Origin of the sequence: Paenibacillus tundrae, from assembly GCF_036884255.1 — a bacterium.
Classification (GTDB): domain Bacteria; phylum Bacillota; class Bacilli; order Paenibacillales; family Paenibacillaceae; genus Paenibacillus.
Map to the genome: position 1 here is coordinate 3654942 of NZ_CP145605.1, position 57671 is coordinate 3712612.

The 57671-nt window shown below is 44.0% G+C and carries 48 protein-coding genes and 1 pseudogene (1 of these 49 only partly in view); 7 read left to right on the forward strand and 42 right to left on the reverse strand.

Going from position 1 to position 57671, the window contains the following annotated elements; translation table 11 throughout:
• Positions 1–240: 240 nt before the first annotated feature.
• Both V6W81_RS16370 and V6W81_RS16375 read right to left on the reverse strand, forming a co-directional pair.
• Positions 241–1287 carry a ketopantoate reductase family protein gene (locus V6W81_RS16370; protein WP_338539762.1) on the reverse strand — a complete coding sequence of 349 codons (1047 nt, stop codon included), beginning with the start codon at positions 1285–1287 and terminating at the stop codon, positions 241–243.
• Between the two features lie 15 nt (positions 1288–1302).
• A complete protein-coding gene (locus V6W81_RS16375) occupies positions 1303–2049 on the reverse strand; it encodes an acetoacetate decarboxylase (RefSeq protein WP_338539763.1) in 747 nt (248 codons plus the stop codon).
• A gap of 128 nt (positions 2050–2177) precedes the next feature.
• Here V6W81_RS16375 and V6W81_RS16380 point away from each other — a divergent pair, with 128 nt between their 5' ends.
• Positions 2178–3062, forward strand: coding sequence for a LysR family transcriptional regulator (locus V6W81_RS16380; protein WP_338539764.1), 885 nt, complete (start codon positions 2178–2180; stop codon positions 3060–3062).
• A 104-nt stretch (positions 3063–3166) separates the two neighbouring features.
• Here the strand turns inward: V6W81_RS16380 and V6W81_RS16385 are convergent, their stop codons facing one another.
• Positions 3167–4564 (reverse strand): glycoside hydrolase family 4, encoded by a 1398-nt coding sequence (locus V6W81_RS16385; RefSeq protein ID WP_338539765.1) that lies wholly within the window; start codon positions 4562–4564, stop codon positions 3167–3169.
• A gap of 174 nt (positions 4565–4738) precedes the next feature.
• On the opposite strand from V6W81_RS16385, the gene V6W81_RS16390 reads away from it, so the two are divergent.
• A complete protein-coding gene (locus V6W81_RS16390) occupies positions 4739–5590 on the forward strand; it encodes an AraC family transcriptional regulator (protein ID WP_338539766.1) in 852 nt (283 codons plus the stop codon).
• A gap of 137 nt (positions 5591–5727) precedes the next feature.
• Here V6W81_RS16390 and V6W81_RS16395 read toward each other — a convergent pair whose 3' ends face one another.
• Entirely contained in the window at positions 5728–6855 is a 1128-nt protein-coding gene (locus V6W81_RS16395) for a phosphotransferase enzyme family protein (RefSeq protein WP_338539767.1), read from the reverse strand.
• A 279-nt stretch (positions 6856–7134) separates the two neighbouring features.
• On the opposite strand from V6W81_RS16395, the gene V6W81_RS16400 reads away from it, so the two are divergent.
• Entirely contained in the window at positions 7135–7620 is a 486-nt protein-coding gene (locus tag V6W81_RS16400) for a DinB family protein (protein WP_338539768.1), read from the forward strand.
• A gap of 9 nt (positions 7621–7629) precedes the next feature.
• On the opposite strand, the gene V6W81_RS16405 is transcribed toward V6W81_RS16400, so the two are convergent.
• On the reverse strand, positions 7630–8550 hold the full coding sequence (locus V6W81_RS16405; protein WP_338539769.1) for an ArsR/SmtB family transcription factor: 921 nt from the start codon (positions 8548–8550) through the stop codon (positions 7630–7632).
• 201 nt (positions 8551–8751) lie between these two features.
• On the opposite strand from V6W81_RS16405, the gene V6W81_RS16410 reads away from it, so the two are divergent.
• Positions 8752–10245, forward strand: a complete 1494-nt coding sequence (locus V6W81_RS16410; RefSeq protein WP_338544013.1) for an alpha-N-arabinofuranosidase — start codon at positions 8752–8754, stop codon at positions 10243–10245.
• Between the two features lie 175 nt (positions 10246–10420).
• On the opposite strand, the gene V6W81_RS16415 is transcribed toward V6W81_RS16410, so the two are convergent.
• The 14 genes from V6W81_RS16415 to V6W81_RS16480 all read right to left on the reverse strand — a co-directional run bounded on the left by V6W81_RS16415 (position 10421) and on the right by V6W81_RS16480 (position 27686).
• Positions 10421–10876 (reverse strand): NUDIX domain-containing protein, encoded by a 456-nt coding sequence (locus tag V6W81_RS16415; RefSeq protein ID WP_056690557.1) that lies wholly within the window; start codon positions 10874–10876, stop codon positions 10421–10423.
• A gap of 215 nt (positions 10877–11091) precedes the next feature.
• A complete protein-coding gene (locus V6W81_RS16420) occupies positions 11092–11595 on the reverse strand; it encodes a ClbS/DfsB family four-helix bundle protein (RefSeq protein WP_338539770.1) in 504 nt (167 codons plus the stop codon).
• A gap of 206 nt (positions 11596–11801) precedes the next feature.
• Positions 11802–12800, reverse strand: coding sequence for a hypothetical protein (locus tag V6W81_RS16425; protein ID WP_338539771.1), 999 nt, complete (start codon positions 12798–12800; stop codon positions 11802–11804).
• Entirely contained in the window at positions 12797–13291 is a 495-nt protein-coding gene (locus V6W81_RS16430; RefSeq protein WP_310135795.1) for an RNA polymerase sigma factor, read from the reverse strand. Before V6W81_RS16430 ends, V6W81_RS16425 begins: the two co-directional genes overlap by 4 nt.
• A 277-nt stretch (positions 13292–13568) precedes the next feature.
• Positions 13569–14768 carry an MFS transporter gene (locus tag V6W81_RS16435; protein ID WP_338539772.1) on the reverse strand — a complete coding sequence of 400 codons (1200 nt, stop codon included), beginning with the start codon at positions 14766–14768 and terminating at the stop codon, positions 13569–13571.
• A gap of 79 nt (positions 14769–14847) precedes the next feature.
• Positions 14848–16071 (reverse strand): Xaa-Pro peptidase family protein, encoded by a 1224-nt coding sequence (locus V6W81_RS16440; RefSeq protein ID WP_338539773.1) that lies wholly within the window; start codon positions 16069–16071, stop codon positions 14848–14850.
• 4 nt (positions 16072–16075) lie between these two features.
• The gene (locus tag V6W81_RS16445; RefSeq protein WP_338539774.1) at positions 16076–16909 is read right to left on the reverse strand and encodes an ABC transporter permease; all 834 of its coding nucleotides are present in this window, start codon (positions 16907–16909) and stop codon (positions 16076–16078) included.
• On the reverse strand, positions 16902–17819 hold the full coding sequence (locus tag V6W81_RS16450; protein WP_338539775.1) for an ABC transporter permease: 918 nt from the start codon (positions 17817–17819) through the stop codon (positions 16902–16904). The genes V6W81_RS16445 and V6W81_RS16450 overlap by 8 nt, the downstream gene beginning before the upstream one ends.
• A complete protein-coding gene (locus V6W81_RS16455; protein WP_338539776.1) occupies positions 17816–18946 on the reverse strand; it encodes an ABC transporter ATP-binding protein in 1131 nt (376 codons plus the stop codon). The genes V6W81_RS16450 and V6W81_RS16455 overlap by 4 nt, the downstream gene beginning before the upstream one ends.
• 211 nt (positions 18947–19157) lie before the next feature.
• Entirely contained in the window at positions 19158–20291 is a 1134-nt protein-coding gene (locus V6W81_RS16460; RefSeq protein ID WP_338539777.1) for an ABC transporter substrate-binding protein, read from the reverse strand.
• 109 nt (positions 20292–20400) lie between these two features.
• Positions 20401–22380 carry a hydantoinase B/oxoprolinase family protein gene (locus tag V6W81_RS16465; protein ID WP_338539778.1) on the reverse strand — a complete coding sequence of 660 codons (1980 nt, stop codon included), beginning with the start codon at positions 22378–22380 and terminating at the stop codon, positions 20401–20403.
• Positions 22377–24419: a hydantoinase/oxoprolinase family protein gene (locus V6W81_RS16470; RefSeq protein ID WP_260985442.1), complete on the reverse strand. Its 2043-nt coding sequence runs from the start codon at positions 24417–24419 to the stop codon at positions 22377–22379. Before V6W81_RS16470 ends, V6W81_RS16465 begins: the two co-directional genes overlap by 4 nt.
• Before the next feature lie 23 nt (positions 24420–24442).
• Positions 24443–25192: a FadR/GntR family transcriptional regulator gene (locus V6W81_RS16475; RefSeq protein ID WP_145048836.1), complete on the reverse strand. Its 750-nt coding sequence runs from the start codon at positions 25190–25192 to the stop codon at positions 24443–24445.
• A gap of 232 nt (positions 25193–25424) precedes the next feature.
• A complete protein-coding gene (locus V6W81_RS16480; protein WP_338539779.1) occupies positions 25425–27686 on the reverse strand; it encodes a glycoside hydrolase family 3 N-terminal domain-containing protein in 2262 nt (753 codons plus the stop codon).
• A 260-nt stretch (positions 27687–27946) separates the two neighbouring features.
• Between V6W81_RS16480 and V6W81_RS16485 the strand changes: the two genes are divergently transcribed.
• On the forward strand, positions 27947–28714 hold the full coding sequence (locus V6W81_RS16485; RefSeq protein WP_338539780.1) for a sulfite exporter TauE/SafE family protein: 768 nt from the start codon (positions 27947–27949) through the stop codon (positions 28712–28714).
• 136 nt (positions 28715–28850) lie between these two features.
• Here V6W81_RS16485 and V6W81_RS16490 read toward each other — a convergent pair whose 3' ends face one another.
• From V6W81_RS16490 to V6W81_RS16530, 9 genes are all read right to left on the reverse strand, one after another.
• Positions 28851–29732, reverse strand: coding sequence for a phosphotransferase family protein (locus V6W81_RS16490; RefSeq protein WP_338539781.1), 882 nt, complete (start codon positions 29730–29732; stop codon positions 28851–28853).
• 220 nt (positions 29733–29952) lie between these two features.
• Positions 29953–30873 (reverse strand): carbohydrate ABC transporter permease, encoded by a 921-nt coding sequence (locus V6W81_RS16495; RefSeq protein WP_056690518.1) that lies wholly within the window; start codon positions 30871–30873, stop codon positions 29953–29955.
• Between the two features lie 15 nt (positions 30874–30888).
• Positions 30889–31830 (reverse strand): ABC transporter permease, encoded by a 942-nt coding sequence (locus tag V6W81_RS16500; protein ID WP_056692468.1) that lies wholly within the window; start codon positions 31828–31830, stop codon positions 30889–30891.
• A gap of 137 nt (positions 31831–31967) precedes the next feature.
• Positions 31968–33644: an ABC transporter substrate-binding protein gene (locus V6W81_RS16505; protein WP_145048827.1), complete on the reverse strand. Its 1677-nt coding sequence runs from the start codon at positions 33642–33644 to the stop codon at positions 31968–31970.
• 41 nt (positions 33645–33685) lie between these two features.
• Positions 33686–35347 (reverse strand): ABC transporter substrate-binding protein, encoded by a 1662-nt coding sequence (locus tag V6W81_RS16510; RefSeq protein WP_338539782.1) that lies wholly within the window; start codon positions 35345–35347, stop codon positions 33686–33688.
• Between the two features lie 120 nt (positions 35348–35467).
• Positions 35468–37183, reverse strand: a complete 1716-nt coding sequence (locus V6W81_RS16515) for a cache domain-containing sensor histidine kinase (protein WP_338539783.1) — start codon at positions 37181–37183, stop codon at positions 35468–35470.
• A gap of 20 nt (positions 37184–37203) precedes the next feature.
• A complete protein-coding gene (locus V6W81_RS16520; protein WP_338539784.1) occupies positions 37204–38769 on the reverse strand; it encodes a response regulator in 1566 nt (521 codons plus the stop codon).
• 359 nt (positions 38770–39128) lie between these two features.
• Entirely contained in the window at positions 39129–41456 is a 2328-nt protein-coding gene (locus tag V6W81_RS16525) for a glycoside hydrolase family 95 protein (protein ID WP_338539785.1), read from the reverse strand.
• A 321-nt stretch (positions 41457–41777) separates the two neighbouring features.
• Positions 41778–43361: a histidine-type phosphatase gene (locus tag V6W81_RS16530; protein WP_338539786.1), complete on the reverse strand. Its 1584-nt coding sequence runs from the start codon at positions 43359–43361 to the stop codon at positions 41778–41780.
• Between the two features lie 321 nt (positions 43362–43682).
• Between V6W81_RS16530 and V6W81_RS16535 the strand changes: the two genes are divergently transcribed.
• A complete protein-coding gene (locus V6W81_RS16535; RefSeq protein ID WP_145048815.1) occupies positions 43683–44228 on the forward strand; it encodes a TetR/AcrR family transcriptional regulator in 546 nt (181 codons plus the stop codon).
• A 142-nt stretch (positions 44229–44370) separates the two neighbouring features.
• Here V6W81_RS16535 and V6W81_RS16540 read toward each other — a convergent pair whose 3' ends face one another.
• The 10 genes and pseudogenes from V6W81_RS16540 to V6W81_RS16580 form a co-directional block, all read right to left on the reverse strand.
• Positions 44371–46359, reverse strand: a complete 1989-nt coding sequence (locus tag V6W81_RS16540) for a glycoside hydrolase family 2 protein (RefSeq protein ID WP_338539787.1) — start codon at positions 46357–46359, stop codon at positions 44371–44373.
• Positions 46360–46513: 154 nt separating this feature from the next.
• Positions 46514–46912 (reverse strand): cupin domain-containing protein, encoded by a 399-nt coding sequence (locus V6W81_RS16545; protein WP_338539788.1) that lies wholly within the window; start codon positions 46910–46912, stop codon positions 46514–46516.
• Between the two features lie 25 nt (positions 46913–46937).
• The gene (locus V6W81_RS16550; protein ID WP_338539789.1) at positions 46938–47693 is read right to left on the reverse strand and encodes a carboxymuconolactone decarboxylase family protein; all 756 of its coding nucleotides are present in this window, start codon (positions 47691–47693) and stop codon (positions 46938–46940) included.
• A 360-nt stretch (positions 47694–48053) separates the two neighbouring features.
• Positions 48054–48800: a VOC family protein gene (locus V6W81_RS16555; protein ID WP_338539790.1), complete on the reverse strand. Its 747-nt coding sequence runs from the start codon at positions 48798–48800 to the stop codon at positions 48054–48056.
• 228 nt (positions 48801–49028) lie between these two features.
• The gene (locus V6W81_RS16560; protein WP_338539791.1) at positions 49029–49733 is read right to left on the reverse strand and encodes an SDR family oxidoreductase; all 705 of its coding nucleotides are present in this window, start codon (positions 49731–49733) and stop codon (positions 49029–49031) included.
• A 198-nt stretch (positions 49734–49931) separates the two neighbouring features.
• On the reverse strand, positions 49932–50510 hold the full coding sequence (locus tag V6W81_RS16565) for a TetR/AcrR family transcriptional regulator (protein ID WP_338539792.1): 579 nt from the start codon (positions 50508–50510) through the stop codon (positions 49932–49934).
• A 126-nt stretch (positions 50511–50636) separates the two neighbouring features.
• A pseudogene (locus tag V6W81_RS29235) lies at positions 50637–50747 on the reverse strand (RNA polymerase sigma factor); the annotation flags it as partial.
• 109 nt (positions 50748–50856) lie between these two features.
• Entirely contained in the window at positions 50857–51255 is a 399-nt protein-coding gene (locus V6W81_RS16570; protein WP_338539793.1) for a GNAT family N-acetyltransferase, read from the reverse strand.
• Between the two features lie 114 nt (positions 51256–51369).
• Entirely contained in the window at positions 51370–52311 is a 942-nt protein-coding gene (locus V6W81_RS16575; protein WP_338539794.1) for a glycoside hydrolase family 43 protein, read from the reverse strand.
• A 208-nt stretch (positions 52312–52519) separates the two neighbouring features.
• A complete protein-coding gene (locus V6W81_RS16580; RefSeq protein WP_338539795.1) occupies positions 52520–53698 on the reverse strand; it encodes an adenosylhomocysteinase in 1179 nt (392 codons plus the stop codon).
• A 139-nt stretch (positions 53699–53837) separates the two neighbouring features.
• Here V6W81_RS16580 and V6W81_RS16585 point away from each other — a divergent pair, with 139 nt between their 5' ends.
• Entirely contained in the window at positions 53838–54509 is a 672-nt protein-coding gene (locus V6W81_RS16585; protein WP_338539796.1) for a Crp/Fnr family transcriptional regulator, read from the forward strand.
• 24 nt (positions 54510–54533) lie between these two features.
• On the opposite strand, the gene V6W81_RS16590 is transcribed toward V6W81_RS16585, so the two are convergent.
• The 4 genes from V6W81_RS16590 to V6W81_RS16605 form a co-directional block, all read right to left on the reverse strand.
• Positions 54534–54959 carry a DUF3237 family protein gene (locus tag V6W81_RS16590; protein WP_145048795.1) on the reverse strand — a complete coding sequence of 142 codons (426 nt, stop codon included), beginning with the start codon at positions 54957–54959 and terminating at the stop codon, positions 54534–54536.
• Between the two features lie 101 nt (positions 54960–55060).
• Positions 55061–55819 carry an SDR family NAD(P)-dependent oxidoreductase gene (locus tag V6W81_RS16595; RefSeq protein WP_145048793.1) on the reverse strand — a complete coding sequence of 253 codons (759 nt, stop codon included), beginning with the start codon at positions 55817–55819 and terminating at the stop codon, positions 55061–55063.
• 74 nt (positions 55820–55893) lie between these two features.
• Positions 55894–56844, reverse strand: coding sequence for a transketolase family protein (locus tag V6W81_RS16600; protein WP_338539797.1), 951 nt, complete (start codon positions 56842–56844; stop codon positions 55894–55896).
• On the reverse strand, positions 56841–57671 hold the 3' portion of the coding sequence (locus V6W81_RS16605; protein WP_338539798.1) for a transketolase. The gene runs 3 nt beyond the window's last position; the window shows 831 of its 834 coding nt (coding positions 4–834); its start codon lies beyond the right edge, outside the window; its stop codon occupies positions 56841–56843. The genes V6W81_RS16600 and V6W81_RS16605 overlap by 4 nt, the downstream gene beginning before the upstream one ends.

Consider the following 57671-nt stretch of genomic DNA (forward strand, 5'->3'; position numbering starts at 1 on the left):
TTTTAATGAGTTATGAAATTGATTCAAGTAACCATTATATCAAATTAACAATCTTTTATTTGTAAAATGTTAGGTAGTTTATAGTTCAACAGATTTCAGCTTCGTTTTGATACATGTGGTTTTTATTATGTAATTGTAGCCAAAAGCTGCGTTAGAGTAAAAAAAGACCTCACCAAATGTTGATTGGTAAGGTCTTTCAGAGTTTCAATAAAGGTGATGCGCTCGTTCAAGCTATTTATGTTATATCGTGTTGACTTGTTGCTCGTTTAATAATGCTTCAAAAGCTTTGATATTCGTACCAAACTGAGGAACCGTCTGGGTCTCTTCAGCCTGTTTGACCAGTTCAACAACTAGGTCATTGTATGGCGTTGCCACCCCGGTGCCTGCCGCTCTACTGGATACGACTCCATTAATATAATCAATCTCGGTTTTACGTTTCTTCTCCAGATCCTGTAGCATACTTGCTTTAAGGAGTCTTGAAGGTTCCATCACAGTACGTAATGTTTGAACTCGTGCAGCAATATCTGCCTCACTGTTCAGTTCAAGCGAAGCAATATCGAAGCCATTCATTTTCACAAATTGAACTCCACTTGCATGTCCAACCTTAATTGTCTCATCCGCAATGTGAACTGCGCTCACAATACCAGCCTCGTGGTCGATAATATCTCCATATTCTCCGTTTAATGCTGCTGATAATCCGCTAAATGCATTATTAATTAACAACTTCGACCATTTTGTTCCAACCAGATTGTCCGATATATGTGTCCCTCCGACCAGGTCTAGAACGGATTTTACTCGCTCAATTCTCTCGGTAACTTCACCATTTAGCTCTCCAATCTGAAAAGCATACTGCTTGAACTGTGTGTATTCTGTCGTCAGGCTCGACACGCCAGGTTCAATGAAGGTAGCTCCAAATTCTACGGAGCCTGCTATAACGCGCTGTGCCCCCACAATCGAAGCGACTTTATCTTCAGGAATCCCGTTCTGTAGAGAGCATACGATACTGTCTTCTTTCAAGAAAGGAAGTAATTCCTGTAGAATTGCATCGTTATATAGCTGTTTCGTTAGAAGTAGGATGAGATCGTATTTTCCTGACTTCTGCTCAGGGGTTATCGCTTTTACTTTAGCCTGAAACTCTGTCGTACCGGTCACTTTGGCACCTGTCTGATTTAAAGCTTCAACATGCTCCTGATACGCATCAATTAACTCGACATCCATTCCACCGTCCGCTAGATAAGCTCCGACGATCGTTCCCAAAGATCCTGCTCCTACAATTGCAATTCTCATGATTATGTTTCCTCCTTATTTCTCTTCTAGGTAGTTATATACAGGCTGTGCAGCATTTAAGGTTAGGTCGGTAAGAATATGGGATGCAGAAACCACTTCCAATACAGGCAGATCTGCAAGAGGTGCTAATGCATGTTCGAAGAGTTGAAGCCGGGCAGGCCCTGTCCAGGCTTCCTTCACTTCAATATCCGTAATTTGAGTTCGGATCAGATCACAGATTCTCAAATTACCGTTATAGTCCGTCGCAATCTTGATCATAAAATTCGGACGACATATTTCGCTTTTAGCAGCCTCTTTGTCCATTTCCACGTGCTTGTAACCCATGGTCGCCGTTGCGACACGAAGTGTTCCATAATCAAGCGTACCAACGAGTGTATCTGAATCCGTGTAGAGCTTGGGTGCACCCAACTTTTTCGGATATGCCGTAAGCTCTCGACCACTGGCAATTGCGGGAAAATTGTCTACATACATCGAGTGCACATAATCGCCATTTTCACCATTGAATTGAACGGGAATGACTTGTCCTGCTTCCGTATAAGCACCGAGCCCAGATACATCCGGCATCCACATCACCTCGAATTTGACCAGAGGGTCTGTGATCTGCAAAGGCTCTGGTACTGCAGATCGCAAAGCTTGCTCATCCGTTCGGTATATAATATTTAGATATTCCCGATTCTTAAATTTGTACGGTGGCATCGGATAAGCCGGAGCCGTTAAGGGTGTATTCAAATTGTTAGCTATGTTATTTACATCGATTTTCATCAAAGGACACCTGCCTTATCCAAATTTATCTCTATCTCATAAATAAATTCTACATCAAAGTTTAAATTTAATATAATACATAATAAGGACTATATATATTTATCATAATAAATAAGGAGTGTACACGAATGGAGCTACTTCAACTCAAGTATTTTCAGACAGTGGCTTATACGGAACATATATCTAAAGCTGCTGCACAACTAAATATAGCCCAGCCTTCACTGAGCTTAACCATTAAACGGTTAGAAGACGAACTAGGAACACCTCTGTTTGACAGAAAAGGAAGAACAATCGAATTGAATGCGTCGGGGAGAATTCTGCTGAAGCATGTGAACCGAATTTTCTTAGAAATCGAGAATGCAGAGATGGAAATCAAAGCAGCGGAGCATCACATCTCCAACACCATCCGAATCTCCATTACGAATCCTCGATTTCTGACAGGTCTCATTGGAGACTACATTAATGCTTCTCCTGAATCTAAGCTTCAGCAAGGCATTGGGAGCCGGAATGAGATTATTACAAGTTTGAAAAAAGGGGATATGGATCTGGGGATAACGGGGCATCCGATTGATGACGAGGAGATTGAGAGTATTGTTCTTGTTAAAGAAGACATTGTGCTAGTTGTACCTAAGAATCATGCTTATCATGGCGAGACGACCATATCATTAGATGTTATTGCGAAGGAGCCCTTTATCTCACTGGCTGACAATAAGGAGTACAGTCGGTTTACAACGATGCTGTGCGAAAAAGCCGGCTTCCTGCCCAATCTTGCATTTGAGGTTGATTCACATACGTTACTGGAAATTATCCGACTTGATCAAGGTGTGGCCTTGCTTCCCGTGTCAGTATGTAGAAATCTGGGCTTGAACTATATTCAAATTGCAGATGAAGCTTCCGTATATCCGATCAGTTTGTCTTGGGTTAAGCGGAAGTGGCTCTCTCCATCGGTTAAGGACTTTCGTGAATTTATTATCTTATATTACAACGAGAATGCTGGCATGTTTAAAATTTGAGGTGACTTAAAACTGGACTAGGCATATCAACGACTACGTAAATATAACGATTCATAACCAAAGACCACGTAGTTCCCTCTCCAGGAACTCACGTGGTCTCATCATTACTTTTTATTGTACCAACCGTCCGGAATCATCTCACGCTCTAGTTCTAACAATTCGTGTATGATCTGATCCGCATCACTGATGGAATTCACCAGCGGGTCAGTCAGCATCGCCCTTCTCAGTTTCTCGTAGCTCTGATCCAGAACAGCTTCGACTGTAAGCTCATGTGTATCCAGTACAAGTTCCTGCATACCTCTTATTCCACGTGGCATCTCGCCTACATGGACTGGCTTAACCCCATCCATACTCACGTCACATAACAGCTCCAAGAATGAATCTTCATTCATATTGGTTACCGCACCTTGATTGAGCGTATTAATGAAGAACTTCTTGCCCAGATTGCCCACCATATTCTCAATAATATCTGTTGCATGATCCGGGCAGAATGTGCCCATGTAATCAGCAATCGGGATATTTCCTGCAAGAAAATCATCCACCTGTTGCCACATTTCGTCATGCCGCTGATATCGATCCTCTGTCTCCCAGATGGATAAAGGCGGGATCGAATCTGCAGTCTTACCGTGACCCTGCCAGTATCGAACATATTCCTTCGTGTGTGCTGTGCATGTAGGAATAATTCCGAAGATATCATACAACTCGTACGTAATTGCATCGTTAAATAGAGCTTTAGCACCACGATCGCCGCCGTTATTCTCATCCCCCGCCAGCTTGCGCATTGCTTCGGCAATTTTCGGCATTACATTTTCCCCTTCAAACTCGGCTTTGAGCAGCCAAGTAAAGTGGTTCACACCAGCGATACGGAAATCGAATTTCTGATCGATCTCTTGGGTAAACTCGCTATGGTCTCCGATGATTCCAGCTCGCACAGCATAGTAGGCCTTCTTGTGTGGCATATGGTGGCTATCGCAGAGTGCAAACGATTTGAGCTGTGGTGCATAACGATGTAGCGCAATCCCATGAACAGTTGAAGGATTGATATAGTTAATGACCCAGGCATCAGGACATAGGGCTTCAATGTCTTTTGCACACTCCATAATAACCGGCAGTTCACGCATAGCTCGAAAGATCCCACCTGGTCCAATCGTATCACCGGAGCACATTCGAATACCGTATTTCAGCGAAACCTCACAATCGATACCACGATACTTCACCGATTGCTCCGCAAAGCTGAGTACTACGAAGTCTGCCCCCGGTAACACTTGTCTTCGATCCACAGATCCCTCTACCTTGAGAGATACATTATTCTCCCGCGCTACCTTTTCAGCCAATGTTACCATTTTCGAGAGACGTTCCTCATCCGTATCCACAAGTGCTAGTGTTCCCTGATTCAAGTATGGGGAATGAACCATCTGCCAGATGGACTGACGACCAAAAAACAGGCTACCAGCGCCGATCACGACTACTTTGGGATGTTGCTGCATAGTTGTGTCATTCATGTATTAACCCTCCTCGTAACGTTATAAGTTCATTATAGAAAAGTGGCACAAAATCGGAATGTGTGATAGTTTTCTATACATGTCATATGGTACGATTATGTAGATACTCCAAAACCTTTTATCAATTAGAATAAATCGTTGGATGTCATAAAGTAAAAAACGAGGGGTGATCCGATGCGTACCCATCAAGTTAATATGAGTGTAATTGATGAACTGTCTGACCATATCACACTCCGGATGAGTTCTTATCTCGAACAGACTCACAATCGAAAGTGGATTGAGCACAAGTCGCACTCTGACTATGATCTGTGGTTAATTACAGCGGGCTCGGTTCAAATCACCGTCGAAGGCATTGAACATACCGCCAGTACGGGCGACGTCATATTTTTTTATCCAGATATGCCCTATATGGCAACAACAACTGAAGAGCTGTGTCGATTTGTGTATATGCACTTTGATTTTAGTATCGCTGAGCAAAAACGAATTCTAGGTGAATTTCAACTCCCAGGCATCGTACCTGGCAACTTGATTCAAGAAGAAACCTCGTTATTTGCATCTTCCTATCGACGGTTTAAGCAGAGCAAGGGCACTTCGGGCAATCGACTATATCTAAAAGCGACTCTGCTTCTCGTCATCGCAAAAATATTAGAGCTTCATGGGCAAGGCTTGTATACAGGTGCATTTCTGCAGAATCGGAAGTCTCAAAAAAGCGAAGGAAGTCTAGATGTTCTTCAGAGCGTATTCCAGTACGTTGATGCGAACCTGCACCGAGCCATCCGAATGAATGAGCTTGCGGCTGTTGCGGGTGTCTCCGAGAAGTATTTCATCTCGCTTTTCAAGAAAATTTTAGGAATCACGCCAGGGCAGTACATCAATCAGATTAAAATGAATCGAGCCAGAGACTATCTGTACGAGAAAAAATATACAATCCAACAAATCGCTGAATTTTTAGGATATCCTGATCCCTTCACCTTCTCCAAAGCGTTCAAAAAAATGTATAACGTCCCCCCTTCCAAATTCGAATAGCGCACCTTAGCTCCATCATTCATATCGATATCAAAGTAAGCTACAAAAAAGAGGCAACCGATCTACACCGGCTGCCTCTTCTTATTGAATGAACTCATTCATGATCTTGAGTTAAGAGTAATTTATCAGTATTCAGTTCAGTTTTCCTCATATTCAAAAGGGGAATCTGGAGAATACATCTCATGGAAAAAACCTTTAAACGGTATGTCCTCTTCCATACATTTAATGAGATATGCCAGATGCTCATCATCATCTTCTTCCTCTTCCCGCTCGTTATACTGCATCACCTGAAATATATCCAGAATGTTCTCCAGTAAGTTGAGTTGAATGAATAACGGCAGGTTCTCCAGCATCGCTTCCGAAACGTGCGTTTCCGAAGTATATCCAGCAAGTACCGTTTGGAAATAATCGTCCATGAACTGCCTACGTTTGTCTGCATCTGGTTCGAATTGAATCCAGCCAGCGCCATTTGACCAAATAGATGCAAGGTCTAACATGTACCAACCAAAACAAGCATTATCAAAATCAAACACCGTGATCTGACCCGTATCATAATCAATGGCGTAGTTCCCGTCATTAAAATCGAAATGAATCATGCCAAAGGTCTCTTGACTTAACTCCAATTGCTTAACGGTTTGCAGCAGTTCAACCATCTTCTCTTTGAGCAGAGGGAACGCTTCAGGAATTAAGCTCGCGATTTCTTCTGTATTATATCTATCCAGAAATGGATATCTGCGATGAACGGGTGTGTAATTTTTGGATAGCTGGTGCATCTTGCCCAGAACTTTGCCGCAATTATAATAGTACTCGGAAATGGGAACGCCTTCCCGGTACTGATAATGATTGTCTACAAGCAGCTTGCCTTTGGCTTTTGCAAACAAGCTGACATAGAATGTATGTCCTTCATAAACGATTTCTTCGAGTAGATGACCTTTGTTGGAATTCACAACATTAGATACACTTGCGCCATGATCATGCAGATAACGGACGTATTCGAGCTCTGCCATATAATCCTTCCTGTTTCGATCAGGAATAAAAGAAATTCGGAGAATGAGTGATTCATGCCCCTCTTTATCACAAGAGTACACGATATTCCGTCCTCCCTCATGAGGTGGGATAAGCTGAATCGTGTAACCTTCCAGGTCGAACATCTTGGATGCGAGTGACAGTACATGCGTGTTGCTAATGTGAACAGCTTCGTTAAAATGAATAATAATCTCCTCCAGTAAACATTGATGGGCGGTCTCCCGCATTACAATGTCCACAAAAGGAATTTCTTGAACCGATCATCCTTTCGTGGACCTAAAGCACAATCACCTTGTTAGACATTAAAATTCGCTCCTTTATATTTGGATATAACCAATATAGCCTATGATTCCATATTATTCTAGTTATTTATTTATTTTTTTGGCTGTGTTAAAGGTGAGTGTTGATCTTTGATAGTTATATAAATTTTTGATATACTCTCAATAGGAACAAACGTTTGGGTAATTATGGTTCTGTCTACATTCAATTTAGATAAATTTATGATCGGAGTGATTATTGTGAATACGTTCTTTGAATACAACTGGCAAGTAAGAGACGAATGGTTTAACTGGTGTAATCAACTAACAACAGCAGAGCTATTAAAAACCCGCATAGGTGGAGTAGAGAATATTCTGTACACTCTTTTTCACATTATTGACGTTGAATATAGTTGGATTCGTGGTATCCAGGATAAGGAAGATGTCATATTTGATTTTGAAAATTATAAAACGCTTGAGAAGATAAGAGCTCTTTCAAATTCATTACGACCTGAAATCGTTGACTTCTTAAAGACCAATTCAGAGGAAAAAAGCGATCAATTAGTTAAAGTCCCTTGGGATGAAAATGAATACACCAAAGACGAGATATTACATCATTTAATTGCCCACGAAATTCATCATATCGGGCAACTTTCTGTATGGGCCAGAGAAATAGAATTAACGCCTGTATCCGCTAATTTTATCGGTAGAGACTTAAAGCCAATGCAATCTTACTTAAAAGATTAATACAGCCATTTATTTAGCTTCTACTACTTCATAATAGTACCTGATCAAAATGTCCTGGTTATAGTTCCCAAAACCCTTTCCGAATAACGTAAGTCCACCTCGGCCAGGTACACCTTCTTCTGGGCTTAAGCGAATCGTCCAATAAGTAGCGGTATTGAGATTCAAATCATTTATTTGGACATCCGAAATGCGCTGCCCGTCGATAAACGTGCCATCAGCATTGATTCGTAGCACTTTCAGTACACCATACTGGTTCACATCGGAATGCCACCACTGTGGAGTAAGCTTGCCCTTGCGATCCCCAAAGTCACCAGGACTTGTCCACGTTCCAAGAGAATGACCATTCAGCGTAAAACGAATATCCGACGGCCAGTTCTCATTCACTTGAGGGGCTTCCGATCCAAGCTCCAATGAAACTTCGATCTCCTTGATCGCCTGATCTTTGTATAGATAATTAGGAATCTTATATTCGAGAAACCCGCGTGCTAACCAGAGTATGCCTGCATTCACCCGATCCGGATCCATGAAGCACGCTGGTGTATCGTATTGTCCAATGATTTGGGTCGTCGTCGCAATCCCGCATGTTGGCCATGCCTCATAATCCGTATATTGCCCTACTGGAATGGAGACTTCATGGTAAGGTGCAGCCATTGGCTCTGGGGATAGATTAATCGTCATAAACTCTTGCTGGATATAACAAAATTTATAGGTTCCACCGTTTTCTCTCCTCATTCGGCTACCAACAATGCCAGCTTTCTGTAACTTGCTCACATGGGTACTAACGATGGCTTTGCTCAAATATAGCTCCTCGGCCAGCGCATTAATGTGCATCTCTCTCTTCTGCAGTAATAATCGAACAATATTTAAACGAGCCTCGCTTGCAAGCGCCTCGTAAACGATTAGCGAATTAGCATCTGTACCGAGCATCATGAACTCCACTTCCCTCTCGTTATGAATTCGTTATTTTGCGAACCCTGTAAAATAATCTTGCTCCTAAAAAAGCATTATGATACATATTAGATAACAAATCAATATTTTGATTTTGCTTTTTGGCGAATTCAACACATGAACAATGAATGAAACAACTACTAAATCGATCCTATGGAGGTTTTCACTTTGCTAACATCTAAGATGCTTATTGATAAAGATTTTCAGATTGCTGAAGTTGATCCACGAGTTTATGGTTCCTTTGTTGAACATTTGGGACGTGCTGTGTATGGCGGGATTTATGATCCAGGTCATCCAACTGCAGATGCGCAAGGCTTCCGTCAGGATGCGATTGAAGCCATCAAGGCATTGAATGTGCCAATTGTTCGTTATCCTGGTGGAAATTTTGTATCAGGTTACAATTGGGAAGATGGTGTAGGACCTGTAGCGGAGCGTAAACGCAGACTTGAGCTAGCTTGGTGGACCATCGAAACGAACGCGATTGGAACGAATGAATTCGCTGATTGGGCGAAGCTTGTTGGAACCGAAGTGATGATGGCTGTTAATCTGGGTACTCGTGGTATTGATGCGGCGAGAAATCTCGTAGAATATTGTAACCATCCTTCAGGCACATATTGGAGTGATCTACGTATTTCTCATGGTTACAAAGATCCTCACCAATTCAAAACCTGGTGTCTGGGTAACGAAATGGATGGTCCATGGCAGATCGGAGCGATGACTGCACATGAATACGGCAGAATTGCGAACGAAACTGCCAAAGCGATGAAATGGGTTGATCCAAATATTGAGCTTGTTGCATGTGGCAGTTCGAGCCGTGGCATGAGCACATTCGCTGATTGGGAAGCGACGGTTCTTGATCTCTCCTATGAGAATGTAGATTACTTGTCTCTGCACGCTTACTATAACAATAATAAAGACAACACATACGATTTCCTGGCTAGTTCGCTGGATCTGGATCAGTTCATCGACAGTGTAGCTTCAATCTGTGATTTTGTGCAAGCGAAGAAACGCAGTAAAAAGAAATTGATGTTGTCCCTAGACGAATGGAATGTCTGGAACTCTATTGGTACGAGCCGTATGGAAGAACGGTGGCAGATTGCACCGCCAGAGTTCGAGGATGTGTATACGCATGAAGATGCGCTGGCGGTAGGCTGTTATCTGATTACCATCTTGAAACACGCAGACCGAGTGAAGATGGCTTGCCTAGCACAACTGATCAATGTTATTGCACCGATCATGACTGAGAACAACGGAGCGATCTGGTTCCAGACAACCTACTTCCCGTTCATGCATGCATCCAACTTCGGACGTGGAACAGTGCTTCAATCCATCGTATCTTCACCGAAGTACGATTCCAAAGACTTCACGGATGTGCCTTACCTGGAAGCCATCAGCGTGCATGACGAAGAAAATGGATTGATCACTATCTTTGCGGTAAACAGACATCTGGACGAACAGATGGAACTGAATGTAGATCTTCGTTCGTTTGGCGAAACTACATTTGTAGAGCACATTGTATTGGAAAATGACGACTTGAAAGCGACCAATACCAAAACAAACCCACATAACGTTATGCCTCACAACGGCGGGCATACGAAGGTAGATCAAGGAAAAGTGCAAGCTGTCCTGAACAAAGCATCATGGAACGTGATTCGTCTTAAAACAAAGCAAGCGTAATTCACTGGTCGAGTTCAATTATGTGAACGTTCAATACCTTCGAAAACAAAGTTGCCTTTAACATTGATCTAATGATATGACAAAGACCTCTAGTCTTCTAACGAAGCTGGAGGTCTTTTTTTGAATCTCAAACATGCAAATGAACTCTGATATTCAGGCCGACTCTTTAAATGTATCATTCTGAGTCTTCATGTTCCTCATTTCCTAAGTACATAACCGTTTTCTCACCAGCAACCAATCGAAGAATTTGTTTTCTTAATTTAGATGGGTTGAGCGGTTGCCCCATAATATCTTGGATCTCCAACCATTCATAAGTCTCATGAAATTTTTCAATATGAAGACTAGAATGCTGCACCATGCCTTTATACTCGCATAGAAAAAAGAAATCTACCCGATGTAGCGCTTCGCCATATACACCTTCATTAATAAACTCCAAGGATAACGGTTCGACATGAACTCCTATTTCTTCTGCCACTTCACGTTTAACAGTATCAGTCAATGCCTCACCTGCATTTTGGGTTCCGCCAGGCAGCGTATAATACACATCTTGCTCATTTTTGTGTTTCAAGGCAAGCATTCTTCCATCCTGGATAATCAATGCTTTCGCAGAATTCCTAATCTTTTTTTCCACGTTCAATCCCTCTTTTATCATTGTACTGAATCGAGTTGTTGAGGGTTTTGTCTGCTCGCTTAAGAGTAGTCCTTTTCTCAATAAACGATATTATTGACGATGCCTGACTACTGTTGTCGATTGCATTATTGAGCTTCAGATCCATTCCGCTTAACTTCACGATTTTATGAAGAAGATTTTAACACATAATACTCAACAAATTCTGAACAATTATGTCATAACGCCTTGGCGATCCGTTCACATTTCTGAATTGCCCACACGTAATGATTGGAAGTGTTAGCAGCAAAGTAACTGTACAAATTGCTTGTTTTCACCCATTTATAATGTTTCTTGGTCATGATTTCTTCGTTGGTATGACTATGAATAAGCTTCATCACTCGTTCGTGGCTCAGCTTTAATTTTTTGATCGCATGATTCAAAGTTACATCCTGATAGTTTTCCCAAATCTGCATATTGAGCTGCTTGATTGTACTCCACTTAAAGCCAGGTGCAGGCATCGTAGGGACATCCCCATCCATGCCTTCTCGGTACCATCTCTCCAACATGGCATGCCATTCATATAAATGCATCAGCACATCGCGAAAATTTTTGTCTCTTTCCTCTGTTTCAATTGAACGACTTCTTTTGCCTCTAGGCACAGATTCAACGATATGAAGTAATGTTCTGAAATGGTTGTCACTATTGACTAATAACTGTTCTTTTTCGCTCGTTTCGCTCATGAGCACAAACTCCTTTTTACTTCATCTTAGCATGGGCAGGCTCGTTCTGATAGATATCCTAGTTCTAGCTTTTTGACCATTTATAAACAATTGTATAAATCTATTAAGAGAACTCATTGGTATGTTAATACAAAAAAACGAGCGAGGCTCTGATATGCCTTGCTCGCTCTTCGTCGCGCATTCATTCGCGCTGCGTAACTATAATTTTATTCACTCAGGCTATTCCAGAACGATTGGAATGCACCTTGCTCAACTTCAAGGAATACCGGTACATTGCCGTAACGCACTAGACCTTCACCGAACAGAACCAAGGAAACTTGCGTTTTGTCTTGTAGCGTAAGGTAGATTATTTTACGATCTTCTTGTCCGTAAAGTTTCTCTTCCAGCTCTGGGCTGGTTGCAATCGGCTTAGCAGCATTAAGCGCCGAGACAAAGGCATCCAATGATTCGTCTGCTGGTAGTTGTTGCAGCTCCTGCAATCCATTGTTCCAGCTTGCAAAGGTTTCCCACTGGGCGGCCGTAATATTACCTTCGATATGCAGCTTGCCGATGAGATCGGCACCACTGCTAATCGTGATATCATTGTTTTTATCGAATAATTGTGCATATACCTGTCCATCAATTTCAGTGTAGGACATGATTCGGAAGTCTTGATCGTACCCGTTTACTGCGTATATGTCTGCTTCACCGATGTTGGAAGCAAGCTCCGTATACTGATCTTGGCCGCTTAGCTCATTGATGCCACCTGTTGTCGTGCCAAGCTTTTCACCTCGCAAGGCAAGGGCATCTGCACCGTCAAGTGATGTCGCTGATTGGGTATAGACATTGCCCTGATAGACAACCAATTGCAGCATGCTCGCCATAGCCCCTTTTCCATCCGCACTTGGTAATTCCGTTTTTGGAATAACAACTGAATTATCCGATGCATTTGGTGTATTGGTTTCATTCGTTGGATTACTTCCACTCGATACCACATTGGTCACCGGCGCACTCGGTGCGTTCCATTGCTGCCATACACTAGGTGCAGCTATCCCAATACTCGCAACAATTGCAACGCTGGCTGCGATGTATAGAGGTTTGCGTTGACGCTTGGGTTGCTGGCGCTCTGCATTCACACTTTGCTCTATCCGTTTTTTCATTTGATCGTCTGTTTTCATCGAATCCACCGCTTTCTTATAATTTCGTCTGAATTGTTCCTCGTTCATAGCTGTTCTTCCCCTTCCAGCTCCAGTTTCAACAACTGTCTTCCCCGCTGTAATCGCATCTTCACTGCTGACTCACTAATTTGTAGTATGGCTCCGATTTCTCGGATCGGATAATCTTCGTAATAATATAGGTGAACCACCGATCTATACTTGACAGGCAAGGACAGCACAAGTTCAATCAACGCCTGGTCTTCAGCGTTTTCCGTTGTAAGGGGATCTGCGCCCTCCAGCTTAACCTCCCGTTTGCGCCAACCTCTGCCTAATAAAGACTTGCAGTGATTGGTGATAACCCGAATTAACCATGCCTTCTGATGCTCTGCGTCGTTGAAGGTGGGGGCTTTTTCTATGAATTTGATGAAGGTATCGTGAGTAGCTTCCTCTGCGTCCTCTCGTCTGCCAAGGTGTACCATGGCAATCCGGAACAACGTATCCGCATATGCCTCATAGATACTCATCACTTGATCGCCCGGCTCGGGCACTGATCGCTGCATGGTGTCTTGCCCTCCTTTATATGTTAAACACTCTTACGGACGGCATTTGGTCACATTTTGTTTTTAATATTTTCGAGATGGTCTTGGCATGTACGTAAAATCCGTAACCAAACTAGAGTTTACAGTCCCCATTTATCAAAACAAAGAAGGCTACTTCGTAGGATATCAGTCCCGAAATAGCCTGTTGCTCACATATTATTATTGATCAAATGTTTGTTTAAATGATAATGTAGCTTCCACTTGTTCGTAACGAACGAGCATCCATGATCATTATTAGCTATGTCAAGGTTGCCTCCGATGGTCGTTCATCCAGATGGGCAAGGATACGGCACAGGATAACTGCTAGGATGACATAGACAACGATCATACCTACGATACCCTGCCAATCCTGCACACTGTACAGCACCCCTCCACCTGTTCCACTAACACTTGAACCAACATAGTAGAAAAATAAGTACAGGGCATTCGCCTGGGATACATGCTGCTTCGCCACAAGGCCTACCCAACTGCTTGCGATGGAATGTCCGCCGAAGAAACCAAAGGCAAATAGTGCAAGTCCTACAATTTTCACCCACAAGTCAGAATGAAGTGTACATAGTGCACCAGCAAGAATGATGACAAGCGTCAAAATTAGGACATGTGATCTGCCATATCGATCTGCCATTCTCCCCATCCAAGTGCTGCTTAAGGTGCCCATAATATATACAACAAACAGACTTCCAACAACAGATTGACTTAGGCTGTACGGCTCTCCAGTTAATTCAAAGCCAATATAGTTAAATACCGTTACGAAGCCACCCATCAACAGAAAACCGAGTCCGTACAGACAGAGCAGACGTGGGTTACGACATTGGGACCATAAAAGCGGCATGATACGCGAGAAGCTTACAGCGCTCTTGACGTAATTACGTGAAGGTGGAATAACAAGCCAGAAGATCAGAGCAGCGCATAAACCCAGAACACCTATAAAACCAATAGCTGTCCGCCAACTGAACCAGTCTGTAATCACACCGCTAATAAAACGCCCTGCCATGCCTCCAATGGAATTGCCGCTGATGTATAGACCCATAGCATAGCCCAGACTGGAGGTGTCGATCTCCTCAGCCAAGTACGTCATAGCTGTAGCTGGAAGCCCTGCAAGTGCGACACCTTGAAGGATACGAAGTAACAACAGCTCTGTAAATCCAGAACTGAACGCGCTCAGTATGGCGATTAGTGATGAGATCACTAGAGCAGCGGTCATAATGTAACGGCGCCCGACCAAGTCAGACAAAGTGCCCACAAACAGCATCGTAAGTGCCATAGCAACGGTCGTTACCGAGAGGGTTAAGCTAGACTGGGCAGGCGTAATTGCAAAAGCTGTACTGATTTCAGGCATCAAAGGCTGCAAACTATATAATAATGCAAACGTGATAAATCCTCCGGCAAACAGTGCAAGACTGATGTTTCGAAATGTCGTCGTTCCCTGCTGAATCATTGCATTTTCCAACTTTCTGGCAGGAATGCTCCCTGATCGGCTGTTGCCAGATCGCTTGCGTGAAGCCTTCCATCAATCGTTATTTCGTGAACAGTTTACGCTCCATATGGGTCAGAAACTCGAAACCATCTGGAGTCACGATCACCGTATCCTCGATTTGGAAGCCACCAGCACCAAGCTCATAGTAAGGCACCTCAACACAAAGTACCATACCGGGCTCCAGAATGTGTTGGTCACCCGGGGAGAGGGTTAGATCATCATACAGCTCCAGACCAATAGCATGTCCTACATGCTGACGTCGATAATGAGGGATACCTTCGCGTTGTACGCGTGATACCGCTGCATGAAATACGTCCGACGCTTTGACCCCTGGGCGCACATGTTCAAGTGCCGTCTCCCATCCACTTTTTACCGCATCAAAATGCTTTTTCATCCAAGGTGTAGGCTCACCCGCAACCACTGTGCGACCGGTATCTGCCCAATACCCTTCCAGTTGCAAACATAGATCGAAGCGAACCTGGTCACCTGATTCTATCGTGTGGAAATAATTCTCGATCAGAGGCAGCGCACTTCGTGGCCCTGCGCCTACTGCAGTCATCGCCGGAATCCCGCCGCCTTTCATCACGGCTAGTCGATAGTGGTCTGCAATCTGTTTCTCATGAACTCCTGCTTCGATCAGATCAATTAATTCCTTCTCAATCTGTTCATTCAGAACGGCTGCTTCTTGTAGCCGACTCACTTCATAGGATGTTTTGATCAACCGGATATGTCGAAACAGGGCATAGGCAGGTATAACGGCTTCATTAGGTACCGTTTTCTTGATATCTTCCAAGATCTGTGGAGCTATCCGCATTTCATCAATTCCGATAGGCTGATGCTCAATACCCAACTGTTTCAGTGCCGCTTGAAGCGCATCTAACGGACTTTTGTGAATAACTGTGGATTGTAGCAAGGAATAGAACAGATCAATATCCGGTGTTGAAGGGTTACCTTCAATCGTGCCTTCCACGAAGAAATCGCTGTATGCAAAAATATCAACGTTCGTTATGCCAAATTGTGCGACTACTCCCAGACGATTGGTCGGGATGATGATACAAGGTCTTGTCGATCGATCCGCAGGAAGTACCGCATAAATTTGCATCGTCCAGTTACTCGCACGCAGCTGTGAGCCAATGACATATTGGATATTCTCCGGTGTAGTCGCAATTAGAGCTGCAATCCCTTTTGCCTTCATCACTTCTTCTGCCCGCTCCCAGTTCAAGCCAGCACTACGAGAACTCTGTTGTGAGCCTACTTCTTCCATGTAATCAAGACCTCCTTTGTTTTTTTCTTCCGCCCAGCATGCCTTCCATTCCTGTAAGCGAACGCAGAACTAGCCTAATCAGAAGAAACAGCACCAGCGCAAATACAATTAAAACAACGGATACCACCGCTATCGTAGGGTCTTGCCATTTTTCCATATACAAAAATAACTGAATAGGCAACGTGTAACTGTCCTGCCGCAAGAGTAATAATGCAGCTTCGACCTGATCAAATGTAAATACAAATGCAATAGAGCCCGAAAGAAGCAAGGACAATTTAAGCTGTGGCAGCGTTATAGTAAAAAATATCCGTATCGGGCTTGCGCCCATATCCGCAGCAGCCTCCCGATATACAGGCTGTAGGTTGGCGAGTGCACTCCCCACGATCGTCAGAACGAAAGGTAGAACAATGACTGCTTCACCCAAAATCAGGGCAAATAAGCCGCCTGCAATATGCATTTTGGAAAAGAGAATTAGGTAAGCAATACCCAGCGTGATTTTGGGCATGACCATTGGGGAGACGAAGAATGCCCGCAATAACCCTGATCCACGAAACGGATATTGTACGATGGCAAGTGAAGCTAGCGTTCCAGTTACAAGAGCCAGTAGTACGGCACCTGTAGAAGCAATAAGACTGTTCTTGAACGCGTGCAAAAACTGGGTCTGCTCCGCTAGATTAGCATACCACTTTAGTGTGAACCCTTCTGGTGGGAATTTACTTGCCGATCCCGAGCCTACTGACGTCATCACGATCATAAGTAATGGTAACAGCAGATAGATCGCTACCATGCCTGTAAAAACATAGAGTAGCAGCTTCGTAAGTCTGTTAGAGCTAACCATGTGCCTGCCCTCCTTTGCGGGAACGTCTAAACATCAGCATGTCCGCGCCTTTGTTGACGATAAGTGAGACAACGATGGAGGATACCAGCAGAAACAAGCTAGCAACGGCTGCCATAGGCCAATTCGTATCCAGGGTTCGCTGATATATGAAAACGGGCAATGTCATTACCCGACCTCCCCCAATAAGCTGAGGTGTGGTGAATGCGGTTAGGCACAGCGTAAATACAATCTGGATACCGCTTGCAACGCCTCTTGCCGATAAGGGCAGCGTTATGGTGAAAAAGGTACGCCAACTGCCCGCACCTAGATCCTGAGCAGCTGCTTTGAGGGAAGCATCACTTTGCGATAACACATTCAGGATAGGAAAAACCATAAATGGTAGAAAAATATGAACTAGTGCAACCACAACACCCGTCTCGTTATACATCATGTTGAAGCCTTCTTCGGTAATCCCCAGATGAGTGAACAACCAGTTCATCATGCCTTGTCTTGATAAGAGCAACTGCCATCCATAGGATCTCACAACGGCGCTAACCAGCAAGGGTAGAAACGTTAATAGGAGCAACCACTGCTTCAAGCCTGGTTTCTTCAAGCCCGCGATGGTGTAAGCCAATGGATACGCTAGCAGCACACTCCACAATGTAACCTTGAATGCAATCCGAAACGTCGTCCCAATCAGTTTCCAGTAATACGGGTCTGTTAGAAAAGCACGGTATGAAGCCCAGTCCCATCCCCGGATTAATTTGCCGTTCTCATAAATGTCGAAGCTGTATCTGCCAAAGATCAGCAAGCTGCCGAGATAGACGACTCCCATCAACGCTAAAGCAGGCACGAGCAGAAGAAACTGGGTCATCCAGTGACGATGCTGAGAAGAATACAAATTGACAACGCGTTCAGTTACCCGTTTCATGATCTATTCTCCTGATTCGATTCAGGCTCAGGTTCAGATAACAACAGTGCATCATCCGGGTCAAATCCAATCCGTACGATATCACCGGGTGCATACCGAGATGCACCTCGCTGATGCAGAACGGTCGCCTGAATACGTAATTCGGATGTTATTTCCAAGGTGTAGCGTATACTTGCGCCCCCATACACGCTCTCAATCACCCTGCCTTCGAAGGAATTCACACTGCCCTCGGCTTCGGCACCAAGACGAATATACTCATAACGTAACGACAATACGGACGGTGTACCCGTTGGTTGGGCGCTTCCTCCCCTGTTTTCTTTCACGACAAGTGTATGACCAAAACAATTAACCCGAACAACCTCTCGATCTGATCCTAATACCGTTACGTTGATAAGGTTCGTATCCCCGATGAATTTCGCTACAAAATGATCCGCAGGATTCTCATAAATCTCATCAGGCGTCCCATATTGCAGCAGCTTTCCACTTCGCATGACACCAATCCGATCAGACATATTCATCGCTTCGCTCTGGTCATGCGTGACAAAAATGAATGTGCCTCCGAATTCCCGCTGAATACGTTTCAGCTCATGCTGCATATCCAGACGCAACTGCATATCAAGCGCAGAGAGCGGTTCATCAAGTAACAACACCTCTGGCCGGTTAACTAGCGCACGGGCTATAGCCACACGCTGAGCCTGTCCTCCCGACAGTTGCGAGATAGCTCGGTTGCTGTAATCTCCAAGCTGTACTAATTCAAGCATTTCATAGACTTGCCGTTTCATCTCCGCCTTCGGTGTTTTTTTCACCTTAAGACCGTATGCAATATTGTGGAATACATCCATATGAGGAAACAGCGCAAGCTGCTGGAATATCATGTTACTGTTGCGACCATAAGCAGGAACTCCCGTGACATCCCGCCCTCCCAGTAAAATGACCCCTTCATCTGGCTGTTCAAGTCCACCCAGCATGCGTAGCAGTGTTGTTTTGCCACAGCCACTTGGCCCCAGAAGGGAGACGAACTCTCCCTTTTGAACCTGAAGCGTTACCTGATCAACGGCGGCTCGCTCTCCATATGTCTTCCTGACACCTTTCGTTTCAATGGAAACGGTATCTTGTCCGCTGTTCATTCTATTCCTCCAATCTATCCAGTTTGGTTTACGAATAGATTTTAGGCCGTGTCTGAAAACTCGCTGAAGTGCATCTTTTACCGCCTTTTGCCCCCTGCTGTATCACTTTCCCTTGACGTTCCGTTCCCCGGCAGGCCTGCGGAAAACTTCCTGGCTTGGAACGGAAATTCGGTAAAATCTGCGTTTTTAGGAGTTTTCAGAAACGCCCTAGTTATTGCAGCTTCGTTTTCACCAGACGATCCCACAGTTCTTTCCAAGCAGAGCTGTTCTGTGCCAGCTTGTCCCAATCCGGATTAATGCCGTTACTTTGTGTTTCAACGGAGAAGGAAGGATCATCCTTATACTTATCTGGTACTGCTGCAGTAGTACTAGTTACAGGCGTTCCGGTAGCATCTGCATAACTTGTTAATGACTCAGCTTTCAACAACTCGTTAATGATCTCGTTAGCCACCCGAGTCTGTTCAGGTGTCGATCCTTTGACGACTTGCAGTGAATACGGGAAGGAAATAGCACCTTCTTCAGGATAAGCAACAGCTAGAGGTGAGCCTGCATCAATCCATGTCTGAGCAACTTGTGCACTGAATGGTGCAATTAGTGCATCACCCGATTCAAGAAGTGCTTTTAACTGATCATTGGAAGTGACGAGTGTACCAATCTGATCACTATGATCCGCCACGTACTGGAATGCAGGCTCTGGATTATCATATGAAGCACCAATCTCTTGGCCTTTAACCGCAATTAATGGAGAGATGTAAGAATAGAACATGTAATCCCACAGAGCAGTTTTTCCTTTGAATTGCTCATTCTCCCATAGGTCATTCCAACTCGTTGGCGGCGTTTGAACAAGATCTTTGTTGTACACTAATGCAAAGCTGGATACACCCCAGACGATCCCTTTATTATCCGGCTGATGAAATTGTTCAGGGATATCCTTTATATTCGTCACAATGCTTGGATCAAGTGGTTCCCACATATCATCGTTCAGACCTTTCGCCGTAGCGTCGGCATTGAAGTAACCAAAGTTAACGATTGGATCGTCAGGATTCGCTTGTTTGCCGGCAACCATCTTCGGATACATTACAGAGTTAGTGGATTCTTCAAACGTTACTTCTACGTTTGGATGTTCTTTTACGTATTCAGCAACAACTTCTTTTGGTACAACATCCTGATTGGAACCAGCCCAAATGAACATCGTGAGCTTCACCTTTTCCCCACCAGATTCTGAAGCCGTTCCTTCGGAAGAATTGCTCGTATTACTCGCTCCCCCGCAAGCTGAGAGTACGAGTGAAGCAGCCAGTGTGAGAGAAGCTAAACTGAGAAAACGATTTTTCTTTGATTTAAACATATTGAATTTCCCCCATCGAATAAGTGATATAGGCCAACAAAATCATCTGATTAAACCTATTTAGTTGATGTGTTTCAATAAAACGTTAACTTTTTCTTCGTTTTCTTTCTCATTGAAGCCCAATCTGCTGTCGCAAATCTTCCATCATTTCAGGTATATCGTGAGGCGTTAGGGAAGCATTGCCTGCAAATCTATGTTCAACAGCATTCATCGTCCGACGTTTCAAGTAATCACGGAGTGCAAGCGGATAGTTGTTCAAAGCATTGACCAAAGCCAGCTGCATCTCATCACTCCACAACGTTTCATACTTCTCTCTCGTATGACCGTAGTTGAAGTCCTTCGGCTCCTGCTGACGTTTATTGACACGCTCAACCCGAGTCTGCTCCTCATCCAATTCTAAATCTCGAATCACAACGCCGTACCGTTCGAATGCCTGATGATTCGATACTAGCCCACTTCTTACATCCTTCAGCACGAGTTGAACATCTCGTTCCATCGGATCACCATATCCGCCGCCACCTTGGGATAGAAAGGTAACCGTATCTCCCGGTTGCAAAAGCAGTTCATCGATTCTACCTAACTGCTCTTCGGTATCAAGACCAACATTCAGAATAGCCTCACCGTGTGTTCCCACACCGCCTCCAAGCCTACCCCATGGTTGGAACTCCATGCGTTCCATATTTCTTGCTGTCATCACCGTATCCGGTGTACGAATCCGAACACGGAGTTGAATCCCACTTCCACCTCGGAAGGTTCCTGCTCCTCCGGAATCTGGACGAAGACCGTAATGTTCAATCACGACCGGCATCTCAGCCTCCACGGTCTCAGCTGGAATATTACGCAGATGACCTACCGCAAAATCCATACCATCAATCCCATCCTTCATCGGTCTGGCACCTGATCCACCACAGATCGGCTGTATGACACCGACCTTTTTCTTCCCGTCGTTTGCATCGGTCATCGCCATCATGACGATACAAGCTTGTCCTGCTCCTGCCGCAGGTACTTTGCTCGCTTGTGCTTTACTCAATGCTCCGGTGATTACATCCATCAGGCGAATAAAGGTTGCCGCCCGAGCGCCGACCGCTGCCATCGGCTCTGGATTAAGAATGGAGGCTGGCGGCGCATAATTGCGTACCAGTCGAATCATGCCAGAGTTCCACGGAATAGTTGGATCTATTGTACGAAAATAACGGATTAGAGCAGGTACAAGCATGTAGTGTCCTTGTTGGTTATGCGTTGGAATGTTAAACGATGCCCTGACCTGTGGATCGGAACCATTGAAATCGAGATAGATATCGCTCTTGCTGATTGTCATGCTGCATCGCAGACGAATCGGATATCCGCCTGGTCCCTTTTCAAGGTAATCCCAGAATTCATATGTTCCATCTTGAATGTCACTGACAATCGCACGCGCTTTCAGTTCCGCGTATTCCAGTAATTGTTCAATGCCCTGTTCAACTCGCTCTACGCCATATCGCGTAATCAGTTCGCCAATCCGCTGTTCTCCCCGATTCAATGCCGCCATGAGCGCTCGGAGATCACCCAAATTCTGTTCAGGAATGCGGCTGTTGTCCAGAAACATACGTTGTACAGTTTGATTAAGAACGCCAGCCTCATATAATTTAATAGGCGCAATACGAATGCCTTCCATATGAATATCATAAGCGCTGGGAGACACACTTCCAGGCACCTTGCCGCCAACATCTGATGAATGCACAAAGCACATTCCATATGCAATAATGCGTCCTTCATAGAAGAAAGGTTTGATAAGATGCATATCTGGAAGATGAGTTACCATGCCTTGTGTGGCATAGGGATCATTGCAAATGACGATATCTCCCTCTTGCCAATCTTTCACGCTCTGTATTGTTGCGGCAGCGGGGATTCCAAGAGACAGATTGTATCCCGTTTCAAGTGGAGAGCCAAATGTCTCACCTGTTGGGGACAGTAAGTATGTTCCAAAGTCACCGGTTTCTTTGACAAAAGCAGTAAAGCCCGTGCGTAACACAACATTTGCCATCTCTTCAACGGTTGCTTGAATCCGATTATTGAAGATCTCGAGAAAAACTTTATCCACGATCATCATTGCATCTCTCCAATCAAATTCCCGTGAATATCTCTGGATACCGTAAAGCCTGCGGGAATGAAAATGGTCGTATCATATTCCTCAATAATGACGGGTCCCTGTATTACATCATCAAGAGGAATCTGAGTCCGGGTACACACCTTAGCTGTTCTGGGAATGTTGTCAAAAACAATCTTGCGTTCTTCTGGTTCATTCTCATCCAACGATTGGTGAGCTTCCACTTCATGATCTATGCTGTTGTTTGATGGCACAACGCCTACAACACTTACTCGAAGACTGATAAACATAACCTCAGCCTCGGCCTGACTAATACCGAATACATGTTCATAATGTGAATGAAATTTGGCTTTGGCGAGCTCTGGGTTATTAATCTCTTCAGGTGTAAGTGCAATTTCCAGATCGAAAGCCTGTCCCTCATAACGCATATCAGCACTGAATAAGCAGTACACGGTCTCCAGCTTCAAGCTTCCTTGGGCTTCCTCTTGAACCCAGTTCCGCCCCTTATGTTCTAATGCTTCGAAATGGTTAGCTAATTCTCCTGGAGCCAGAGCCTGACTGTTCTGGTGTAACGAAAAAACGAAATCATTCCGCAAGTTGGCTACCGTACATCCCATGGCGCAAAGTGTTCCCGGTGAAGGCGGAATGAGCACTCTGCGTATTCCTACCTCGCGAGCCATCAAAAAGGCATGCATCGGACCAGCACCGCCGTAAGCAAGTAGTGTAAAATCACGTGGGTCAACACCCTTTCGTGCCATTAACGGTGAGAATTGGGCATACATATTAGCCGTCGCTACATCTAGAATTGCTTGAGCCGTTTGTGTTGCATCCAGTCCCAGGGTGTTACCTAGTCGATGAAGAGCACTTGTTGCAAGCTCTGGATGAAGTTGCATTTGTCCACCTAAGAAGCGATCCGCTTGCAGAATGCCTAGCTGTAGATAGGCATCTGTTGTCGTTGGTTCAAGTCCTCCCCTGTCGTAACAAGCTGGACCTGGACTTGCTCCTGCACTGCGAGGCCCTACCTTAAGGACACCTACTGAATCGAGCCAGGCAATAGAGCCCCCACCCGCACCGATCGCCGTTACATCAATTGCCGGAATGATCACTGGGAAATCCCCTACCTTGTTGTCAGTCGAATAAGCGGGATGTACATCAATGAGAGCCACATCGACACTTGTACCGCCCATATCAAACGTGATGACTTGTTCAATGCCTGCGGTATGTGCGATATGCGTTGCTGCGATGACACCTGAAGCAGGACCAGACAACAGCGTACGGACAGGTTCACTTGCTGCACTTGAGGCTGTCATCATGCCGCCATTAGACATCGTTGATAGCAGATTGGCCTTTAACCCATATGCTTGTATACCTTCTTGTAACCTTTGAAAGTACGATCCCATTCGTTCCCCGACATAAGCGTTCATCGTCGTAGCAAGTGTGCGCTCAAACTCACGCTGCTGCGGCCATATCGTGCTGCTGGTGCATACAAAAAGATGGGGATGTCGCTGCTTAATCCGTTCTTCTGCTTGTTTCTCATGAGCAGGATTCACGTAGGCATGCAAGAAGCTGATCGCTAGAGCCGTAATCCCTTCTTCTACTAAATCATCTACAGCCTGTAGGAGCTGTTCTATCGACAGTGGGTGCAGCACTCGACCACTTGCCAGGACACGTTCATCGATCTCCTTAACCAGATGCCTTGGGACAAGTGCCTCCGTTTTGTCACCGTACAGATTGGTTGTATCTTCTAATCGCAATCTACGAATTTCGAGAATGTCACGAAACCCCTTCGTTACCAGAAGTCCCGTTTCTGCACCATTTCGCTCAATTAGCGTGTTGACCCCAAGCGTTGTCCCATGAACAAACAGATCGATGTCTTGGATATCCACACCGCGTTCTTTAAGCTGATCAAGTGCATTAAAAATAGCCTGTTCAGGCGCTGCTGCAATGGATGGTGTCTTGAGCGCGGTGACGATTCTTCCCTGATCGTCAGTGACCAGAGCATCCGTAAATGTGCCTCCGATATCAACGCCTAAACGGTACATGGTGTCCAAAAGATCAGCTCCTTTTAAACCGTATCCATAGGTTTTATTTTGTTTTTCATCGCAAAGTATCGTTTGACGTCTTCGATCATCTGGTTAATGTGATTGACCATGGCTGCCTCAGCTCGTTCCGGTGAACCAGAAGCCACTGCCTCCAATATTTCCTGGTGATCTACAACGAGTTCGCTTCCAACGGTTCGCCGAATGTACGCCGTCTCCAAGAAATCACGACTAGTCTCCCATACCAGTTCGACGGCATGGAGCAAGATCTGGTTCTGAGCTGCATACGCCAGAAGTCTATGAAACTCCCGATCTTCTTCATACGGAATCATATTATCTGCCAGCCTGCGGTTCTGTACCGCAATCGACTCTTTCAGCAACTCAATATATTCCTTCGTAGCTCGCTGAGCAGCTAATGAAGCAATCTCCCTCTCGAGTGCTCTTCTTGCTACAAGAACATCCAGCAGTGCTTTCTCACCTGAGTGGTTTAACATCTGGATAAAGCGCATGTTTACACTTTTTTGCTGCAATTCACGTTCAAGTGTCTTCAGCCGTTCTTGTCCTTCTTCTGTCAGTACTCTTCCCTTACGTCCTTGAAGTACGGTATATCCGTCAACATCCAACTCCATCAATCTTCGACCAATCGTCGCCTGACTCAAATTATGGCTTTTGCCAAGCGTATGTACGAGCGTGCTTGCACCAATAGGAGCGCTGGCCTCATGAAGCTGCTTCAGCAATTCATATTCCAGCTCTAATTCCAATAACTCAGGAGACACTTGATCCCCTCCCTTATATTCTCTCTATATTGCTGTTACTCACTGATGATTAACAAGATTATAACTTCATCTTTTACATATTTCAACAAATCTTATCTAATTAGTATGATTTTTTTAATAAAATGTCATTTTCAGCTAAAATTTTCAATATTATTTGTAAGTAGTCTAACATAAAAACAAATAAACCGCGCTTGGCGCGGTTTATTTGTTCATCTTTAAACTGTTTTCCTGCTTAATCAATCTTCACCGGTAACTTACCACCAGCCTCAAGCTGACTAAGCAACACCTTAATGCCTGCTAACGTATTAGACTCCTGCTTCCCGTACACAGCCAAGGCTGAGCGCACGTTCTGCAGATAGATCGTCTCATATGGGTTCCCAAGAGATAACAACGTATATCGCTGACTACGCCTGTTCATCTCATCAATCAAGACCTGGTAATCGTTCCAGCCGAACTCACTAGCCACATTACGGAACTGATAGGAAGCAAGAATCACGTAATCTGCTTTGGCAATCGCTTGTAGTGTTTCCTTTGAATTGCCTTGACGCATAACGAATATGCTCGTTTGGAGCGACAGGTTGCTGGCCGATTGTTGAAGTTGTCTCTCCAGCTGCTGCGCCTGCTGTTCATCGGCTGCGACTATCGCAACCTGATCACCTTTGTTTATTGAATCAACGCGCTTCCCTTCTCGACTAGCCAAGACAGTAACTGCTTGCTCGGCAATTTCCCGTTCCACGGTGCGATGCTGACTCGATCCGATAACCCGATTCAGTTCTGCTAGCTTAACCGAGAGTGACGGACTGCGTTCAAATAATCCATATTGGAATTTAGCTTCCAAGATTCGCGTGACAGACGCTTGGATGGTTTCTTTCGGGATTGTACCCTTCATCACTGCGTTTACCAATGTTTGATGTGCTGCTACTGAATCTTGTGGCATCAGGATGATGTCTACCCCAGCGGAAACTGCACGCTCGACTGCCTTATTCTCTCCAAAATGCTCCGCAATCGCCTTCATCGTAAAAGCATCTGAGATGATCAGTCCATCATATCCAAGTTCATCGCGAAGTAGACCCGTGAGAACCTTCTTGGATAATGTAGCGGGTACAGGTACTTTTTGGCCATCTTTTAGAGAAGTCATTTGCTCATTATCGATCGCAGGGAACGCAATGTGTGCAGTCATGATCATATCGACCCCATTGTTAATGGCATCTCTGAACGGCTTCAGTTCGACGGCATCCAGTCGTTCACGCGGATGAGTCAACACCGGCATACCCAGATGAGAATCTATCGCTGTATCTCCGTGACCTGGAAAATGCTTCACTGCGGCAATGACGCCTGATTCCCTTAAGCCCTTAATCATGGCAAGACCAAGCCGTGACACCAATTCAGCATTCGAGCCAAAAGATCTTATCCCGATAATCGGATTGTCTGGATTGCTGTTAATGTCGAGAACAGGTGCAAAATTAACCTGAATCCCTAGAGCCTTCAGCTCCTCTCCAGTCAATTGAGCTGCAGATTCAGCTAGCGCTGTACTTCCAGTTGCACCGAGTGCCATCTGTCCCGGCAGATTCGTACCTCCTGGAATTCTTTTAATGACGCCGCCTTCTTGATCAATACCAAGGAATAGCGGAATGTCACCTGCTTCCGCCTGCAGATCATGTGTAAACGTAGCTACTTGCCTTGCATCCACGATATTTTTGTCAAAAAGAATTAGTCCACCTAGATCCTGATCATGGATATTCCGCTTCAGACCTTCATGTACCGTCGTCGTGACTTTACCATTCCATTGCCTAATGTCTGGCATCAGCATTTGACCAACTTGTTCACTTAACGTCATATACGAGATCAATTTATCCCAGTCCTGAGCCTGTATAGCTTGTTCACGCTCAAAGCGGATAACACGCGACATAAATACGGCATATTCAGCGCGTGTGACGGATCGGTTCGGCCGATAGGTTCCGTCTGCATATCCGCCGACCAAACCATTAGAGCTCAACATGAGAATGGGTGCAGCTGCCCAATGAGACTCCGTATCTGTCCAACTTGCAGGTTGCTTCCCTTCTTCCAAGGGATAGGCTCGCGTAAGGAATGCTGCCGTTTCAGCACGGCTAATGGGTGCATTAGGGCGAAAGGTACCATCTGGGAACCCACTCGCCAGTCCATTCTTGGCAGCTATCGTAATTTCGCGATAGAAGGGATGTGTCGTTGGAACATCTGAGTAATTGCCCCCTTGCACAGGCTGTTGAAGTTCGTCTGGATATAACTCTCGCACCATAAAAGTGACAGCTTGCGCCCTCGTTACAGACTTCTCCGGCTGAAATATTCCGTTACCGTAGCCAGCTACTGTCCCGCGTTCAGCCATATACTGAATGCCATCTTCTGCCCACTTGGAATACTGTAAATCCGTAAATCGTGACTCTGCGCCTGCGTTTCCTGCCCATAAGAGCATGGAACCAAGGATCGTACTAAGTAGTGTCATGCATTTTACAAACATCTGGTTTCCACTCCTGTTGCTGTTCTATTCATCCTATTTAGACGCTATGTGTACATATTTTGTTGCTCTTACATTTCATTTTCTAGTTCTACATACGCAGATCATCGGACACGATGCAGTTCTTCCAATCCGGCGATAATATGTAAATTATAAAATATTAATATTACAGATGATGATTGAAACAAGTTATAATGGTTCACAGCAACTGAAAATAAACTGGTTAAGGATGAGTATTAACCATCAAGTTTGGAGAATGTCACATGGTACTGATTAATATTACACTCGTTATGATTGTGCTTGGTCTTCTGTTAGGTTTTGTCGGTGCTGGAGGTTCGGGATTCATTATCTCCGTTCTCACCGTCGTTTTTGGATACCCGATACATGTCGCATTGGGAACCGCTTTGGCAGCAATGTTTTTCTCCTCTCTATCTGGTTCGATTAGCCATTATCGGGAGGGAAATGCCGTTCTAAAAACAGGCGCGATTGTAGGCTTAGCAGGAGCAGCAGGTGCCTGGGTCAGCTCCGGCTGGTCATCCTTCATTCCTGAAGATCGGTTAGGTATGTTGACGTCCATCATGCTCTTTGCATCAGGGCTTGCGTTATGGTTAAGGTTAATTCTTGTCTCCCGTCGTTCAACGATCACTAAAGAACATGCCTCAACACAGACTAGCGGAGTCCGATACTGGTTGTATGCCATTCTGATTGGTCTAGTTACTGGCATGTTATCTGGGCTATTTGGTATTGGTTCTACACCATTTATACAGTTGGGTCTTATGCTGCTGTTAGGGATGTCAATGCGTTATGCGGCAGGTACAACGATGCTCGTAATTATTCCTATTGCACTAGCCGGAGGCGCCGGTTATATGAAAATCGGTTACCTCGATCTGCAATTGCTGCTGGCTGTTGTGATTGGAACCATGTCCGGTTCATATGTCGGAGCCAAATTTACGAAACGCGTACCTGCAGTGTGGCTCAAAACAAGTATGGTGATCACTCCCATGATTGGAGCTTCGATACTGTGGCTGTAAACCAAACGAAAGATCCATTGACACAAGTCAATGGATCTTATTAAGTGAGAGCATAGCCATCTGTCTATTAAACATGACACAACACCTAAGTTAATGACATCGCACTAAGCCATTCCTTACTAACGGACACACTTGCTTAATAAGCTGTAACTTTTTGCAAAGTCCGTATGCTTTCCTGCAGAAACTCTTTATTTTGCTCAATTCCTCTATTCTTACACCATACTACTGCGCTGAAAGCATCATAAAAATCATAAAATGGAATTACTCTTTCCAAGTCGATCATTGGACGAATCGTTCGATACCCCTCAAGGTATGCGGATTTCATGTGCGGATTCACTTCCCATATGTATCGATTCATTTTGGTGAATTCTATTTCAGTGGAACCTGCTCGCGCACTCTCAAAATCAATAATTCCCACCACCTCATTACCATTAACTAATATATTTCCCGGTCTAAAGTCCATGTGAACAACAACAGGCCCATCCGGTTCGGGTAATGCAGAGAAAGCATGATCAAAATAACGTATACACTTCTCATATAATGCTTGATCAAGAATTTCTTTACACGGCTCTTTCCATTTATCAAAATTGTGTTGAATATGTAATCTCCAATCATTCTGCTCAAGTGGCTTAAAGCCCTCGGTTGTATGATAGCCATATTGTTGCATGTTGACCTCATGAAGCCTTGCATGATACATACCTATCTGAAAAGAAAGCTTATCATCCATATCTGCTGTGCAAGGCACGCCCGAAATTGCTGTGAGAAGCAGTGCTCCCGATGTACTCTCATCTCCGTACCAGATGTCCATTACCTGTGGAACGGGAATTACACCTTTTAATGTTTCAAGGATCTGAAACTCACGGTGTAGCTTATCTCTATTATATGGAATTTTAACATAAACGTGCTCTCCGCTTATAAGCGTAAGCCTGTATACATCCGAACTGTATGACTCTGGAACATCATCGATCTTCCATACATTCAGTTTCATCTTCTCGATTACTTGTAAAATAGAAGACATTGAGCAACTCCTCTCTACGTGCGGATCGACATTTGGCTTTTTCTGACTTATTCCGTTTTATTCCAATTTAATTGTATCAATGTATCAGCTTATTTAAAACAAGTCAAAATTCGCTAGATGAGCGATTGCAGTTGCCAATATTTATACTCAATATTTATAAACAGAGAAAAAGCCTGCTGTCTTCTCTTCCAATCATTGAGAGAGAACCGCAGGCTTTTATTTATCCTTTTACACCACCGATTGTCATACCTTGTACAAAGTACTTCTGCAGGAACGGATAAACCATAAGTATAGGAACACTTGCAATAATGGTCATCGTTGCTCGAATGGACGTCGGTGTAACCGCTGTCCCACTGCTCTCGGCAGATTGATACGCATCGCTTGCCGTTGCAGTGGCTGCAGTTGTTGACGTTTGCAAAATTTTCATCAATTCGTACTGTAAGGTGCTAAGTTCTTTATTGGAAGAGTTGTACAGGAACACATCAAACCACGAGTTCCATTGTCCCACTGCCACAAAGAGTGATACGGTTGCCATCGCAGGAATGGTTAATGGAAGCACAACGCGGATAAAGGTCGTAAACTCTCCTGCTCCGTCAATACGCGCCGACTCCAGAATACCTTCGGGAAGTCCCTCAATAAAGGATCGAATGACGATCATATTGAATACACCGATCACACCCGGAATGATATACACCCAGAAGGAGCCAATGAGTCCAAGATCACGGATCAATAGATAACCCGGAATCAATCCTCCACTAAAGTACATCGTGAATACAAAGAACATCGTAACAAACTTACGAAGCACAAACTCTTGACGGCTGACCGTATAAGCCAACATCGCTGTACAGAACACGGATACCACCGTACCAATCACCGTCCGCAGTGCCGAGATTAGCGTAGCGTGATAGATATCCGATTCACCGAAAATATACTTATAATTATCCAATGTCCACACCCGTGGCCACAGATAGATTCCACCACGAATGGCATCATTCGCATCGTTAAAGGACACGGCAATCATATTAATAAATGGATAGATAGTAACGATCATCAGGCACACCATGAAGGTAATGTTTATGGTGTCAAACGCCCGATCCCCTGTGCTGCTATTACGCAGTCGGGACGGTTTTCCTTTTCGCATGGCATTGGCCTCCTTTTAGAATAATCTGCTTTCTCCCATTTTTTTCGCTATAAAGTTCGCGGAGAAAAGGAAGATGAAGCTGACTACGGTTTTGAAGATGCCTGCTGCTGTACCCAAGGAAAAGTTCCCCATTCCCAAACCATATTTCAGTACAAAGATATCCAGGTTCTCCGAATAGTCCATGTTCATCCCGTTACCCAGCAAATATTGTGGTTCGAATCCGGACTCAAGGATACTCCCCATATTCATAATCAACAAGATCACAATAACGGGCTTCAAGCCGGGCAGTGTGATATATAACATCCGTTTGAATCGACTAGCTCCGTCGATCTCGGCAGCTTCATATTGAGCAGGGTCAATGGCTGTAATGGCGGCCAAATAGATGATCGTATTCCAGCCGACATCCTTCCATACTTCTGTGGCTCCTAAAATCCCCCAGAAGTACTCCCCTTTCCCCATCCACAAGATTGGACTATCAATCAGGTGAAGCTTCGTAAGAAGCAGATTGATAATACCATCGGGTGACAGAACGGTTAGCACAATACTTGAAGCGACTACCCAAGAAATAAAGTGTGGTAGATAACTGACCGTTTGTACAAACCGTTTAAAGATTACATTTTTCAGCTCATTCAACAACAGAGCCAGCGTGATGGCTGTTACGAATCCGAGCACGAGTTTGATCGAGCTCATCACCAGCGTATTTCGCAGCACTCGGTAGAATGTATTGTCCTCAAACAATATACTGAAATGATGCCATCCTACCCATTGCTGATCCGAGAAGGATCTCGCTGGTTTGAAATTCTGAAAAGCCATGGTCCATCCCCATAGCGGCAGGTATTTGAAAATAAAAGCCCATATGACGAACGGTATACACATCAAGGCCAGCGTTCGTTGCTGCACAAGCCGTTTAAAGAACGAATTCGCTTTGATTCCCTTTGGTTCCGAAGCCGGAGGCATCGACTGAAGGGGTATATTTGGTTTCTCCACGTTGAACCTGCTCCTTTCCTATGCTGTTATTCATGCGCGAGAGAAGGCTGATGTCCGATTCTCTAGTTTTCTCCCGCGCATGTAACAGTTTGTTTACAGCGTTCTTCTTACCATTTGCCTGCTACACGATCCTGTACAATTTTCGTAATGGTCGCTTCGTAGCCTGCTTTGTCCAGTTTACTCAGCTCAGCCATGTAGGAATCCCACAGTTTGCTGAAGTTCTCCGGTGTTCCTAGAATCATCTCCGGCAAATATTTACGCTGAAGATCATCTGATTTGGTCGTGAAGATCTGTTCAGGTGATCCTTGCTCCAGTGCAATGGACCATGCAGGGAACCAAGGCCGTTCTTCAGGCTTGTTAAACAATTCACTAAACGTTTGGATGCCATAGGCGTCTAAGAATTTCTTGTCTCCTTCCGTGTATGACGCTGCAGCTACCTCAGGCTGGTTTCCTGGGCTGTATGCGTTTCCATCAGACAATGTAGATTCACCACCATAACGCGGCCAGTCTGTGCCAAAATAAGTGAATCCGAATTTACGGCTCAGTTCTAGATCATCATGAGCTTTGCGCTGATCGTCATCGGCAAAATAGAATCGTCCATTCTCGTCCACGCTATACGTCTCGTCCTTGATACCCCACTGTACTAAGATCTGATTCTCTTCCTTAAGCAGGTTATCAAAATATTGAATGATACGAACGGGATCTTTGGCATTGACTGTAATGCCAGTTGCATAATTGTTTACGAACCCAGGAGGGTCGATATATTGATCTTTGACACTTTCATCAAACACAATCGGGAGCGGAGCATATCGTTTCTCATCAATCCCTGCCGCGAGCAGGTTTTTGGTTGCGTCTCCGATCTGCCAGCCGTAATTGAAGTAACCAAGGACACGGCCTGAAGTCAACTTCGCCAAATATTGGTCTTTGTTCATTGTGAATGATTCTGGATCAAGCATGCCTTTAGCATTGATTTCATTCAGCTTCTGAATCCATTTTTTCTGTTCATCGGTTCCAGCAACCACTTTAGCTTCATGTGTATTCATATCGACCATGACGCTACCGTCGTTCGGATATCCAGCTAGATGCATGGCAGGATTCTGCAAGGTGAAGAAGTTGTTAGCTACGCCCGCGAGTGATACAAAACCGATGGTCTCCGCACCATCAACAGTTGGATGCTTCTCCTTGTAATCCTCGATTAGATCAAAGTATTCATCCAATGTGGTGATTTTGGGATAGTTGAATTCCTTAAGTACAGAGCGCTGAATCCAGAACGCCCCGCCGCCTACGTTTGGATTACCAGAGTATTCACCCTGATTGGCTGTGTACGGAAGCGCATAGATTTTTCCATCCTCTGCATTTCTCATTTTGTCAAAATACGGTCCATATACCCTCTTAATATTCGGTCCGTACTCTTCAATGAGATCATCCAAAGGAATGTAGGCTCCAGCATCTAATAACTTGGACATCTCACCACTCGAGCTGATGACATCTGGGTAATCTCCACTGGCGATCATAACCCCTGCTTTGGTAGCACTATCACCGACAAGGTATTCCATCTTGAAGTCCACACCCGTCTGTTCTTGCAATTCTTTACCGATCCTTGTCTCACTTGCCAATGTATCCTTCTTGCCTGGAGAGAACATGTAATACGAGAATGTGACTGGGCTGTTGTCATCCTCCGTTGGCGTTGAAGGTGACGAAGACGAATTGTTCTGACTGCATCCAGCCAGCAAAGCCATGAGTACTACGGCTAAACCTGCCGTTTTCAATTTTGGTTTCACCATGTGTGAAATTTCCCCCGTTCGTGTGGTCTGAATGGTTGCGATTACCATTTGCCTGCTACACGATCCTTCACTGCTTGCGTTATCGTGTCTTCGTATGTTTTTTTGTTCAATTGATTCATTTGCCCCATATATTCATTCCACGTGTTCTCAAAGCTTGTAGGCGATTCCATGATCATTTTCGGTAAATATTTCTTCTGTAGATCATCTGCCTTGGTAATGAAAATCTGTTCAGGTGAACCCTGCTCCAGTGCAATAGACCATGCAGGAGACCAAGGTCGTTCATCCGGCGTACTGAACAATTCCGCAAATGTTTCTACGCCGTACTTCTCTAGCAGCAATTTGTCACCATCGGTATAACTGAAGGTGGCCACTTCCGGCTGGTTCCCCGGACCATACGCATTCCCATCCTCTAACAGAGAGTTATTGCCATAACGCGGCCAGCTGTAGTTGAAATAATCAAATCCAAATTTCTGACTCAGTTCGGGATCTTCGTGGTATCTGCGCTGCTCATCATTCTCGAAATAGAAACGTCCCTCATCATTCACGCTATACGTCTCATCTTGAATGCCCCACTGAACGAGAATCTGATTCTCTTCCTTGAGCAGGTTGTCAAAATACTTGATAATCCGTACCGGATCTTCAGCATTCACGGTTATCCCGATACCGTAGTTGTTCACAAAACCAGGCGGATCGATATACTGATCCTTGACGTTGTTATCAAATACGATGGGAAGCGCCACATAGCGTTTGTCATCATTGCCAGCTTTCTTAAGGTTGCTCGTCGCATCGCCAACCTGCCAGGAATAACTGAAGTATCCCAGCACTCGACCTGACGTCAATTTAGCAAGGTATTGATCTCGGTTCATCGTAAAGGATTCTGGATCGAACATCCCTTGGGCATTAACCTCACTAAGCTTCTGAATCCATTGTTTCTGGTAATCTGAACCCGCTACGAGTTTAGCTTCATGGCTCTCCATATCTACCATCACGCTGCCGTCATTCGGATAGCCTGCCAAGTGCATCGCTGGATTCTGCAAGGTGAAGAAGCTGCTTGGTTCACCCGCAAGTGTGGCGAAGCCAATGGTCTCCTTGCCGTCGATCTGAGGATACTTCTGCTTGTATTGTTCAATTAAGTCGAAATATTCGTCCAAAGTCTTGATTTTGGGATAGTTGAATTCTTTGAGCACAGCACGTTGGATGTAGAAACCCGTCTGGAAATTAGGCTCTGACACATACCCGATGTTCGCGGTGTATGGGAAGAAGTAGATTTGACCATCCTCTTGCCTGAACTTGTCCATATCGGGTCCGTATACTCGCTTGATGTTTGGTCCGTACTTTTCAATCAGATCATCCAGTGGGATGAATGCCCCTGCATCCATCAATTTCGCCATTTCACCACTAGAGTCAATAATGTCTGGATAATCACCGCTCGCAATCATGACGCCGGCTTTCGTAGCACTGTCACCCACTAGATATTCCATTTTCCAATCTACGCCTGTCTGTTCCTGAAGCTTCTTACCAATCGTCGTATCACTTGCTAAGATGTCCTTCTTACCCCCGCCAAACGTGAAGTATTTGAACGTAACCGGTGAGTTGTCATTGCTGTCTGGGGAAGTAGCTTCTGGACTGGCTTTGTTACAACCCGCAATATTGACTGCGAGCAAGATAGCTAGGCCTGTTATCAGTGTTTTCTTTCTAAACATGCAGCAGATGCCCCCTTTGAATAGTCTTAGTGTCTGTGGCATTCTCAATATACCAAGATAGCGCTTTCAAGGTTACCCATGAAAGTGTACCTTCTGCTTAGAAAAGTATATTCAGCTTCTTCACTCGTCTCGAATTCGCTCTGGATCAAGTGGCAATGTTATTTGGATATGTGTTCCTTCTCCTTCCCAAGTCTGAATATGGAATGAAAAATCATCCTTGTAACACAGTTTTAAGCGGCTATATGCATTCTTCATACCGACATGTTCACCCATATCTGTGTTTTGATCTAGATAACTCAGCAATTCCTCCAAGCGAGCAGGAGACATGCCTATTCCGTTATCCTGCAAAGAGATATGAAGCCGATCATGCTCGGCGGAAACCAGCAATTCAATGAAACCTTCGGCTGGGCTTGACTCAATCCCATGGATACTTGCATTTTCAACAAACGGAAGAATGACCATCTTAGGAATTCGATACATAAGTGTGGCCGGATCTGCTTCAATGCGATATTGAAGCTTTTCGCCGAAACGGTACTTTTGAATTTGCAGGAAACTCTCGATTAACTCCAATTCTTCCTTCACCGTCACATCATGCTGATTCCAACTGATGGACTTCCGGAACATCTTAGCCATGTGATGCACCATTTTGGCTGTCTCCTTCTCGCCCTTGATCAGACTTCGCATCCGAACAGATTCAAGCGTATTGAATAGGAAATGTGGATTAATCTGACTATGGAGTGCGTGAAGCTGCGCTTGCTGTTGCTTCAGCTCCAGATCTTTTTTCTGTATATCCGCTAAGTAAACTTCATCAATTAGATTACGGATCGTCTCGGTCATGCGATTGAATTCCATCGTAAGTTGACCAATCTCATCCCTAGCGTTTTCAGGCGGAATCGTCTGAAAATTCTGTGTTTTTACTTTTTTCATATGCTTAAGAATCCGTACGAGTCGGACATGAATGGATCTGGACATCGCTGCAATGATGATTGTAGGCAACACAAAATTGATGCAAGCAAGCCAGACAACGAATGCACGTGATTTGCGCACCTCACGTAGTACGATTTCTTCATCCATAACGCCTTGCAGGGACCAGCCCTCCAAATAATTAATACCTGTGAATGTACGTTCAAACTGAATTATTTTGTTCGGAAACTGGATATTGCTGTACAGCTCCCCCAGCCGAGGGTCTATCGTTTGCGGTTCGTTGGAGAAGCGGATGTGCCCTCCCGGATCGAGCAGATAGACGTCCCCATCAAAACCACTGTTGCGAAAATGCTCTTTAATTAGATCCATATTTAGGTCGATCTTGAGAAGCTGTTCTATCCCGCCGGTGTCCAGGTTGTCGAGCCTCTGTACCAGACTTAACATCTGATCGGCTGCAATCAATGCAGGATAAGGAGCGGAATGCGACTGAAACTGCTGGTACCAATTTGCTCTACGTACACCCTCGGTCAAGCGTTCAATATATCCTGAAGATAATACGGTAGGATTATCCGTGTATACTTGATACCAGCGGATTCCCTGGCTTAACTTACCGGAGAATTCTCCTTTTAGATATGAATTGTAAGCATCTATATATTCAAAATGACTGCGAAATGTGCGGGAGAGTGTGTCATTGAATACAGGGTCAGCATACAACGAATAAGACAAGCCCACACCTTGATCTATCGTTACACGAAGATCATTTTTGAGATTGTTCAAGGCAACACCCGCATCACGTGTTTTCTGGCTACGTATATTGGCGGTAGTCACATTGTAGAAGACAACGTTCGTAACAACGATGGGAATGAACACAGACAGTACATACATAAGTAACAGCTTGTCCCGAAGTTTCATGTAATTCAGGTTCCACCTGATCATTGTGCACCTCGCTGACTGTTTTCTTTGATAAAATTCCGATATGAGGTAGGTGACATAGCGACGATCTTCTCAAACTGTGTTACAAAATAATCTGCGTTCTGAAATCCTACACGCGCAGCCACCTCGTACATTCTTAGATCGGTCTGACGAAGGAGCTTCTTCGCTTCCTGTATACGCAGTTCAAGCAGATATTCATTGAAATAAAGATTGTAGCTTTTGCGAAAGAGGCGTCCAAGGTAGACCGGATTCACATAGAACAGCGCAGCGATGCTTTTGAGACTGATATTTTCGGTATAATGCGTATCAATGTAACGCTTGATTTTGCTAACATCTCCTTTGGACTGCTCTTTCCGTAATTGTGCAATGTATTCCTCTGCCTCCTCTAACGCGACCAAGAAAGCGTCCTTAAGCAATCGTAAATTCCACCCCTCATGACTTTGTTGTGCCAATTCCTTCAGCCGTTGCAGCCCCTTATCATTCCCGCCCATCTCATGCACTACAGCGAGAATCCCTGTAATATAACGTAGCAATGAACCTGTGACGGCTTGAGGGGAAAAGCGGCGTACATGGAATTGGTTGAACATGTCATTCACCATTTGATGACAGGCAGCTTGACTCCTCTCCTCCAAACTTAGGATTAGAGGTTCGATATCATCTTGATTCACGTTGAACACATATAGCGGCTTTTCCTTAATCTCCATAAATCTAACGACTCCGCTATGTTCAGCGTACTTGTGACGAATCGCTTCTTCCGCCTCACGATACGACCTCGGAACATCACTTATTTCATTCACGAATGTGCCTGCGTACAGACCGATATCCACATTTAAACTTTCACTTAGCTTTTTGTGAATACAGTTCAGCTTGTCTTCCACAATGCTCCTATGGTTATTCTCCTTCCATACAAGCATGAGGACAAACCTATTTCGCTGCTCCATAACGAACATACGAAGAAACTCATTTTCTAGCACTTGTAACACCTCACGTACTCGCTGAACACTGACTTTCCTCTCATCCAATCCAGACTGCGGTTCAATCAATACCATCATCAGATCGTGCTGTGGGTGAATCCCTAACACCTCGGTGTACCGATGCTCTTGCTCCTTCTGTACCTTACCTTTAAGAATGTCCTCAAGCATAAACGTGCTGGCTTGTTCCTCTGCTAAGAAGGCATGCTTTCTTTTGTTATGAATCATATCGGCTGATTTCTGTAATGTTGCCGTCATTTCTTCATCATCGATCGGCTTGAGAATGTAATCATGAACCCCGTATTTGATAGCCTGTTGTGCATACTTGAAGTCATGATATCCACTAATAATGATGAATACCGGCTCCAGATTTGGCAGTTGTTCTATAGCACGGATCAGTTCCAGCCCATCTAGAACAGGCATTCGAATATCCGTAATGATGACGTCAGGCCGCAAACATTCCGCCATACGTAATGCTTCCAAACCATTCTCTGCTTCCCCGCTAATCTCCATGCCCAGGGCATGCCAATCAATCAATTCATGCATCCCCTTCCGAACAAACATTTCATCGTCCACTAGCAATACCTTTAACATGTATTTCGTCCCCTTTCCTCAACGAAAATAAACCGCCAGCGCATGTTCTCTCTCGGCGGGCGGAATCCCGTAAGGTTCCTTCTGCACAGTATGATGAATAAGGACATAGCCCGTACCCAATTCAGATGCTTATATCCCGAGTGCATTGCAAAATTCTGGTTAGATGTGCCTGATTGCTTACATTTTATAGCTTAATGTAAGCAATTTCATTGCACGGATTACTAAATTTATTGCGCCAAACGACAACAGAACATATGAACTGCCACATTTCGATCATCGAACTAAGTCGGAAGAAGAACACCTCCTAACATCCAAAAAAGTCGCTGACTCAATTGAGCCAACGACGTATAACCATTCCGCTATGATGATGTAGGGGTGTTCCAATCTTGATCCGTCAGTAAAAGGGTATAGCCTGATTCGGGAACATTGAATTCCCTTTGCTGATTCCGATAAGATACGATGACTTGGCATGGTTGGTCAGCCTGTATTCTGGCATGAACCAGATTCCCATTTTCCCATTCCAGATCGACTTCGAACCCGCCCCTAGCTCGCATGCCGCGAATATAACCTTTCGCCCAAGCCGTTGGGAGAGCAGGCAGTAATCGCAGTACTCCGCCATGACTCTGGAGAAGCATTTCTGCAATACCTGCAGTGCCACCAAAATTCCCGTCAATTTGAAACGGAGGATGATTACAGAACAGATTGGTTAAAGTTGATGAACGCAGCAGTTCCAGTACATTATCATGAGCGAGTTCTGCTTGCTCTAACCTTGCCCACATATTCAAAATCCAAGCTCTACTCCAACCTGTATGCCCTCCCCCATGCTCCAACCTGCGGTCTAATGTTATGCGAGCCGCTTCAGCTAATTCCGGTGTAGCACTCGGCGTAATCTGCGTTCCAGGATGCAAGGCAAATAAATGGGATATGTGCCTGTGACCCGGCTCCACTTCGTCATAATCCAAGCTCCACTCTTGGATCTGCCCATGTTTGCCAATCGTGATCTCTGGAATTCGGGTTAACGCCACTCGCAATGTTTCACCGAAGTCAAGATCCTGTTGCAGAATCCGCGTACTTTCGATGCAATGTGTAAACAGCTCTCGGATGATCTGATTGTCCATGGAAGCACCGTAGCATAACGCTCCTGACTCTCCGCTTGTTAACACATAGCGGTTCTCGGGTGAAGATGAGGGGCAGATAACCAACTGGCCGCTTGGATCTTCCACCAGATAATCCACAATGAACTGTGCGGCATCCTTCATCGTAGGGTACATCTGTTGCAGAAATTCCTTGTCACCTGTGTGCTCGTAGTGATCCCATAAATGTAATGATAGCCAAGCACCACCCATCGTCCAGAACGTAGAGGTGACGCACACATCTTGGGGCGCGCTGTCAGCCCAGATATCGGAGTTGTGATGAGCCACGAACCCTTCACAACCATACATCATTTGGGCAGTTTCCTTACCTCGAACTCGCAGTCTCTCAATAAAGTCAAACAGCGGGATGTGGCACTCAGAAAGATTACAGCTCTCGGCAGGCCAGTAGTTCATCTGTGTATTAATATTGATCGTATACTTACTATCCCATATTGGAAGCATGTCTTTATTCCAGATCCCTTGAAGGTTAGTGGGCAACGAACCCGGCCGACTGCTGGAGATGAGCAAGTAACGACCGAATTGAAAATATAGGCTCACTAGCTCCGGGTCGCTCCCCCCTGCTCTAAGTCGTTCCAACCGCTGATTGATTGGAACTGTGGCAGAGATCGAGTTATCTCTCTCACCTTCAAGGTGGAGATCCATCCTTTTGAATAAAGATTGATAATCTATAACATGCTCTAAGCGTAGCTGGTCATACGATTTGGCCGCGGCTTCATCTAGTCTACGAACACACTCGGCTACCAGTTCTTCCTTAGGAAAACGAAAATCCGTGCAGGCTGCGATTAGAACGGTTGCCTGCGTCCCATTGGTTAGAGTAAGCTGGCCGCTCGCATAATGAAGCTGGCCACCTACCGGCACGATCCGAATGACACAGCAGAAGCGCACGCCCTCTTCCCCACCAGTTCTACCGCGGATGATGACATCAGACGTGCCGCTCTGTTCAATTCGATCTAGATAGGCCTGGAAACCAACGGGATGCCTCAAGGTATCCGACCATTTGCTTCGCTCCAGTACCGATCCTCTGCCAAACAATGTGGAGAACTCCAATTGTCCCGGAACACTTGAGGTTAGATGGATAGCCGTGACCTGATCTGGATAACTTGCAAAGTATTCACGCCGATGCTTCACGTCACCAGCCACGTATTCAACGCGCACCGTACCTTGGTCAAGATCAAGATGTCTTTCATATTGAGTAGCCTCATCTTCACCATGATTCATAGCGATGTATAGATCGCCTAGTGGCTCATAATGCCGCTGCCCGTCAGGCACACCTACTAAAGCAATCGCTGCGAGTTCTTCCGCTTTACGTATCTCCCCAGCAAAAATGAGGGCTCGTAACTTGTCCAGTGATTCAAGGGTCAGCGGGTTATTCCGCTCCATTGGCCCACCATACCATAGACTATCCTCATTTAGCTGAATCCGTTCCATATGGGTCTTCCCAAAAACCATTCCACCCAAGGTACCATTTCCTATAGGAAATGCCTCTTCCCATTTATCAGCAGGTTGGTCAAACCAGACTTTGTGCGAATTCATCTCATACCTCCAAAGGAACTCAAATATATGTACATTTCTTCCATATACTGTTCAGTTTATCCCTACCAACAGTTGAACGAAATGAAGAAAACGAACATAAAGATGTACGATCCTAACCCGTTTGTATGAAAATACAAAGAAAAATCCCCTTCAGTAGGCAAGAACGAGTCCATCTACACTAGATAGTTGCTCCTTCTTTTCTACTACAAGGGGATACCATGATTAACATGTCTTTGAGTTTACTAGAGAACAGTTGTACTTCATACGAGATTTAATACAATTGAATCAGACATTATAGAAATAACATTTTCAATCCGCAAATTAGAATTTTGTCTCTAGAAGCTCAATATTGTCTTCCAGACTGCTGTTCATGTCTACGCCAACCTTCTCAAGCTTCGTCTCATAATACTTCTTCACATCTTCCCATTTATAGTACGGATAAGTCTTCGTTTCAATCGGGAAGGCAATTTCTTCTTCATTTCTCAGCATCTTCACCATATAATCCTCACCATTGGAATACAGAATCCACTGAATATTAGCTCCCATTGGAGAAATCTCAGCACCATTCCAGTTCTCTGCCACTTTCTCCGGGTTGTCTACACTAACATTCGCTCCTTCAATATCCAAGAATGAAGATAAAGGAATAATCGTTTCTGCATGCGCAAATCGGAAAATTCCAGCCGTGTCCTTTTTCTCAATGGACTGTTCAGTAGATGTGAGCAGCTCTTTCACGAGTGGTGCAGCGATATTTTGAGGTAGATCTGTCGAAGTTAGGGACGGTCCTTTCTCGTAAAAGTCTTGAATACTATCCAAACTTTCATACCATTTCAATTGGTTAGTCGTGAAGTATCTTCCGAATTCTAAGTTACCTTCTTCTTTCAGGTTCGAAGAGATGATATACAACTCATATAGATTGGAAGCTGCTTCGGTTGGATTGCTCAGCTTCACTTTTCCTTTCTCGTCCTTCAATTGGAACTCGCCCGCATCTAACCTCTGATAGAAACGATCAGAGAACAAAGGAGACAGCAGCTCCTTCGCATACGTTGTTCCTTTTTCTTGTGTAGCATAATTCTCGTACAGCTTAACCCATTCACCCTCTTCGGCAAATTCATTGTATCTCGTCGCTAGATCATACGGACGCAAGTATGGGTCACTGCCTTCTTCAAAAGCGGAGGAGAGAATATCAACCTTCTTGTCACCTAAGCTCTCTACTAAGCCTTCAATAAATTGATCTCTGCTCTGCGGAGTTCGATCCTTGAAAGTTGCTTGCGCAATGACCTTTTTATCATCGATGAAGATATCTTTATAATTGTGACCTAGTCTAGATCCGATGCCTTTCAATTCTTCCCCGCCAGAGATCGATAATAATCCATAGTGATCCTTCTCGATGTCCATAAGCTTGGCAATTTCTTTCTTGAGCTCTTTGCCCAAATTCGTGATCTGCCCATCCTTTTCAGCGATGCTAAGTAGTTCATACAACGTCTTATCATACTTGGAGCTGGACAAATGTCTTGAACCATGTCTTCCTACCAAATTAATAAAGACTGGCTTATACCCTGTTGGTGCCTCAGAATAACTTGTTGTATTGTCAAAAGGATATGGTGTTTTGGTACCTCGATAACCTTGTGTATCATTCATTTTCTGTCCAACGAATACGGATTGTGTCCGCTCGTCCCAGTCTACCTCTTTACCAAGCGCTTCCCCAATAACTCGAGCGGGAACATATGTAATTCCGTTATAGACAAAAGACTCACCATCCATTTTCTGTCCATCCACAACGACATTTACCGCTTGCTCAGACACTTCAATCGTGCGCTTAGTACCTGCACCGTACACATCAAACACACCGATCGATGTTAGCATCGTGAGTGAAACTACTGAAATTCCGATTTTTTTAATGTTCATTTTCGTTAATTTTCCCCTTAGTCTTCAGATATATATCGTTTTTTAGCTCATCATACTATAGGTGAATAGTATTTATTCTATATCTACGCTTTGTTAAGATTATGTAAAATTTTTAATAATGAACGTGGGTGCGTTTCCGTTCTTGGCATACAATCAGTAGAAAATACACAATAATAGTTGTTTAATCAACTCATGTTTATTATTATAAGAGAAGGAAATACACATGATATGGACATAACAACCTTGAATCAGGTTGATATTTAAACAGTGCTCACATAAGTGACCCTTTTATATATTAAAGAAAGCTTGGTGAATAATCCGATGGCAAAAATAGATCGAAGAATTGCAAAAACTCAAGAAGCACTGCGAAGAGCTGTCGTTGAATTAATGAATCAAAAGAGTTTTGATGAAATTACTATTCAGGACATTGCGGATCAGGCAGACCTTAATCGCGGAACGATTTATCTACACTACAAAGACAAATATGATCTATTAGACAAAATGATTGAGTCCCACATGGAAGAATTGGGGGAATTGGATGAATGGGCATGCAAGTTGGATTGGAACAATGGCCTTGTCCCATTTTTCGAATATTTTGAGAAGAATCATTTGTTTTTTTCAACCATGTTAGCTAGTAAAGGGGCTCCATCTTTTCGAGCCCGGCTACTGGAGTATGTAATGGCAGGGTTTAATGGAGAAATTGATAGAGAAAGCGGCAAAAATAAAGATCTCAATGAAGATGTCATGTTGCAATATACCGGAACAGCTTATGTAGGGATCGTTGAATGGTGGATCATAAATGGGATGCCGTATCCGCCTGAGACGATGGCTAAGCAAGTTGGTGTATTATTGGAACGAAGCCTGTAACGAACTAGGAGCAGCAATTCACTGTTCCTGTTCATAATCTGCAAAGATTGACTACTATTGTATCTTACAAAATGAAAAGCCCCGGAAATAAATCGCCTACTGACGTTTATCTCTGGGGCTTTTCCCTCATTCCATTCTTATCTTATCCAATAAAGTTATTATTCAGGTCGTTTAAAGAGCCACTGATTACGGAAAATCCAGTTGGTCTAATAATTTCTAAGCCGATCTCATTCCAACGTTCTCGAACAATTCCGGTAAAGTAAAATGCATGCTTTTGCCCTGGCGCTAACTCAGGGATTACATTGACAATGCGTTCATCCTGCGGATCATTCCACTCCAACGTATATCCAGATACGCGATGACATGGAATATCATTACGTACCTCCACGGATACGACTATATTGTCTAACTCTGAACTCACACTTACGGTGATCGGTGACGCTAATTGACGTAATACTTCATAAGAGGGCTTAGGCATACCATTAAGGCTCATCGATCCGTGTACACGTTGCCGAAGCCTACCCTCTCCTTCCTCACCCATCTGTGTCCGATAATCGTTCAGACTGAAATAAATGAGCGCGGCGATCTCTGAATGCTTGCGATACTCCCTCGTATTCTCTAATAGAATCTGCGCACGGCGCTCGTCTCCACCTTCAAAAGCAGGTTCACAGAGTCCATACTCAGCCACAACTACAGGTTTGTGAGGTATGCCTTTCGTTATGCTTCGAATGACTTCTGGCCGATCTAACTCACCATGCCATGTACCGATATAATCATTCCACATAATCAAATCACCTGCACCTGTTGTATCCTGAGCGGGATTGTCATGTACTGTATTTGATACATAGTTGATAAATCTTGTGTCATCAAGTTGTTCTACCTGAGATTTAAGTTTATCAAAGTACAGATTCGTCATTTCAGATTGACCGTTCAGCTCATTGCCAAGTCCCCATGCGTAAATGCAAGGGTGATTGTAATGACGATGAATCATCTCTTCGGCATGCTGCATCGATATGTTCAGCCATTCGTCTCCCGGTTCACTTGGTGTCTGCCAGTGAGGAATCTCCTCTTGCACGAGTAAGCCATGCCGATCACACCAGTCCAACAGCTTGCTATCTTGTTGCCAGTGAAAACGGGTAATGACACAGTTGGCATGTTTAATATGTTGAAGCATCTCAGCAAGCTGTTCAGCTGTCTCGGCCATGCCATGCTCCGGATTCGATCCTGGCATCCACTCAACACCGAAGAGTCTCACAGGCTCGCGGTTAAGCAATAATGTACTGCCATCGGTGCGAATCTCTCTAAAACCTACTGCAGTTGATATCTCATCCGTGAGAACGCCATCCGCGTATATAGCAAGATGAACCGAATATAAATGAGGATGGTCAAAATGCCACAGCTTCAGGCGGTCTACCTTAATATCGCTAAAGTGTAGGAATCCATTCGTCTCAGCGATCTCCCATTTCTGTGAATTTACGAGACCTTCTTCATTAGAGAGGGTCACTTTCAATTGCAAAGACTTGATATCTGCCTCAGAACTGAGCTCCCACAACCGAATTGCACCAGATAACAAACCATATGTAGCAGTCGTTCCAGGCAGATCAACTTCAAAGAAAGGAATTGCTTGGAGCTTGGAATAGTCAATCGCCACATGGCCACTAACGATCAGTGATACCCCTCGAATAATACCGCCATCGTCTGCCCAATCGAAGCTATTTCCTAATGGAAGTGCAGTCTGACTATTCTCATTGTTGACAGAGACGACAATACGATTGTCTGCATTACAATGAATGTAGTCCGAGATATTGACGATAAACGAAGTGTATCCTGAATGTGTGTGCTCTCCTGCTCGTTTTCCATTTACCCATACCACTGCATCACGATATACCGCGTCAAACTGGAGTCGAAGCAGTTTACCCTCCCAATCTGTAGGTACGAACAAGTCATAGCTATACCAACCTGTGCCACGAAACTCGTCTAAGCCCTCGTGCACATTCCATGTATGGGGAATATTTACGCTCTCGCCTGAGGAAAGGCCTTGTTCATACCATTTTAGAGACAGCCCTTCATTCCTATGATCTGCCTGAAACAACCAAGAATCTTTTAATGGAACTATTATTCTCGCGCTCACTCTGATCCTCTCCCTACCATGTTGTTTAGTTCATGATATAAGAGTTACCGATCGATGACCATTGAATATCCTCTGAATGTCATGGACAATATTGTGGGCGAAATACGTTACGATATTTCAATATGCTTCAATCATGTGACTATAATGACTTCATCTATTTCAAATTTTTATATACCTCATCAGTTACTGGTTCTAACCAATCGGTCTGCCCTGGTGTAAGTGCCAAGTGCACAAACCAGCTATCACTTGTAGCACCATGCCAATGTTTAACGTTAGCTGGAATGTTAATAACATCGCCAGCTTTGAGTAATTGAGCTTCCTTACCTTCTTCCTGATACCAGCCCTCTCCATCCGTTACAATCAACACTTGTCCGTCGTGATGTGAGTGCCAGTTGTTACGGGCTCCTGGAGCAAATGTTACATTTCCTATAGCTGTATTAAGCGGATTGGGGTCTGTAAACACCATTTGCAAAAATGCGTCACCGACAAAATTCTTCTCTACTTTTTGGCCAAGGGGAAAGATGGCTCCGTGGCTTAAGTGTTCATTTTTCATCGTAAATCCCTGCTTTCATTTATTATTATTTCTCTGGAATGATTTCGTTAACACAGTTCAACGCATTGAGTGTTCTAGGGAAACCCATGTAAGGCAAACAATGAGTAATCGCGGTGATCATCGTTTCTTTATCATTACCAACATTCAAATTACCTTGAACATGGGCTTTGACTTGGCTGTCAGCACCACCTAGTGCGCTTAATATACAAAGTGTAAGTAGTTCTCTAGTTTTCAGATCAAGGCCTCCACGGGTATAGAAGTCACCAAAACAAAATGCAGAAAGATAATCCTGTATATGCTTCTGATTAACTGGGGCCTTTTCCCGATTTTTCTCAATAACATCACCAAAAATTTCTTTTTGCACACACAATCCTTTGTCCAGACGCTCTTCTTCCAGAACACGTTTTTGACTTTCGAGAGGAAGTTCAATATTTCTCTCTTGGAAAACAGTATTCGTTTCCGATATCGCATTTAAAGTTTTGGGGAACCCCAGGTACGGTGCACATTGGTATATAGCTTCTCTGATCTCTACAGGAGTAAGTCCTACATTGAGCGCAGCATGAGCATGTGACCTGAGTTGGGGTAAGGTTTGATTCGTTGTAAGTACAACCAGCGTAATAAGCTCACGTAACTTGACATCAAGCTGACCTTCATCAAAAACTTCACCAAAAATGAAGCGGCTAAGTATGTCCTGAAAGTCAGGATCAGTAGCATAGGTGGAGGGAGTTCCCTCACCAAACAACTTTTTAACCGTTTCTTGACTCACGTCGATTCGACTCATATTCAGTAATCCTCCTGTTCCAGTCCGCTCTATAAAATGAACGTTAATTGTTTAATCAACTATAGTCTATAATTATAAACTTAAGTAACCGAGTTACAATAATCATTTCTTCTTGATCTGTGGATTACTCAACAATCATTTAGAATTTGCTTATTATCTCAGATGTAATTTATTGTACAGTGCTTCGAAAATGAAACGTTAACCTATTCTTCTCGCAACATTGCTTAATCCTATTCGAACATTATTGTGAAGTGTGAGAGGGCTCCAACATCGGTATACAAAGAAAAAAACAAGCCTTGTTAAACGGCTTGTTCTCTAGATGAGATTACTATGGATTATGTGGGTTGGATCATACCTAAGTTATGTATTCGTAATTTGAATATTATGAATATTTATTTTCTTCCCAGCATATGACTCATTGTTACAACGAAGTTTGACCTCTACTCTATGTTCACTTGACTCAATAAAACGAATAGTCTGATTTCCTAAAGCGATGTTTAGCGCACCTTTCTGCTCCTCATAATCGTCGAAGAGAGCATAAATAATTTTCCGATCCTCATCTTCTAGTCTTCCGTAGACCGTTACTTCAAGAATGCCCTCAATACCGTTCTCACTGCTATTAGGAACCATATACTGTTCCATAAAACTCTTGGATTTTTCATCGTTTAATTGCTGAAGGAAGAATTGAAAAGGAACTCCTTTAAATGTAGGTAAATAGGAGTTGCGCCACGGCATCGTTTTATTCAATAGATTGAAAAACCACCGAAACCTCAAAGGCTCTGGAAAAGTTACGTTGATCTGCCGATCAGTTAATTTCTGATACACTTCATCTATATTCTCAACTTCTAGAGCAAAACCAACTAAACCTCTGTGTCCTTCATTATACTTATTAGTCCATTCCTTCACCCATCCTCCCCCGTCTGCTTTTTTAATATGTACTAATTCAAAATACTCTTTGCCCATCCACAGATTGGATACTTTAAAACCTTTTGTCCCTTTGCCCCATTTAGGCATATAGGGTAGGCCGATAGAGTGAACAGAAGTAATATATTGCTTACTTTCTTGGAACGACTTGTCAACATTGACGACTAAATGATCAATTTTCATATCCCACGGCTCCTATCTCTCTCCATATACTCTATGGTTTGTTACGTTTCAGATATTCTATCATATGTTGGTTATTATCTGGTTACTTAATTATAGACCAAAAAAGCCGCTAAATTAGCGACTTAGTGAATAATAATCTTCAATGTCTCGCGGAAATACCAACGAGTTTCTTCATTTCTGCATCTACGTCCGTTCGAGCAAAAAACAAAATTGAATTCAACTGCTCTGTTATTGTTGAAGCAATTGCGGATATAAAGCCGAAACGCCGCCCGCCAAGCCTTGCTGAACACCTCGACTTACCTCATCAGCGATAATCTCATAAAGTCCAGATTGTATTCCGTCAATTGCAGTCTTGGCGATATCTGATGGATTGGATTTCGGCGCTTCAATACCTGCTGTCATATCCGTGTCCATGTACGCGACGTGTAATCCTGCAACCCTTACGTTTTTGGCAGCTAACTCTAATCGTAACGCGTTCGTTAATCCCCATTGCGCAGACTTTGCAGTTGAATATGCACCTGAATTACCCGTATTGATCCAAGACAAGGCAGACAGAATATTTAGGATTGAACCTCCCCCATTGTTTTCAATTACCGGTGCAAAAGCGCGAATCATCGATAGCGTTCCGAATACATGCGTGTTAAATTCCAAATGAATATCGTGAAGCTCAGCTGTAAGTAAAGAAGCACCTGTAGAAGAACCAGCATTGTTAACAAGCAACGTTGCATCCACTGCGATTTCGGCCGCAGCCTTCACGGATTCTGGATCGGTGATATCAAGTTGCAGTGGAATTGCTCCCGGTAAATGAATGGATTCAGGATTTCTTGCTCCAGCGTACACTTTGGCTCCTCTAGCAAGAAGTTCAAGTGCCAATTCCTTGCCTAACCCCCGATTAGCACCACTTACTACAGCAACTTGTTTAGTCATATCCATCTGGCATTACTCCCTTATTGTTATGTTTTTTAATTGAGAACGATCATTCTAATTATGATAAAAAAAACAGTTAGACGTGATCTAACTTGAATGTAGTATATCAATTGTAGAACGATCAGTAAAGTATTATTTTCACACCTCTTCATTTACATCGCGATTTCGTTAATACGTTATGGACATGCACCACTAATCAATGCATCAATCTAGAAAAAGATTAATTGACACATTGACTATGCGGTTTAATTTCTCTTTGTCCGTTGAGGTTCTTGCCATAGCTCTTATGCCAACGGAGATGTTGTGAAGATACTCTGCTGTTTCTTTAGGGTCTAACTCAGAAGAAAATTCTCCCTCTTGCTGTCCCCATTCAATAATCCGTTGAAACATCTGCTCTACCGAGTTAAAGGACTCAAGAGATCTGTTATCCACTTCATTATCATGTGATGCCAGCTCTACTGCCGCATTCACGATTAAACAACCTGTAGGCATGGCTTCTGTTTCCGCGATCATATAATCAAAAATGCGATGCAATGCTTCCACTGCAGTCTTGGACGCTTTGACTTCCGCGAGCAATGATGCATTGACCTTATCAGCGTAGCGATCCATAGCCCGTAGAAAGAGTGAATGCTTATCTTCAAATGTATCGTAAATACTTCTACGATGAATTCCCATATGTTCAACTAAGTCACTCATGGAAGTCTTCTCGTATCCTTGCTTCCAGAAGATATCCATCGCTTTATCTAATACTTCGTTAACTTCGAATTCTTTACTTCTAGCCATTCTACTTCCCTCCCCCACATAATGTAACACAATGGGAACGATCAGTAAAATTAACCTGTAGATACCATACCTTTGGGAACAAGACTTCATGTTCCTTACCTTCGTTCTGTCAGCCATGATCACTTTGACAAATACTTCTTGGCATAGATCCTCCGCGTCTGTCTGATTTTTCATCACATAATAGCAAAAATAATATACGTCTTCTCGATACAGCTCGAAAATTTCCCGATCCGTCATTCTGCACCCCCTTTTTGGTTATCAGTAATAAGACTAATAAGGCTATGTAATCGTTCATTTTGTGGAAATCACAAGAAAAAAAGCCGCTAAATTAGCGACTTTGAACTCATCAAATGGTTCTTGGTATTAAAAACGCCTTCTCTGTTTTCTCAAAGCCAAGTCGTGGATAATATTCCATCGCCGTTGGTGCAGAGAGCAGCAATAATGCTACCTCTTCACCTAGATGGCTGCGTACACGTTCGATAAGCTGTCTTCCAATGCCATTTCTCTGATAATCCTTACTCACCGCTAGATCTGATAGATAACAACAATACGCGAAATCCGTAATCGCTCTTGCAAGTCCAATCAACTTATCATCATGCCAAGCAGAAACCGTAAGCGTTGCGTTCTCAATCATTCGTTGAATTCGATCCCGATCATCTACAGGACGTTTAATTCCTGAGCTTCTAAATACGTTCTGAACATCCTCTGGCTTAAGATCGGCATTTATTTTGTACAAAATGTCCATCGATGCACCCCACAATTTATTTTAATATACAACGAACATATTAGAATATTGGTAGGGTGTGAAGATCCAATTTGCATGAAATGGACTAGTCCAATGTGATTTGTCTCTACAATATTATGATCCAAACGCTCCTAACAAACGAGTAACTTCATCGGCAGTAATCGGGATTACTCCGCCATGTCGCTTATGGGTCTTACCTAAGTCATACGCATCCTTATCCACCACCCGGAATTCTCCACTATCGAGATCTGAGGTTAATAAAGGAAGATAACCGTCACCCTTAGCAAATTGATCCACGATCAAACACCATTCATTGCGGTCATTCATCTTATAAATCTGAGGCCCTTCTACGCCAGGAATCGCTTCCAAAATAGGAGCAGATAGCGGAACGAACGCATCCTTATCCAAGGAAGATCCCTTTTCTACCCGGATATTCTTCGTCGTTTCATCTTTCGTATAACGGTAGTAGCTCCCATTGTGCGCGATAATGGTTGTATCGATAATGTGGTTCTCTCGCTCAATATATAACTCCGTCGGCGTAAAGCTACGGAAGTCCTTGGTTCGTGAACTATACATTTTCTGTTTACGTTCTGTTTCAGAAGAGTCAGAAGATCCTCCTCTCGTTGCCGACGCCCAGAATACTAGAAATTCATCTGTCGACTCGTCATAGATGGCTTCTGGTGCCCATACACAGCCCGCGTCGGATACACCAACGGTAACTGCGCGAGGCGATGACCAATGCACTAAATCCTCAGATTCCCATACAATAATATCTTTGCTTCCTTCATTTACTGCTGCATCCCAGCCTTTACCGCTTGCAATCCGGAGATCGGTAGCTATCAGATAAAAGCGGTTATCCTTAGGAGAACGAATTACAAATGGATCTCGAACTCCTCTTTCCCCGATCGCTGATCGCAAAACCGGTAAACCTTGATTTAAATCTTGCCAATGCAACCCATCCTCACTGTACGAGAAGTAGACCTGTTCACCATCCGCACTTTCCCCAATAAAATGAACTAGAAGATAACCCGTATAAGGTACATGTTGTGCTGTCACAATGTAACACTCCTTCTAATATCTAATAGTAGGTACATAATCCCGTTGAGCTCAAGCGTCCTGTCAGTTGCCAGCCTTCATCGTATAAAGCGAGCTTTGGAACAACCTTTGGTAAGGACTATATCCATATTAAATGATTAGGACGGGTTAAATAAATAGTTTTAATCCATTATCAGCTTGTTTAGAGCGAATGTTTATCACAGCACCTCTATTGAAGTAGATCCACAAACCTCTTACTGATCTTATGATTGATATCTTCGGGAACGGGTTGTAATCCAGGTTGAAGGGATTCAACATTCGTCAGGATACGATATGCTGCATGCGAGATTAACCCAAAGCCCATATCCATAATCTCAATAGGGTTACCATCAGCTCCTGCTAAGTTAAGCGGGTTAGCCTGATGCAATAGATAGATGCTTTTCTCAGCATACGTTATTCGTTCAATCCCTTCTTTGACGACCTCAACAGACTTCGAAGCCTTCTTCAATTCGCCCACATTGATTTCAAACCCATAATGCCCTGAGTTAGCAAGAATAGCTTTTTCTTTGAACAATGGAATATGCTGCTCGGTAATCACATTGAAGGTTCCCGTTACCGTAACAATTACATCGGCTTCAGGGATCAAGTCGTGCAATTCGCCAACCAGATGTCCGTCTGTTTTGGCATTCAACAATTGAATCGGATTAACGTCATACACGAGTGTCGTAGCCCCCAAACCACGGAACTTCTTCGCTACACCGCTTCCACAATAACCATATCCAACAACGAGAACTTTTTTGCCGCCAACGAGAAGACTCGTAGTTCGCATGAAGCCATCGACAACAGATTGTCCAACCCCTAGTGCATTTTCGAAAATTTGCTTCAAGGGCGAATCATCAATCACGATGACAGGATATTCAGGTTGGACACCTTTTTTCTCAATTAATAGCTTGCCTGTACGCGTCTCTTCATTGGCACCAATCGGGTTCCATCCCGGCTGTAATTCATGATGAGCAAGAATCAGACTTGCACCATTATCCAAGAAGAGATCAATCTGGTTAGCCATCACCATCTTAAGATAGCGTTTGTGTTCATCATATTGGTCTGCTTCCTTGGCTAGAACCGTCACATTGGGTAAAGAGGCTAGATATGCTGCTGTATCTTTCTTAGTTGTACCTAGACAACCGACCAAGTAGATGTGTGCGGCTCCACCAGCGAGAAGTCCTTCAATCCAGAATCCCGTTTTGGGCTCTATATGCATACTGATCGCAATGGTTTTACCTTGGAGCACCTGCTCCTCTTGGAACCAATGATTAAGCTCTGCCACAATTGGCATCCTCTCTCTAAACCAATGCATCCGAGATGCCCCGGCACTAGCCAAACTTGGATCATCAATAATACTATTCATAACGAACCCCCTAGTTAATTACATGTTGTGTTGTAATTCGAGGTAAGTATAATATGATAAAAGGTCAAGCAATAAGGACAAAAGTCCGCTTTTTGGGGGCTCTTTTTCTAAATCGTTGTGCAAAAGGAGACTTAACTGTATGCCCACTAAGGTTAACCCGGATATCTCGGCCGCCGTTAAGAAAGCAAATCTACACCAGATCATTACAGATGAAGCTATAGCTAATTTGCAAGTGAGAACATACGCAAAAAACGAGACGGTTGTCGTCTCGGGTGATGCGTTAGCATTTTTCTATATTATTATTGAAGGCAGAGTGGCAATTCATAATTATTCCGAGCAGGGGAATGTAGCTGTTGTTGATTATGTAGAGCAAAACGGAGTATTAGGTGATATGGAATTTTTCAATCATTGCAATTACCTTCACACGGCTGTGGCTGTTGTACCAACAACCATATTACTCATTCCACTAGAAGTGGTACACTCTCATCTAACAACATCAGTCTCGTTTCTCATGCGTATGTGTTCGGTTCTCACGGAGAAGTTGATGAAGTCTTCAGTGAAAAATGCAAGATCATTGCTGTATCCAGGCAAAAATAAACTGTGCAAAACCATTGTACAAACCTCAGAGAAATTCGAATCTTCAACAATTCCTTTTGTTATGAAGGACATGTCCAGTATGATGGGCATCTCCGACCGCCATATTAGAAGATTGCTCAGTGATCTAGTAGAAGAGAAGATTATCCTGAGACAGAACAAAACGATTCAGATTTTGGACATGAAGCAATTACAGCGATATTCCACCGATTTTTAAATGATTCCTCAACTACAAGTTTTCTTACGAGGTAGACACTCTGTAGATGATAATATCCAAGCCAGTGTCTGTGGCTTTTCCCTCACCAACGAGAATATCGCTATTCAGAAAGGATAATGCTGTACTATTCGTAATGATTGTAGGCGAAGTGCGAAACAATGAAGATTTCAACTTTTTATTGATATTCCCGTTATTCTCGATATAAATTTCACAGCTTTGTCCGGTAAAATCCTCACCTTGGAGCATATATCTGGCCGACAGACTATGTCGATCTCCGCCCTTCCCAATGACCTGTGTATCCACGCCACCATTAAGCACGATGCCTTCAAAATATTTTCCCGTTACATCTCCTGTGAACGTAATCATAACGACAGAATCATCCTCGCTATTGCGTAGTTCGAACGTTTCTAAGATCTTCACATGAACCGTAAACACTTCTTCTAATTCCATAGTTTCACCCCTTTATTGCATCCTATCATACCATTTGCGGCAAAATAAAGGAAAGAGCCGCTATCTTGTAGCGGCTTCTTACACTCTATAGTTGTTGGCAATTAATCCATATGAGACCCGCCGTTGATATCAATTTCCTCCCCAGTAATGTAGGAGGCCTCACTTGAAGCTAAGAAAGCAATAGCCGAAGCAATCTCTTCGGTTTCACCCGGACGTCCCATTGGAATGCCTGCAATGACGCCATCCGCAGTTGGCTGGTCTAGAGATTTCCAGATATCCGTATTCACAAGCCCTGGTGCGATACAGTTAACCGTAATACCATCTGTCGCAACTTCTCGTGCGAGGTTTTTGGAGAAACCTAGTACAGCTGCCTTGGATGCAGAATAGTGCGCTCCACCAAAGACGCCGCCGCCCCGTTTAGCAGATACAGAGGATAGGCTAATGATCCGACCATAATTTTGTTTCTTCATCGGTTCAAGCACGGCTTGAGTACAGAGAAAGAGTCCGAACATGTTAACATTAAATACACGGGTGACGTCCTCTAATGTCATTTCTGCTACGGTTGCCTTCTGGGATATGCCTGCATTATTCACCAAGATATCAATTCTTCCATACGCTTGCAGTACCTTCTCCACCATGGCCTGATTCGATTCAAGGGTGGTAACGTTAAGCTCAACTCCGATGGCTTCCCCGCCTTCTGCACGAATAGCATCAACGGTCTCTTGAATTCCTTCTTGGTTGATATCAGCAATAACCAGCTTTGCCCCCTGCTTGGCTAGTGTTAGTGCAATCGTTCGTCCAATTCCTCGTTTAGATCCACTTCCTGTGACAATGGCTACTCTGTTATTTAATTCAAACATGTTATACACTCCTTCAGATGGGTTGATTGCGATCGTTAAGCAAAATTCTTTCTCAATGCTTATGGATTAAGCAGTTATTTTAATAGGGAATGTGCAGTCGCTACGATGTTATCTATCGTGATTCCGTTCATTTCTAGCAATTTTTCGTAGGGAGCAGATTCTCCGAATTTGTCCTGAACACCAATTCTGCGGACGACAGCTCCGCCTTCCTCGGCTACAACTTCACTCACTGCACTGCCAAGACCATTCAAAATGTTATGATCCTCTACAGTGATGATCCGGCCTGTACTTAAGCAATCCACAACAGCCTCACGGTCTAGAGGTTTAATCGTATGGAAATCTAGTAATTTAACGGATACACCCTCGTTCTCCAACAATTCCGATGCTTTCAAGGCAAGGTGTAAAGTGTCCCCATTGGCGATAATGGCAATATCTTTGCCGTCCTTCAACTTTTTGGCTTTACCGATCTCGAACTCTTCATCTTCTCCATATATGACCGGAACTGTATCACGAGTGAACCGAAGATATACTGGACCATAATGTTCAGCAGCCTTAGCAACCAGCTTGCGCGTGGAATGGTAGTCAGCAGCCATAATAACCGTCATATTGGGAACTGTGCGCAGTACACCCATATCCTCGATGGCTTGATGGCTTCCGCCGTCATTAGCTGGGGTAAGTCCACCATGGGAACAAGCAATTTTCACATTCAAGTGAGGATAGCAGACTTCTTGGCGAATCTGTTCAAGCATGCGTAGCGAACCAAAAACAGCATATGTGCTAATAAAAGGTATTTTCCCCGTTGTTGCTAGTCCTGCGGCAAGTCCTGCGGCGTTCTGTTCGGCAATACCCACGTTGATATGCTGGTTCGGAAGCTGATTCGCAAACTCAGTTGTTTTACATGATTTACCGATATCAATATCAACGACATAGATGTTTTTATTCTTTTTGCCAAGCTCTACAATTTCGTGTCCAAAACCTTCGCGCGTCGCAATTTTTTTCTCCGTTACGTTATATGTGCTCATCATTTCAGACCTCCCGCAATTTCTTCCAAAGCCTGCAGATATTCCGCTTCCTTCGGAGCAACCCCGTGCCAGTTACATACATCCTCCATAAATGAAACCCCTCTGCCCTTAACGGTATTGCATACGATGCAGATTGGCTTCCCGTGTTGAATATTACGGATTTCATCCAATGTATCTACGATCTGTTGCATGTCATGACCGTCTATTCTTCGGGTATCGAAGCCAAAAGCTTTAAATTTCAGCTCCAAATCCAAGTTTGGCATGATCTCATCACAGGTACCGTCAATTTGCAGGTTGTTATCATCCACAAACACAATTAGATTATCGAGCTGATATTTGTTTGCCGTTTGAGCAGCTTCCCAGATCTGACCTTCCTGGCATTCACCATCTCCCAGCATAGCGAATACTCGGTATGACTTGTCGTCCCTTTTACCTGCAATCGCCATGCCTACGGCACAAGAGAGCCCTTGACCGAGTGAGCCTGTTGAGATGTCGATTCCCGGACATTTTTTCATATCAGGATGTCCCTGAAATGGAGAACCGTACTGTCTTAGCGTGTGCACCTTCTCCATTGGAACAAATCCCCGGTGAAGCAATGCAGCATATTGAATCGGGCATACATGTCCTTTGGATAATACGAAGCGATCGCGGTCTTCCCATTTCGGATTAGCTGGGTCTATGTTCATTTCTTTGAAATACAAGGCTGTAATGATATCAGCTGCAGATAGTGAACCACCTGGATGACCAGACTGTGCTTCATAGATCATCGTGATCGCTGTTTGTCTCAAATCGATTGCTTTTTGCTTGAGTTCTTCAATGCTGGGCTTGGT

Coding starts and splice junctions, on each gene's coding strand:
- V6W81_RS16550 (WP_338539789.1), bottom strand. CDS start 47,693: ATGAGTCGAATCGACGTGAGTCAAGAAACGGTTAAAAAGTTGTTTGGT.
- V6W81_RS16500 (WP_056692468.1), bottom strand. CDS start 31,830: ATGCCTCCGGCTTCGGAACCAAAGGGAATCAAAGCGAATTCGTTCTTT.
- V6W81_RS16585 (WP_338539796.1), top strand. CDS start 53,838: ATGCCCACTAAGGTTAACCCGGATATCTCGGCCGCCGTTAAGAAAGCA.
- V6W81_RS16480 (WP_338539779.1), bottom strand. CDS start 27,686: ATGTTTGTAAAATGCATGACACTACTTAGTACGATCCTTGGTTCCATG.
- V6W81_RS16580 (WP_338539795.1), bottom strand. CDS start 53,698: ATGAATAGTATTATTGATGATCCAAGTTTGGCTAGTGCCGGGGCATCT.
- V6W81_RS16385 (WP_338539765.1), bottom strand. CDS start 4,564: ATGAATGACACAACTATGCAGCAACATCCCAAAGTAGTCGTGATCGGC.
- V6W81_RS16600 (WP_338539797.1), bottom strand. CDS start 56,844: ATGATGAGCACATATAACGTAACGGAGAAAAAAATTGCGACGCGCGAA.
- V6W81_RS16555 (WP_338539790.1), bottom strand. CDS start 48,800: ATGAAAATTGATCATTTAGTCGTCAATGTTGACAAGTCGTTCCAAGAA.
- V6W81_RS16465 (WP_338539778.1), bottom strand. CDS start 22,380: ATGATGATCGTGGATAAAGTTTTTCTCGAGATCTTCAATAATCGGATT.
- V6W81_RS16495 (WP_056690518.1), bottom strand. CDS start 30,873: ATGCGAAAAGGAAAACCGTCCCGACTGCGTAATAGCAGCACAGGGGAT.
- V6W81_RS16440 (WP_338539773.1), bottom strand. CDS start 16,071: ATGGAAGAAGTAGGCTCACAACAGAGTTCTCGTAGTGCTGGCTTGAAC.
- V6W81_RS16370 (WP_338539762.1), bottom strand. CDS start 1,287: ATGAGAATTGCAATTGTAGGAGCAGGATCTTTGGGAACGATCGTCGGA.
- V6W81_RS16425 (WP_338539771.1), bottom strand. CDS start 12,800: ATGAACGAGGAACAATTCAGACGAAATTATAAGAAAGCGGTGGATTCG.
- V6W81_RS16435 (WP_338539772.1), bottom strand. CDS start 14,768: ATGATTCAGCAGGGAACGACGACATTTCGAAACATCAGTCTTGCACTG.
- V6W81_RS16430 (WP_310135795.1), bottom strand. CDS start 13,291: ATGCAGCGATCAGTGCCCGAGCCGGGCGATCAAGTGATGAGTATCTAT.
- V6W81_RS16590 (WP_145048795.1), bottom strand. CDS start 54,959: ATGGAATTAGAAGAAGTGTTTACGGTTCATGTGAAGATCTTAGAAACG.
- V6W81_RS16450 (WP_338539775.1), bottom strand. CDS start 17,819: ATGAAACGGGTAACTGAACGCGTTGTCAATTTGTATTCTTCTCAGCAT.
- V6W81_RS16470 (WP_260985442.1), bottom strand. CDS start 24,419: ATGTACCGTTTAGGCGTTGATATCGGAGGCACATTTACGGATGCTCTG.
- V6W81_RS16565 (WP_338539792.1), bottom strand. CDS start 50,510: ATGGCTAGAAGTAAAGAATTCGAAGTTAACGAAGTATTAGATAAAGCG.
- V6W81_RS16380 (WP_338539764.1), top strand. CDS start 2,178: ATGGAGCTACTTCAACTCAAGTATTTTCAGACAGTGGCTTATACGGAA.
- V6W81_RS16525 (WP_338539785.1), bottom strand. CDS start 41,456: ATGAATTCGCACAAAGTCTGGTTTGACCAACCTGCTGATAAATGGGAA.
- V6W81_RS16490 (WP_338539781.1), bottom strand. CDS start 29,732: ATGTCTTCTATTTTACAAGTAATCGAGAAGATGAAACTGAATGTATGG.
- V6W81_RS16410 (WP_338544013.1), top strand. CDS start 8,752: ATGCTTATTGATAAAGATTTTCAGATTGCTGAAGTTGATCCACGAGTT.
- V6W81_RS16515 (WP_338539783.1), bottom strand. CDS start 37,183: ATGAAACTTCGGGACAAGCTGTTACTTATGTATGTACTGTCTGTGTTC.
- V6W81_RS16595 (WP_145048793.1), bottom strand. CDS start 55,819: ATGTTTGAATTAAATAACAGAGTAGCCATTGTCACAGGAAGTGGATCT.
- V6W81_RS16405 (WP_338539769.1), bottom strand. CDS start 8,550: ATGATGCTCGGTACAGATGCTAATTCGCTAATCGTTTACGAGGCGCTT.
- V6W81_RS16460 (WP_338539777.1), bottom strand. CDS start 20,291: ATGTTTAAATCAAAGAAAAATCGTTTTCTCAGTTTAGCTTCTCTCACA.
- V6W81_RS16535 (WP_145048815.1), top strand. CDS start 43,683: ATGGCAAAAATAGATCGAAGAATTGCAAAAACTCAAGAAGCACTGCGA.
- V6W81_RS16505 (WP_145048827.1), bottom strand. CDS start 33,644: ATGGTGAAACCAAAATTGAAAACGGCAGGTTTAGCCGTAGTACTCATG.
- V6W81_RS16445 (WP_338539774.1), bottom strand. CDS start 16,909: ATGGTTAGCTCTAACAGACTTACGAAGCTGCTACTCTATGTTTTTACA.
- V6W81_RS16530 (WP_338539786.1), bottom strand. CDS start 43,361: ATGAACATTAAAAAAATCGGAATTTCAGTAGTTTCACTCACGATGCTA.
- V6W81_RS16510 (WP_338539782.1), bottom strand. CDS start 35,347: ATGTTTAGAAAGAAAACACTGATAACAGGCCTAGCTATCTTGCTCGCA.
- V6W81_RS16390 (WP_338539766.1), top strand. CDS start 4,739: ATGCGTACCCATCAAGTTAATATGAGTGTAATTGATGAACTGTCTGAC.
- V6W81_RS16375 (WP_338539763.1), bottom strand. CDS start 2,049: ATGAAAATCGATGTAAATAACATAGCTAACAATTTGAATACACCCTTA.
- V6W81_RS16560 (WP_338539791.1), bottom strand. CDS start 49,733: ATGGATATGACTAAACAAGTTGCTGTAGTAAGTGGTGCTAATCGGGGG.
- V6W81_RS16455 (WP_338539776.1), bottom strand. CDS start 18,946: ATGAACAGCGGACAAGATACCGTTTCCATTGAAACGAAAGGTGTCAGG.
- V6W81_RS16545 (WP_338539788.1), bottom strand. CDS start 46,912: ATGAAAAATGAACACTTAAGCCACGGAGCCATCTTTCCCCTTGGCCAA.
- V6W81_RS16520 (WP_338539784.1), bottom strand. CDS start 38,769: ATGTTAAAGGTATTGCTAGTGGACGATGAAATGTTTGTTCGGAAGGGG.
- V6W81_RS16570 (WP_338539793.1), bottom strand. CDS start 51,255: ATGGACATTTTGTACAAAATAAATGCCGATCTTAAGCCAGAGGATGTT.
- V6W81_RS16485 (WP_338539780.1), top strand. CDS start 27,947: ATGGTACTGATTAATATTACACTCGTTATGATTGTGCTTGGTCTTCTG.
- V6W81_RS16420 (WP_338539770.1), bottom strand. CDS start 11,595: ATGAGCGAAACGAGCGAAAAAGAACAGTTATTAGTCAATAGTGACAAC.